Raw genomic sequence first — 57,671 nt, 5'->3', positions numbered from 1 at the left:
TCGCCACCGCGGTCGAGCGGATGATCTTCGGCAAGAGCCTCAACGCCGGGCAGATCTGCGTCGCCCCCGACTATGTGCTGCTGCCCCGCAGCGAGGTGGATAACTTTATCGCCGCCTATCGCCGCCACTTCAGCAAGCTCTACCCGCAGGGGCTCAATAGTGCTGACTACGGCGCCATCATCAACGACCGCCAGTATCAACGTCTCGTCAGCTGGCTGGATGAAGCCGAGCAGGCGGGTGCCCAGCTCCACCCCTGTGGCAGTCCGGCCCGCGATGATCAGCGTCGCCTGCTGGTGCCCCACCTGCTGACCGGGGTGCCGGGTCAGTGTCAGGTGATGCAGCAGGAGATCTTCGGGCCGCTGCTGCCGCTCATCCCCTACGACACCCTGGAGGAGGCGCTCGCCTATGTGGCTGAGCGGCCCCGCCCGCTGGCCCTCTATCTGATGAGCTTCGACCCCGAGTTGCAGGCACGGGTGACCCGGGAGACCCACTCCGGCGGCATGGCGATCAACGAGAGCCTGTTTCAGGTGGCTGCCGACGATGTGCCGTTTGGCGGCATCGGCGCCTCCGGCATGGGCCACTACCACGGCCACGAAGGGTTTCTTACCTTCTCCAAGGCGAAAACCGTGCTGACCCGCGGCAAGTTCACCACCGGCTCCCTGATCCATCCGCCCTACCACAGCTGGATCCAGAAGCTGATGATGGCCTTCTTCCTGCGCTGATGGAGATGACCATGAACCAGGCTATCCCGCAGCCACAAAACATGACCGACAAGCGCCGCCAGATCCTGGATGCCGCCCTCGCCCTCTGCGCCGAAGATGGCTTGCAGGGGGCTGCCACCGCCCGTATCGCCAAGGCGGCCGGGGTAGCCAACGGTACTCTGTTCCACCACTTTCCGAGCAAGGAGGCGCTGATCCTCGCCCTCTATCAGGATGTAAAGACCCGGATGGGGAGCGCCATCCATGAAGCAGATCCCACCCTGCCGCTGTACGACCAGACCCGCCACTACTGGCAGCTGGCGATGGAGTGGATGCAGGCTAACCCCAATGAGCTCAAATTTGTGCTGGATTTCTTTCACTCTCCGCTGCTGGCCAGACCGGCCCGCAGCCAGATCCTGAACGATGCCCTGCGCTTTCTGCCTGCCCTGCTGGCAAAGGGGCAGGCCAGCGGCGAGCTGATGCAGGCCCCCGCGCCACTGTTGCTGGAGGTGTGTCAGGGCCAGTTCCTCGCCTGCGCATCACTGTTTGTCGATCAACCGGAGCTGGGACAGGACGACTACTGGCAAGCCAGTGCGTTCGCCCTCTTCTGGTCAGCCATCTCAGGAGCCAACCCCTATGACAACTCCGACCGTTGAATCTCTAGCCGCCCTTGGTCGCCGCCTCTGGATCACCACTCTGCTCTGGGTGGTGGGTCGCACACTCTGTCGCGCCGCCCGCACCGACGAGGCAGTCCGCCGTGAATTGGCGCCGTTGCCGGACGGGTTGGCAATCCGCCTCGAAGTAGGCGGCATCCGCTACGCCATGAACATGCACAAGCAGGGTGGCCGCTGGTATCCCGGTGCGCCAGCCGCCCCTCATGCCACCATCCATCCGCTACGGGTGCGCTTCAAGCATCCCAATATCGCCTTTCGCGCCCTGAGTTTTCGGCTCGGGGTCAATCAGGCATTTGGCGAAAACCGGCTGCTGGTGGAGGGAGACCTGACCGTTGCCATGCATCTGGTGCGGGGGCTTGAGCAGTTGCAGTCCCTGATCCTGCCCGCCTTTATCGCGCGGCCGCTGCTGCGCCACTATCCCGCCCCGACCAACAAGCTTGGCCGGGCCTGCAACATCTATCTGGGTCTGGTGACCGGCTAACGCGCAAGGAGCCTTGAAATGAGCCGCTATTACGATTTTTTCTGCCCGGTCAAACTGCTGGCCGGTGAACAGGCGCTGGAGCAGCTGGCCAGCGAGCTGGCCAGCCTGGGTGCTCGTCGCCCGCTGCTGCTGACCGACAAGGGGGTCAATGCCACCGGCCTTGCCACCCTGCTGGCCAATGTGCTGGCCGAGGGGGAGCTGCCGGTCGCCGCCATCTGGGACGAGATCCCGGCCGACTCTTCCACCGCCGTGGTGGAGCGGATCGCCAAACGCTATCGCGAGCTCGACTGCGACAGTCTGGTGGCGCTGGGGGGCGGCTCGGTCATCGACACAGCCAAGGCAGTCAACATTCTCACTTCCATGGGGGGAGATCATCTGCTCGACTACTCGGGCGCCGGTTGCCTGACCCGTCCCCTCAAGCCGCTGGCGGTGGTGCCCACCACGGCGGGCACAGGATCAGAAGTGACATTGGTTGCAGTGATCAAGGATGAGGCGAGCGGGCGCAAGGTGCCCTTCACCTCCCCCTTCCTGCTGCCCCAACTGGCGGTGCTCGACCCGCGCCTGACCCAGGGGCTGCCCCTCAATATCACCGCCGCCACCGCCATGGACGCCATGACCCACGCCATCGAGGCCTTTATCGGTACCGCCAAGAACCCGGTGAGCGATGCACTGGCCCTGATGGCAGTGGAGAAGATCGCCAGCGCCCTGCCGCAAATCATCCACGACCCGCAAAACAAACAGCTGCGGCTGCAACTGGCGGAAGGCTCCACGCTGGCTGGCATGGCATTCTCCAACTCCATGGTGGGGCTGGTGCACGCCCTCGGCCACAGTCTGGGAGCCCGCTGCCATCTGCCCCACGGGCTGTGCATGAACCTCTTTTTGCCGACCGTGCTCGACTACAACCGCCCCGAGGTGGATAGCGAGTTGGCCCGGCTGCTGTTGCCGCTGGTGGGGGCAGAGCGCTTTGCTGCCACCCCGGCCTATCAGCGGGCGGAGGCGACCATCACAGCCATTCGCACCCTGCGCGACACCTTGTGGCAAGCGGTCAAGCTGCCGCGCACCATGAGCGAGGCAGGGGTAAGCGATCGCTCGCTACTGACCGAGATCCGCGATCTGGCGGTCAACGACGGCGCCCTTCTGTTCAATCGCAAGGACGCCGACCGTGAGCAGTTACTCACTCTGTTGGAGCGAGCCTGGGCCTGATCCCGCCCCTTTGCCAACACTCTTGTGTTGACACTAACGCGGTGCCCGACTCACCATCGGGCACCTTGATCTGCATCGCGATATCGATGCGCCCTCTGTCAAAGGGGGATGATATTGACCACGGGCTCTCATTATCTGTTCTATACCTTGGCTAACAGTTATGTTGTGCCGAGAGACCCAACTTTATGCCAGAGGTGCCCACCATGAGCGACATCATCCATCAGGCCAACCAGCAGCAGTTCATCTGTATGGTGGAGGGGAAAGAGTCGAGACTGCGCTACCGGCGGCTCGATGCCAAGACCATCGACGCATACAGCACCTTCGTGCCCCCCGAGCTGCGGGTGCAGGGGATTGCCGATCAGCTGGCGCGCGCCTTCTTCAACTGGACTCAGGCGGAGGGGCTCACTATAGTGCCGAGCTGCCGCTACATTGATGTCTGGTTACGCCGCAATGCCAACAACTGAACCTCTGAACTCCGCCCTCGAACAGCAATTCCAAGCCCAAACAGAAGCCCTGCTGCGGGCCGATCCGCAGCGGATGGCCTGCCTGCAAGCCGCGGCCGAGCTCAATCTGCCCGACTGGGCGCTGGGGGCCGGTTTTATCCGCAACCTCATCTGGGATCACCTTCACCACAAGGCGGTGCCCACCCCGCTCAACGATATCGACCTTATCTATCTCGATAAAACCGATCCGCAAGGGCTGGCCGAAGCAGAGCACGAAGCTTGGCTCGCCAAACGCCTGCCCGGCCAGCAGTGGGAGGTGCGCAATCAGGCCCGCATGCACACGCGGCAGCTGGTAACGCCGTTTGCCAGCAGCCTTGAGGCGCTCAGCCACTGGGTCGAAGTGCCCACCTGCATCGGCGTACGCCTGAATCAGGATGGCGAGTTCGAGTGGCTCGCCCCCTACGGCTTTGCCATCAACTGGTCGCTGCAAGTGAGTGCCAACCCCAAATGTCGCCAGGACAAACAGATTTTTACCCAGCGCATCAAGGAGAAACGCTGGCAGGCTATCTGGCCTGACCTTCAGGTAAACTGGCCATAACCTGATTGCAATCTTTCGATAACCTTGGGCACACTAGGGGAAAAGCTGGTTGTAACTCAATGGGTTAAATAATGCGCGACTTCTTCTCTCTCGAACGCTGGCTACCGGGCCTCGCCGCCCTGCTGCATTACCAGCGCGCCTGGTTGATGCCAGATCTTCGCGCCGGACTCTCGGTGGCGGCCGTGGCGCTGCCCGTCGCCATCGCCTATGCCGAGCTTGCCGGGGTGGGTGCCATCGTCGGTCTCTACTCCTGCATCCTGCCCATGCTGGTCTACGCCCTGTTTGGCACCTCCCGCCAGCTGATTGTCGGCCCCGATGCCGCCACCTGCGCGGTCATTGCCGCCGTAGTAACGCCGCTGGCCGCAGGCGACCCCACCCGTCACTGGCAACTGGTGATGACCATGACCGCCATGACCGGCTTCTGGTGCCTGATTGCCAGCCGCTTCAAGCTGGGAGTGCTGGCGGACTTTCTCTCCCGCCCCATCCTGATGGGGCTGCTCAATGGTGTGGCCATCACCATCATGGTGGGCCAGCTATCCAAGATCTTCGGCTTCACTTTCAGCGAACGTTACCTCATCGAGCGGATCGCCAGCGGGGCTACCTATATTACCCAGACCCATCTGCCGACCCTGGCCATGAGTCTGATGGCCCTGCTTACCCTGCTGCTGGCCAAGCGCTACAAACCGGCATGGCCCTCCTCCATGGTGGCCATGGTGGTGACCGCTGCGCTGGTGTGGGGCTTTAATCTCGGCCAGTTTGATATCGCCACCCTGGGGACGGTGGGCTCCGGCCTGCCCGCGTTCCAGATGCCGGAATTTCCCCCCGGTCTGATGCGGGAGCTGGTGCTGCCTGCCCTTAACCTCGCCATGGTGAGCTTCGTCTCCATGATGCTGACCGCTCGCAGCTTTGCAGCCAAAAACGGTTATGAGATAGACGCGGACAAAGAGTTTCGGGCCCTCGGTATGGCCAACCTCGCCTCGGCGGTCTCGCAAGGCTTTGCCATCAGCGGCGCGGATTCACGCACCGCGGTCAACGATGCCAACGGCGGCAAGAGCCAGCTGGTCTCCATCATCGCCGCGGCGGTGATCGCCCTCATCACCTTCTATCTGACGGCGCCGCTCAAATATATTCCCACCGCCGCCCTCGGGGTGGTACTGGTGATGGCCTCCCTGTCGCTCACCGATTTTCGCGGTCTTTGGGCCCTGCGCCACTCCGATCGCTCCGCCTTCTGGCTGGCGCTGGTCACCTTTATCAGCGTGCTTACCATGGGGGTAATCCCGGGGATCACCCTTGCCGTGTTGCTGGGGCTGTTCCAGTTCCTGCGCAATGTGATGCGTCCCACCGATCAACTACTCGGCATGGATGATGAAGGGGTGGTGCGCACCTTGGGGGACAACGAACAGGCCAAGGCGATCCCGGGTATTCTGGTCTATCGCTTCAACTCGCCGCTCACCTACTTCAACGCCCCCTACTTCAAGCGGCGGGTGCTGGCCCTGCTGGTGCAGGATCCCCGAGCCCCCAAGTGTCTGGTGATCGATGCGGTCGCCTGCTTCACCCATCAGGACATCAGCGTGATGAGCATGGTGGGGGAGCTGCACAAGGAGCTGAAACGGCGCGGCATCCATATGGTGATGGCGGGTCGCCACGGCCAGATGACCCACTGGCTAAAGCAGGCGGGCGTGCGGGTGGGCGATGAAGGGATCATCCTCTGCCCCGACATGTATCAGGCGCTGCGCCTGACCCGCTGCTATCGCGAGCCGGTGTTCAAGGATGATGCGGTGGTGGAGAGCACCACTGATGCCATCCGCTCGAATTGGCCACAGGATGATGCCCTGCCCGACTCGGCGCGCCTCACCCTGCCAAGCGAACAGGAGGCGGGCGCCACGCCTGCCTGATCCCTTGGCCTGCTCCCCTGGCCGGTGCAATCCTGCACAAGGATTGCACCGGCCTTGGCCTTGGTGTTAAATGCGCCCCCAGAGGACACTCCCCCGTGCCCTCCCAGCTGTTGGACATGCCATGCAATCTCAATCCCACGCAGGCCCGGGCACGCTATTTGCGCTGACCTGGCCGCTCTTTATCGATCTCGCCCTGCACTTTCTGACCGGTGCCCTCAACACCTTCATGGTGGGTCACGTCTCCTATCAGGGAGTGGCGGCGCTGGCGGTCGGCAATCAGGTGTTCGATCTCGCCATCACATTGTTCAGCTTCGTCAGTATCGGTACCAGCGTGGTGATCACCCAGTATCTGGGGGCCGGCGATCGGGAGAAGAGTCGGGTGGTGATCCACACCGCTATCGGCTTCAACCTGCTGATCGGTCTGGTGGCCGCCATCGGCGTGATGGCAGGCGCCAGCACCATGCTGGCGCTGATGAACCTGCCTGCCAATCTGATGAGCGACGGGACGCTTTACTTGCAGATCATCGGTCTCTGCCTGTTACCGGAGGCCGCAGCCCTCTGTCTGGCGGCGACCCTGCGCGCTCACGGCCACACCCGTCAGGCGATGTATGTGACCCTCATCGTCAACCTCATCACCTTCGTCGGCAACCTGCTGCTGCTCTACGGCTGGTTCGGCCTGCCCCAGCTTGGCGTCGCCGGTGTCGCCATCAGCACAGTTGCCGGGCGTCTGGTGGGCGTGGTGCTGCTGGTGTGGCTGGTAGCCCGCAAGACCGGCATTCGCCTGGTGGTGCGCGATATCGTCCACCCCAGCCGGGAGATGCTGGGCAAGGTGCTCCATATCGGCCTGCCTGCTGCAGGGGAGAATCTCTCCTGGATGCTGCAGTTTATGGTGGTGACAGCCTTTGTCGGACTGCTGGGTGACAAGGCGCTGGCGACCCAATCCTACTTCTTCCAGATCTGCCTGTTTATCCTGCTGTTTGGCCTCTCTATCGGCCTTGGCAACGAGATCATCATCGGTCATCTGGCGGGGGCCAGGCAGTTCGATCGCGCCTATCAGCAGCTGCTCAAGAGCCTCAAGCTCGGGTTGGCAGTTACCTGCGTCATCGCCGTGGCGGCGGCCCTCAATGGCCGCACCATCATCAGCCTCTTTACCGATGATGCCGACATCATCACCCAGGTGGCGCAACTGTTTCTTATCAGCCTTATCCTCGAACCCGGCCGCACCTTCAATCTGGTGGTGATCAACGCCCTACGGGCCACCGGGGATGCCCGTTTCCCCCTCTACATGGCGTTGCTCTCCATGTGGGGAATTGCCGTGCCACTCTCCTATTTCCTCGGTATCATGCAGGGTTATGGACTGGTCGGTATCTGGCTGGCGCTGGCCTGCGACGAGTGGGTGCGCGGTCTGGCCATGTTCTGGCGCTGGCGCAGTCGTCGCTGGCAAAACAAAATTCTTGTTGAAACAAAAGCGGAATCACAATGAAGAAGATAGGACTCTTGATGGCTGCCATCCTGCTCAGCCCCCTGGCCATGGCGCAAACTGCCCCTGCAGCTCCCAAGGCTCAAGCCACCCAGACCTGGTATGTGGCCCCCATCGCCATCGATGAAACCAGCGACGCCCAGAAGGCGCTGACCAAGGACTTCATGGCCCAGATGATCAAGACCATCAAGATCAACGAGTACCAAACCGGCAAGGCGGTGGGCAACACCAAAAAGCCCAAGTGGCTGATCCGCACCAAGCTGATCCCCGCCAGCAACGAGCCGCTGGTCGGCAAGAAGCACCCCCAGGGTCTCACCTACGGCAAGGGCAATCCAACCCAGGAGATCGTCGGCGAGCTGTTGATGAACGGCACCCTGGTGGCCCACATCGGCCAGGGCTGGCGCGAGCCTATCGTCCCGGGCACGCCGGTGGCCGAAAAGCTCTCCATTGCCAACTATCGCTACGCCATCGGGGATCAGGCCAAGTCGGCGGATCTGGAGGAGCTGGCGGCCCAGATTGGCTTTGAGGCGGGCAAGGTGATCCACCGCGATGGCAAGCCGCTGCCCGAGAAGAAAAAGAAAAAAGAGCAGGCGGACGAAGATAAAGAGTAACGTTGCCTGCATCCATAAAAAGGGGCCACTCGGCCCCTTTTTTGATCCTGCACCCTCACGCCAACACTGCCCCTGTTGTGACTTGTCGCACAGTTTGGCTCACCATTCAGATTGATAAATCACTTATCTTGTTTTGATTCAACAAGTTATAAATATCCCGCCGAATACTCCAAATCATTGCCCCCAAATCCGATCAGGATCACATTTATCCCCGGCACTAAGGGGTAGCTTTGGTCTTACAGGCACAATCAAACGAAACCAAGGAGGCTCCATTACATGTTCCCAGAGTACAGAGAACTCATCTCGAAACTGAAGAGCAGTGATGTCCATTTCCAGAAGAAGTTTGACTTGCACAACGACCTGGATGCGGAGATTAGAAAGTTGGAAAAGCATCACGCCAGCGACTATAGCGCCGAGGTGAGAGATCTGAAAAAACAGAAACTCAAACTGAAAGAGGAGATATACGACATCCTCAAACAACATCCACAATAGATGCCTCGAAGAATATGCGGATAAGCAATTTATCCCCCAGCCCGGCCCACGCGCCGGGCTTTTTGTTGTTTCAGTCAATTAGTTGACACCCGAGCCTACCGATCTTGCCGGTAGTTTGTTACATTTTTTCCTTGGAATTCAGGGAATAACGGTGATGATAACATGAGCAGAAAACGATCTTTTTATCATCTCTTGCTGCTTTGCCTGTTCGCATTGAGCCATCCCCTGCAGGCTCAGGAGCCTGAGCTGGAGCTGTGGCACTCCCAGCAGGCCGGTTACGTGATCGACGACGTGATCGCCCGCTTCAATCAGGAGGGGAACCACAGAGTGCGGGTCACCCAGATTGAGCCGGGCAAGATCAAGGCGGATCTCCTGCTGGCGGCTCAGGCCAGGGGGCTGCCCGATCTGATGCTGATCCCCTCCGATTTTATCGGCCTCTATCGCCAGATGACCCTCGCTCCCCTCCCGGCCGAGTGGTTTTCCCCCGCGCTGATGGCCAGCGCCTTTCGTTATGTCACCCTGGATCGGCAACGCTGGGGCATGCCCATGATGCAAGGCAACCATCTGATGCTGTTTTACAACAAGGCACTGGTCTCGACTCCGGTGACCCAATGGCAGCAACTGACAGCTATCACCCCGACCCTCAAGGCCAAGGGGGTCTACCCCGTCAGCTGGCCCTATCACGACATGTACTATTTCGCCGCCTTTTTACACACCTTTGGCGGCTCGCCGGTGACCGAAGGGCGCATCACCCTCGACAGCCCGGCCATGGTGCAGGCGCTGGAGGCCTACCGCACCGTCGCCAGCGAACAGTGGGTCGATCCCGAGTGCGACTATGACACCGCCCTCGCCCGCTTCAATGAGGGCAAGAGCGCCTACCTCATCAATGGGGACTGGGCGTTCAATGATCTGGTGAAGAACATGGGGGATAAGCTGGGCGTCGCCCTGCTGCCCCGCTGGCAAAGCCATCTCATGCACTCCATGAGCGGCGCCTACGTGATGGGAGCCTCCCGCTGGGCGATGGACGATGAGGATCGGCAACCCGTCATCAAGGCACTGATGGCCTTTATCCAGCGTCAGGATATTCAGCAGATCATCTATCATCAGGGGGCGCTGCTGCCGGTCAATCAGCAGGCATTCACCGCCATCAGCCGCCGTCCCACGCCTCAGGAAAAAGTGCTGCTGGAACAGTTCACCCTCAGTACCCCCATGCCCTCCGACAGCGCCATGTCCATCGCCTGGCAAGCGATGGAGAAAGGGTTCGAGCGCTTTAAAGAGGGGATCAGTGCCGCCGACACCGCCCGCTATATGCAGCAGCTGGCCGATCAGCAGTACCGGCAGGTCAAAACACCATGAAACATCGCACCTTTCGGCTCGGCCCGACCCTCATCATCATCCTGTTCACCGTCGCCTTGCTGCCGGCACTGCTGGCCAGCACTGTGCTGCTGATCCGCCAGCACCAGATCATCGCCCAGAGCGAGCAATCGCAGCTGGAGCGGGCCCTCACCAGCATGACCCGCGAGGCCCGCTTTCGCAGCGAGCTGATCGGCACCCAGCTCAATCAGCTCAGCCAGGATCGGGTGCTCCATCAGGCCCTCGACAACTTTCTCTTCTCCAGCCATGCCCGGCTGGCGCTGGCCACCTTTGTCAAATCCAACAGCCTGCTCACCTCGGCCTACCTCATCGATGACAAGGGGCTGGTGGTGGAGTACATCAATGGTCAGGCCTCCCACCTCGAATCGAGCGACCTGATGCCGCAACTGATGGCCTGGGGCAAGACCCGCGAGGCGAAACAGGGCAAGCATCTGCTGCTGCCCGTCGATGATCCCGTGCTGGTCGACGACATGGAGCAAAACCGCAGCGGCGGGCTGGCGCTGGTAGCCCCCATCTATCGCAACCACCAGCGAGCAGGGGTGATGCAGACCCCTTCCGGCTTCGTGATGGCCATCCTCCCCTGGCGACAGATGGCCCAGTTGCTGGAACCCTATCTCAAGGGGAGCGAATATCTGGTGATCTCCCAGGGCGAGAACCGTCTCTACGAAGGGGCTCACCAGAGCGCCAACGCGATGGATGACAGGGAGCCAAGCAAGATGGCGCAGCCCCTGGCTATTGGCTGGCCCCAGCTGGAGCAGGAGATCACCCCCACCATCACCCTCTACAGCTACAGCAATGACAGGGTCAGCGAGCTCAATAAATCCCAGCAGTTGCTGACCGTCAGCATCGCCGTCATGTTGCTGCTGGTGGCCATCGGCTGCGTCTGGCTCACTCGCTGGCTCACCCGACCGCTGCGCTCGCTGGCCGCGCTGGTGCGCAGCTATGGCAAGGGCAATTACCAGCAACGGCAGGCACCGCTGCGCTTTGTGGAGTACGACGAGGTGCGCCAGTTGCTGCAGGAGATGGCCAGCACCATCTCGGATCAGGTGCGGGCGCTCTATCAGCAAAATGAACAGCTGCAGCAGGCCAATAGCGAGAAAGAGGCCTTCAACCAGCGGCTGCTCGGCTTCAACGACGAACTGGAGCAAGAGGTTGCCTCGCAAACGACCGCCCTGCGCTCGGCCCTGAGCCGGGAGGAGCGCAGCCGCCATATCCTGCAATCCTGGTTGCAGTTCGGTTTGCATCAGCAGCTGGATATCGATATTGCCGAGCTGGCCAGCTCCGCCCTGCTGCAGCTCTCGCAGCTCTATCCTGGCCACCGCTGGGGACTGGTGATCCGCCGCGATGGTCAGCCTCACTACTCCCTGACCCAGGGGGTCGATGCCCCCTTGCGGGATGCCTTGCAGGAGAAACTGGCTCAACTGATGGATGAGGAGGTCAAACACTCTGAATGCCAGTGGGATAACGCACTCTGGAAGATCATGACCCTGCCCGGCAGCCAGAGCGGCGTGCTGTTTGGTTATCTGATGGTGAGCGCAGAAGGGCTGGAGTCCGAAGACAGGGCCATCTTGCGGCTGTTTGCCAAGCAGTTGGCGGTGGGCATCGAGGGGCGCCTCTTCACCGACGAGCTGGCGCGGGTCGCCCGCACCGACAACCTCACTGGGCTGCCCAACCGGCAGGCGTTCGAAGAGGCCTTCCATCACTATCAGGCGGTGCTGGCGCGCCATCCCGAGCGCCACCTCGCCCTCTTCATGCTCGATCTCAACGGCCTCAAGCGTACCAACGACCAGTATGGGCACGAGGCTGGCGACGCCCTGCTGATCCAGATGGCTCACCAGCTGCGCACCCTCTGCCGTCAGGATGAGAAGATTTTCCGCATCGGCGGCGACGAGTTCGTGCTGCTGGCGGAGGCGGATCACCTCGCCAGCCAGCTGCTGGCAGGCAGGTTGGAGGCAAGCCAGCAGCACGCCATCGTGCAGCATGGGGAGCACAGCTTCCCGCTGCGTTTTGCCATCGGCTGGAGCAGTAGCGACCAGACCCCGCTGGCGGAGCTGAGCCGGGTGGCTGACGACGCCATGTATGCCAATAAGGCGCGCTTCTATCAGGGGCAGCGCTAAAAGCGGAGACCTCTGGCGTTGGCGAGCCTTTCGCCAACGCCCTGATCAGCTCGCAAAAATGGCGCGCAACGCTAGACGCGGCGCGGACCATGACTAAGATAGGGGCTCTTGATGTCTCGATTTGGAAGGGAGTAGGAAATGGAGTTAGTACTTGGCCCACTGGAAGCCCGCGTCATCGGCTGTCTGATTGAAAAAGAGATCTGCACCCCGGATCAATATCCCCTCTCCCTTAATGCACTGGTCAACGCTTGCAACCAGAAGAGCAACCGTGAGCCGGTGCTGGATCTCTCCGAGCTCGATATCCGCGCCGTGGTGGACGAGCTGATCCGCAAGCGGCTGGTGGTCAACACTGCAGGTTTCAACGCCCGGGTGCCCCGCTATCAGCACAGATTCTGCAACACCGAATTTGGCGAGCTGAAATTCAGTGCCCAGGAGCTCGGCATCGTCTGCGAACTGCTGCTGCGCGGCCCGCAAACCCCGGGGGAGCTGCGCTCGCGCACCAACCGCCTCTGCAGCTTCGATGATGTCACCGAGGTGGATGCGGTGCTGACCCAGCTTATCGAGCGTGGCCCCTACGTGGTCAAGCTGCCGCGCGAGCCGGGCAAGCGCGAATCCCGCTACGCCCACCTGTTTAGCGGCGAAGTGGATATTCAGGCGATGATGGATGCCGCTCCCGCCGCGGCCTATGCCTCCCCTGCCGCCGACCGCCTGAGCGAGCTGGAGCAGGAGGTGAACGAGCTCAAGAGCCGTCTCGCCGCCATGGAAGCGCGGCTGGCTGCGCTGGATGGTCAGGGCTGATCGCCTTTATCATCGCCAATCTCTATCAGGGAGCCGGGGCAAATGTCCCCGGCTCCCTGCGTTTTTTTATCGTGAGGAAGTGCCCGTGATCACCCTGATTAAAGAGTCTGACCACCAGAAGATGCCCTGGAAAAACCAGCAGGGCACTACCAGCCAGATCCTCATCTCCCCCAAGGGGAGCTGCCTTGCCAAACTCGATTTTGACTATCGACTGAGCTCGGCCCCCATCAAGAGCGCGGGTCCCTTCTCCTCCTTTCCTGGCTATCAGCGCATTTTGCTGCCGGTGAGCGGGGCAGGCTTTGTGCTCAACGGCCACCCCTACGCCACCTTCGAGGCGGCGCACTTTAGCGGCGATGAGGAGACCCACTGCGAGTTGCTGAAAAAAGAGGTGACCGATCTGGGGCTTATCTACCATCCGGATCGCATCAGCGCCAACGTGCGGGTACTGAACCTCCCCTTCCCGCTGACCCTTACCCTCGAGCCAGAGAAGACCTACCTCTGTCACCTGCTGAGCGGCCAGCTGGCCGTGCAGGGCAAAGAGGTGGCCATCAACGAGACGCTGGTGGTGACCGGTGAAGAGAGCATTCACTTCGAATGCCAGAAGAAGACCGCCATCGCCTTCTTTACCCTGCAGGCCAAATAGCGCAAAAGTCGGCGGTGTGCAGTCATGCCACGCCACACACAAACAGTAGATATGAAAAAGCCGGGAAATCCCGGCTTTTGCTATTGAGGCAACCGGCTCGTGCCGGTCAGCACCCTAGTTGACCTTGAAGGAGCCCTTCATCATGGCGAAGTGGCCGGGGAAGGAGCAGAAGAAGGTGAGATCCTTGCCCGCCAGACCGTCGGTCTTGAAGGTGACGCTGCTGCTCTCGCCGCCGCCGATCAGCTTGGTGTGAGCCAGCACACGAGAATCATCCTTGGGCAGATAGCCGTTCTCGGCCCCGGCGCTCATCCCGGCAGTTGCCACGGTCTGATAGTCGGCGGTGCTGGCCAACACCCAGTTGTGGCCCATGGCGGTCACGGGCAGCTTGCCGGTGTGATTCAGGGTGACCGTCACCTCCTTGCAGGTGGCCGGCACGCTCATCTCTTTGAGGTTGTACTGCATGGCATCATTGCCTTCGATGACCAGTGCACACTCATCCGCCAGCACGGGGGCAGCCAGGGTACTCAGAAACAGCAGGGTAATCGCCTTTTTCATCATCTTCTCCTTTGATTGGCAATGGATGGCAACGACTTGGCGGATGCGGTGAACGCTTCGCAAAGATGCCGTCTAAATCGACCTTCATTTTACTCAATTGTCTTCAATCGGCTATGGCTTTTGGCCAAAGCTGCGGGCCAAGTCACCAGACGGTGCTCTACTCGCCACTCTCTCCCTCATGGATGGACGATACGGCGCTCGGCTGTCACAGGTTCAAAACTGTTTAATTTTTTCTGCCCTTTTCCCTCCGATTGGCCCTATCAGGGCTCGCCCGGCGGGCGCCCCTTGGCTAAGCTAGCGCCCCGATATGAACCTTCTCCAGATGAGAGCGCCGGATGATTGCGATAACCCCCGTGGCGGCCCTGCGCGGCCTGCTGCTGACCCTGCTGCTGGCGCTGGCCGGCTGCCAGCCCACCCCGCCTGCCCAGACCCGTATTCAGGGCAAAACCATGGGCACCTACTATGTGGTGACCCTGAGCGATAGCTACCCCGGTGGGGAGCCCGCCCTCAAAAGCGACGTAGAGAGCCTGCTGGCCCGGATGAACAAGGAGATATCTACCTACGATCCGGGCTCGCTCATCTCCCGTTTCAATCAAGGGCCCGCCAACACCCCGTTTGCCATCCCGCCCGCCATGGCCATCATAGTCGAGCAGGGGATTGATGCCGGTAAGCTGACCGACGGCAAGCTGGATGTGACCGTGGGGCCTCTGGTCAATCTGTGGGGCTTTGGCCCGGACAAACGGCCGGTCAAGCGACCCGATGAGGCAGCCATCGCCGCCGCCCGCCACAAGGTGGGCATCGACAAGCTGACCCTGACCCCGCAAGGGGATCACTTCCTGCTCGAAAAAACGATCCCGGATCTCTATCTCGACCTCTCCACCCTCGGCGAGGGGGCTGCCTCTGACGAGATTGCCGCCCTGCTCGAGGGCAAGGGGGTACACAACTACCTGATCGAAGTGGCCGGTGCGGTGCGCAGCAAGGGCAACAACAGCAAGGGCTCGCCATGGAAAGTGGCCATCGTCGAACCCTCCGATCAGCCGGGGGCGTTTTCCGATATCGTCATCCCCAACGGCATGGCGCTCAGCACCGCGGGCAGCTATCGCAACTACTACGAGATGGATGGCCAGCGTTACTCCCATATCATCGACCCCGCCACCGGCCAGCCGGTCACCCACAAGCTGGTCTCCGCCAGCGTCATCACCCCGACCGCACTGGAGGCCGATGCCCTCGATACCGCGCTGATGGTGATGGGGCCTGAAGCGGGGATGACATTTGCCAAGCAGCACAAGCTGGCGGTCTATCTCATCATCAAGACCGAACAGGGGTTCAAGGCCGAGTACACACCGCAATTTGCTCCCTATCTGGCAGAGAAAAAACGGTGAGTTCAAGGCCCTGGCAACAGGGCCTTTTTCTTTCACTCATCGCGGGCAAAAGGCGGACAAACGGAGATGGTTCGCAATCGACAACTTGGCCAATTGCCTCTTCGGGCGCTTTGGTGGCACACTTTCTCCCATCAGCCCGCAGCACCTCGACTCAGACAGATGCAGACACCTGAACAAGAGCCAGAAAAAAAGAGCCCAGCCAAGCCACAACGCATTCTGATGGTCAATGAGCAGCGCTCGTTTCAGGTGATGATGAAGGCGATGCTGCTCAATCTGGGTATCAGCAACATCACCTACTCCAATACCGCCGAGGATGCGCGGCGACGCTGCCAGAAGGGCAGCTTCGACATCTATCTCATCGATTACGATCTCGGGGTTGGCGAAAATGGTCGCCAGCTGCTCGAGAGCCTGCGCGACAAAGATCTGATCCCGCCCCAGAGCGTGGTGATCATGGTGAGTGGCGACAGCTCCCGCGCCATGGTACTGAGCGCGCTGGAAGCCGAGCCCGACGAATACCTGATGAAGCCCTTCTCTCAGGAGCAGTTCTCGTTTCGCTTGAAGCGTGCCCTCGCCCGGCGCAACGCCCTGGCCAGCGTCTTTACCGCGCTGGCCGATGACAATCTGGCAGCCCTCATTACCGCCTGTGCCGAGCGGGCCGATGCGGTACCCCGTTTTGCCAACTACTGCCGCTGCCTGCAGGCCGATACCCACCTCAAGCTGGGTCAGGCGCAAGAGGCGCGCGCCCTAATGCGCCAGCTGCTGGCCGGGCAGGAGAACAGCTGGGCCCGCCTGACGCTGGGCAAGGCGTGCAACACCCTGGGGCTCCACGAAGAGGCGGTCAGCCATCTGCAGGCGACCCTCAAAAATACCCCGCTGATGGTGGAGGCTCACCTCTGGCTGGCAGAATCCCTGCTGGCCCTTGGCAATGACGAGCAGGCGCAGCAGGAGCTCAGACGGGCGGTGGATATCTCCCCCCAGTCGGTGCAACTCTCCCGTCGGCTGGCGGAGGTGTGCCTGCAGCGCCACGACTACGCCCAGGCCAAGGATGTGCTGATGTCGCTGATCGACCTGTCGCGCAACTCCATTCACCGCACGCCCCATTATCTGGGGGCCTATATCCAGACCCTGACCCTCTACGCCCTCAACAGCAACGACAGCTACCACATCGCCAACCTGCAAAAGCAGGTCAATTCTGCCCTGTCGCGCATCCGCGATTCGCTGATGATGTCGGAGTTCAACTACCCGGTGTTCGAGCAGATCTGTCAGGCCCGGGTGCAGATTGCGCTGGGGGAGCTGCTCAAGGGCAAGAAGATGCTCTATCGCGCCAATCAGAACTGGCTCGATGAACCGGCCACCATGCCCCCCGCCCTGCTTGGTGAGACCATCCTCGCCCTCTATCAGCTCGGCGAGTTCGAATATGCCGAAAGCCTGCAAGGGCTGCTGGCGGAGGACGAAGATCGGCTGCTCACCACCTGCATTCAGGCAACCCGGGATGACAAGACGGTGCTGGAGCGGCGTCAGCGCTACCAGCAGCTCAACGATCTGGGGATCAAGGCCTATCAGAGCGGCGAGCTGGAGCAGGCCCTCGGTCATTTTCGCGAGGCCCTGCGCCGCGCTCCCGCCAATACCGGTGCGGCTCTCAACAAGATCCAGGTGCTGCTGCAACTGATGCAGAAAAACCGCAAGAGCCCGGAGTTTGGTGCCGAGTGCAAAGACACCTTGGACGTGCTCGACGGCATCCCCCTCAACCCGGCCCAGCAGGAGCGTTTTCGCAAGCTGCGTCAGGAGTTCAACCAGTTCAGCTAAGACGCCGCCACGCCCCCTTTTCCCCGCCTATGCTGAAACCAGTTCGGCAATGCGAGGGAAACGAAGATGGCGATGTGTCGTTATCTGGTGGCCGATGGCCGCCACTGCAGTGAAGAGGCTGGCGAGCACGATCTCTGCCACTGGCATGATCCCCACCATACCCATCAGGAAGCCCACACCGCCGAGGCGCTTGAACAGTACGTTCGCGCTGGCGGACTCTGCCACGGCCTGCAGCTGTCACGGGCCAATCTGGCGGGCCTCAATCTGGTCAACAAGGAGTCCGATCAGGGATTTTTGCTGGAGCAGTGCAACCTCTATCGCGCCAACCTGCGCGGTGGTCACCTCTACGGCCTGCGCATGAAGGGCGGCAGCCTGATGAAAGCCGATCTCAGTGATGCCAACCTCCAGTGCGCCACCCTCGATGACGTCAACCTGCTCGGCATCCGCTGGCACAACACCCGGCTCGACAACATGCAGACCGGCAAACGGGTGATGCAGGATCGCAAGGGGCGCCGCGAACGGGATCCCAAACAGGCGCGCATCTGGTTCAAGGAGGCGGAAGAGACCTACCGGGATCTGCGCAAAGCCTCCGAGGCACAGGGGATCTTCACCATGTCCGGCAACTATATCCAGCAGGAGCTCACCATGCGCCGCCTGCAACTGCCGTTCTGGTCGACCCAGCGCTTCACCTCCTGGGTGGTCGATCTCTTCTGCGGCTATGGCGAGGCCCCGATGCGGGTGGTGCTCTTCTCGTTGCTGCTCATCTTTATCTGCAGCATTTTTTACTTCTTCTGCGGACTGCATTTTCAGGGCGAGCACCTCATCTACCAACCCGGTGCCCCGCTCGAGCAAAATGCCATCTTCCTGCTCGAATGCCTCTACTACAGCGTGGTCACCTTCACCACGTTGGGGTACGGCGACTTCACTCCGGTCGGCCTCTCCAGGATCTTTGCCGCCTTCGAAGCCTTCACCGGCAGCTTTACGCTGGCGCTGTTTGTGGTGGTTTTCGTCAAGAAGATGACCCGCTGACACCTCTGCCCACCCCGCGGTGCCTGCCACTGACGCAGGCCCGCGGCCAAACTTGCATCCACCGCCGATTCCTAGTCCAATAGCCACTTATAAAAGTGACATGAGCATCCCGGACATGAAGATCATCTCTTTCAATATCAACGGCCTGCGCGCCCGTCTGCACCAGCTGCAAGCCATCATCGACAAGCACCAGCCCGATGTGATCGGCCTGCAGGAGATCAAGGTGCACGATGAAGCCTTCCCGCTGGCCGATGTGGAGGCCATGGGCTATCACGTGGAGTTTCACGGCCAGAAGGCCCACTACGGGGTCGCCATCATGAGCAAGCAGAAGCCGGTCAAGGTGGAGAAAGGCTTCCCCACCGATGACGAAGAGGCCCAGCGCCGGATGATCATGGCCACCTTCGAGCGCGAAGACGGCTCCCTCATCAAGGTGATGAACGGCTACTTCCCGCAGGGTGAAAGCCAGGATCACGAGACCAAGTTCCCGGCCAAGCAGAAGTTTTACGAGGATCTGCAGCACTACCTCGAGACCAACCACACCCCGGACGACCAGCTGGTGCTGATCGGGGATATGAATATCTCCCCCACCGATCTCGACATCGGCATCGGCGAGGCGAACCGCAAGCGCTGGCTGCGGGATGGCAAATGCTCCTTCCTGCCCATCGAGCGCGAATGGATGGAGCGACTGAAAGGGTTTGGCCTCACCGACACCTTCCGCGCCGCCAATCCCACCGAGTGCGAGCGTTTCTCCTGGTTTGACTACCGCTCCAAGGGCTTTGACGAGAACCGTGGCCTGCGCATCGACCTCATCATGGCCTCCGACGCCCTCAAGGACAAGGTGACCGAGACCGGTATCGACTACGAGCTGCGCGGCATCGAGAAACCCTCGGACCACGCCCCCATCTGGGCCTGCTTTGCCTGATGCGGCGCAAGATTAACCGATGAGCCGCGACGAATTCGTAAACTGTGAAGCGGCTCGCGGTTGCCGGCGATAAAAGGGCGTAAAAAACCCATCCAGACAAGGTGCCTTATGGCACCTTATTTTTTTGCAGCAAGGAGTGGCTGGCGTGATACGGTTGCGAAGAGCCCTGGCCCGGGATGAACATCCCCGAAGCCCCCCGCCCATATCGGAAAAGTCAGACTTTTTTCGTCAATCGGCAACCCTAATTGCCACTTTGAGAAGGTTGTGTTCAAGGTTGCCGCCCTATCATCTCCCATTCCAATCATAAAGAAGTTGTTTTTTTAATCATGAAGTTAATGATGTGTATGGAGAAACATGCTGAACGCAGCAGCCGAAATCGATCCAACAGGAGTGTGATGATGAAGGTGTCCAATGCCGGAAGAGAGGTTTACAAACGCAGCTTGCTGACCCTGGCGCTGATCAGCGGTCTGAGCGCCTGTGGCGGCGAGACGACCCAGACGGCCCAGACCATGCCCGCCGTCCCTGTGGTGGTCGCCGAGGTCAAGCTGACTGATGTGCCGCTCACCACCGAGATGGTGGGAGAGACCGCCGGTTTTCGCGAGATTGATGTGCGCTCCCGGGTCAGTGGCATCCTGCTCAAGCGCACTTATGTGGAAGGCCAGCCGGTTACCGCCGGTCAGGAGCTGTTTCTGATTGACCCAGAGCCCTACAAGGTGGCGCTGGAGCAGGCCAAAGGGACTTTGGCTCAGGAGCAGGCCCGTCTCAACAAGGCCCGAGCCGATCGGGATCGCATCATTCCCCTCTTCAAGCGTCAGGTGGTGAGTCGCAAGGACTATGACGACACCATCGCCAACTATGAAGCGGCCATCGCAAGCCATCAGGCCGCTCAGGCCAAGGTGAAAGAGGCGGAGCTCAACCTCAGCTACACCCAGGTGACCGCCCCCATCAACGGCATGGCGAGCAAGAGCTCCCAGTCCGAGGGGAGCCTTATCTCCACCAGCGGCGACAACGGCCTGCTCACTACCATCACCCAGTTTGATCCGCTCTACGTCAACTTCTCCTACTCGGAGCAGGATCGCCTCAACTTCGAAAACTCGGTAAAGAAAGGGGTGATTGAGGCGAAGGATGCCACCACCTGGCGTACCCATATCCGTCTGGCCGATGGCTCCCTCTATCCGGAGGCGGGCAAGCTCAACTTCTCCGACAACCGGGTCGATCCCCAGACCGGCACCATCCGTGCCCGCGCCATCTTCGACAACAAGGACGGCGTACTGCTGCCCGGCCAGTTTGTCCGCATGACCATCGATCTGGGCACCCGCAAAAATGCCATCGTGGTGCCGCCGCGCGCCATCGTCCAGTCCCAGGCTGACCGCATGGTGATGGTGGTCGATGCCGACAACAAGGTAGTGCCCCGTCCGGTGACCCTGGGCGCAGCGGTCGACTCCGGCGTGCTGATCGAGAGCGGCCTGCAGGCAGGTGAGCGCTATATCGTCGAAGGCTTGATGAAGGCCCGCCCCGGCGCCGTGGTGAAACCTGTCTCTGCCGACGAGATGAAGGCGATCACCGGCAAGGTGGTCAGCCAGTCTGCGGCCAAGTAAGGAGCCCGTATGTTTTCCAAGTTCTTCATAGAACGCCCCATCTTCGCCAGCGTGATTTCGATCATTATCGTGCTGGGCGGTTTGGCGGCGATGCGGGCGCTCCCCATCGAGCAATATCCCCAGATCACCCCGCCAGTGGTCTCGGTCACGGCGTTTTATCCGGGCGCAACCCCGGAGGTGATCTCCCAGACCGTGGCAGCGCCGCTGGAGCAGCAGATCAACGGCGTCGAGCGGATGATCTACATGCAGTCGGGGTCGGCCTCCAACGGCCAGATGAACCTCAACGTCTACTTCGAGATCGGCACCGATCCGGATCAGGCCACCATCAACGTCAACAATCGGGTTTCGGCCGCCATGGCCCAGTTGCCGGAAGAGGTGAAAAAGCAGGGGGTGACGGTCAAGAAGAAATCGACCTCCATCCTGCAGGTGGTTACCCTCCAGTCGCCGAACGGCTCGTTTGATACCACCTATCTGTCGAACTACGCCCTGCTCAACATCATCGACGAGCTCAAGCGGATTCCCGGCATCGGTGATACCACCTTGTTTGGCGGTACCGACTATGCGATGCGTATCTGGCTGCGGCCGGATCGACTGGCCCAGCTCGAGCTCACCCCGAGCGACGTGATTGGCGCCATTCGCGAGCAGAACACCCAGTTCGCGGCAGGCAAGATCGGTGCCCAGCCCACCACGGCCCCCATCGACTTCACCTACACGGTGCAGACCAAGGGGCGCCTTGAGGATGTGAAGGAGTTCCAGAACATCATCGTCCGCTCCATGCCCGATGGCTCCAAGATCCGGGTCCGCGATGTCGCCCGGGTCGAGCTGGGGGGCAAGGATTATGATCTGGTGGCCCGCGCCAACGGCAAACCGGCCATCGGTATCGCCACCTATCTGCAACCGGGCGCCAACGCCGTCGCGGTTGCCGATGCGGTACACGCCACCATGGAGCGACTCAAGGAGCGCTTCCCGCAGGATATCGAGTACCAGATCCCCTACGACACCACCGAGTTCGTGAAGATCTCCATCGAAGAGGTGGTACACACCCTGTTCGAGGCGATCGTACTGGTGTTCGTGGTGGTCTATCTGTTCCTGCAAAACTTCCGCGCCACCCTGATCCCCTGTATCGCGGTGCCGGTGTCGCTCATCGGGACCTTCGCCGGCATGCTGGTGCTCGGTTTCTCCATCAACCTGCTGACCCTGTTCGGCATGGTGCTCGCCATCGGTATCGTGGTGGATGACGCCATCGTGGTGCTCGAAAACGTCGAGCGGATCATGAGCGAGAAGAAGTGCTCCGCCAAAGAGGCTGCCATCCTCGCCATGCAGGAGGTCTCCGGTCCGGTGGTCGCCATCGTGCTGGTGCTCTGCGCCGTGTTCCTGCCGGTCGCCTTTATGGGCGGCATGACAGGGGTGATGTACAAGCAGTTCGCCATCACAGTCGCGGTCTCGGTCGCCATCTCCGGTCTGGTGGCACTGACTCTCTCTCCGGCCCTCTGTGCCGTGTTGCTGAAAGAGGGACACCACAAACCGGCCCGCTTCTTCGTCTGGTTCAACGAAAAATTTGACCAGCTGACCCGCGGCTATGTGCGGGGTGTGGCCTTCCTCAACCGTCGGGTGGGGGTCGCCTTTGCCATTATCGCCGTGCTGATCCTCTCCATCTACGGCCTCTTCCTGAAAGTGCCGGGCGAACTGGTACCGAACGAAGATCAGGGCTACCTCATCTCCGCCGTCATGCTGCCGGATGCCGCCGCGATGAGCCGGACCCAGGCGGTGGCGGATCAGTTCGACAAGATCGCCATGGCCAACCCCCATGTGAAAGATGTGATCACCTTCTCGGGCTTTGACATTCTCTCCAATGCCATCATCAGCAACAGCGGCATGACCTTCATTACCCTGAAGGACTGGAGCGAGCGTCAGGGGGTCGAGCAGGACTCCTTCTCGCTGGCCAAGACCTTCCAGGGCTTGAGCCTGATGGGGCTGGCGGATGGCTTTGTCGCCTCCTTCAACCCGCCTCCCATTCAGGGGATGTCCACCACAGGTGGCCTTGAGGCCTATCTGCAAAACCGTGGCACCGGCAACGCCCAGGCCTTCTCCGGCGAAGTGCAGCGCTTCCTTGAAGCTGCCAAGGCGCGCCCGGAGTTTGCCAGCGTCACCAGCACCTACCGCGCCAACGTGCCACAGGTCTATCTCGACCTGGATCGCGAAAAGGCCAAGGCGCTGGGGCTGCCGATCAACGCGGTATTCGACACCATGCAGGCCACCTTCGGTCAGGTCTATGTCAACGACTTCAACCAGTTCGGCCGTACCTACCGGGTGCAGTTGCAATCCGAGGCAGACTATCGCGCCAAGAAGAGCGACATCCGCAACGTCTATGTCCGCTCCGACAAGGGGGAGATGATCCCGCTCAGCAGTCTGGTGACGGTGCGTGATGCCACCGGCCCCGAACTGGTCGAACGCTTCAACATCTTCCAGGCCGCCAAGATCATGGCCCAGCCCGCCCCCGGCTACAGCTCGGGTCAGGCCATCGCCGCGCTGGAAGAGGTTGCTAATGAAGCTCTTGGCAACGACGCCAAGCTGGAGTGGACCGGCTCCGCCTATCAGGAGAAAGCGGCCGCAGGCAGCGCTGGCATGGCCTTTGGTTTCGGTATCGTGATGATCTTCCTCATTCTGGCCGCCCAGTATGAACGCTGGAGCCTGCCGTTTGCGGTGATCACCGCGGTACCGTTCGCCCTGTTCGGTGCCCTGCTCGCCACCTGGCTGGTGGGGCTGACCAACAACGTCTACTTCCAGATCGGGCTGGTGACCCTGGTGGGCCTTGCCGCCAAGAACGCCATCCTGATCGTGGAGTTCGCGGTGATGAAGCACGAAGAGGGGATGAGCCTCATCGAGTCGGCACTGGAGGCGGCACGCCTGCGTTTCCGCCCCATCGTGATGACCTCGCTCGCCTTCATCCTCGGCTGTGTGCCGTTGGTCACCTCCAGCGGGGCCGGTGCGGCAAGCCGTCACGCCCTCGGCTGGCCGGTCATCGGTGGCATGCTGGCGGCCACCTTTATCGCCATCTTCTTTATCCCGCTCTTCTTCCGGCTCATCATGAGAGGATCGGAAAAGCGCGCCAAGCAGTAACGCTCTCCCCAGGCGTTCCACCGATAACAAACTACCCCCGCCCGTGCGGGGGTATTTTTTTGTCTGCGGTGTGCTTCAATGACACACATCGAGACTTTTTTGCACAGGATCCGGATATGCTGGCTCAGCTCTGGCTCGCGACGACCTTGACGACCACTACCCTCTCCGCCTGTGGTCATCACGATTATCCCCCCTGGAACTGGCTGAGCGATGGCAAGATCATCGGCGTTTGTGCCGAAGTCGTCAGTACCCTCTATCAACGGTTGGGTTTCAATGTGGATCTCTCCTATGTGGGCCCCTGGGCCCGCTGTCAGCAGAAAGTGGCGAAAGGAGAGGTCGACATCAATATCTGTGCGCTGCGCAACGAAGAGAGAGCGCACTACTCCCGCTTTACCCGAACCCCCATGGCAATCAATGACATGGCGGTATTCGTGCGCCAACCCGGCAGCCGCTTGCTGCAACGAAGGGAGGATCTGACCGGACTGCGGGGCGCCATGATGATAGGCGTCAGCCTTGGCAGCGAAATGGATGATTTTTTGCAAGCGAATACCCGCATCTACAGGGTCAACTCCCTCAAGCAGGTATTTGGCCTGCTGGCCAGTGACCGGGTCGACTTCGTTCCCTATGGCCGCTCTTCCGGCCGCCTGTTTTTGAGCGAAAATTACCCGGACAGCGGGCTGGCTGATCTGCAGTGGCCACTGCAGCGCGGTGAGCTCTATATTTCTGTTTCACTGCAATCCCCCCATCTTGACACCCTCGAACAACTGGAGTTCATGTTGCAAGCGCCGGGCATGAGTCAATGGATAGACCAGCTGCTGGAGAAATACAGTGACCTCTACCTGCAACAGCAGCGCCAGCAGAAGCCTTGACCTTCTCCTGCGAGCAAGGTTTAGAGTTTGGCAACTTGCCCCCTAAGGATGTCAGGATTGTCACTCACCCAGCTTGCTGCAAGATTGCCCTCTGTTGCTCTGGCCCGGCTATTGCTGGCGCTGCTGCTCGTCTGCAATCTGACCCTCTGCATCAGCTGGCATGGTTCTCCCCTCTCCTCCGAGCCGACCCCAAGCAGCGCCCAGTCGATGGTGATGTTCGATTCATCCATGGCGATGGCGGATGGCGATATCTCTCATGCAATGCCCGCTATGGATCACCCGGGCGATGTCATGCCCCTCTCCTGCCATCAGGGAGACGAGGGGTCAGCCATGGGCGATGAGTGCCAGATGCAGACCGGCGTCAATACTCTCTCCTTCGGCGCGATGACTTTGCTTGGGGTACTGGTCGCTCTGCTGCTCTTTCCCTTGCTACTTGGCAACAACGTCGCAGCGTCACTGCTTGATAACTGGTTGCGGGATCCCTTCCTGCGCTCGCGCGGTACTCACCCTCCCTCCTGGCCGCGCCGACATCTGATGCTGTCGGTGCTGCGCCACTAGAAAGTCCTTCTCTTGCGGCACAAGCAAGCTTCAACTTGCCCGTTCTCTGCCGCCTTGCCTGACCCTGTGCCCCGGCCAAACCGGTCCGCTCACAGGGAGCCGTGCGCACTGATACAGCTGCGCCCCGTTTGCCGCCAGCCCCTTTGGTGATGCCTTGCACCTCACCCGATCGGCGGCCTGCAAAAGAGAAGACGTATTATGTCACCAGCCCACTTTTCACCGTCCAAGGTTGCTGCCTTTGCGGGCGCCTTACCCTCCTGCACTTTCTGCATGCAGATCCGCGCCGGAGGCCAGTCATGAACAAGACCGTCCTGATGTCGGCCCTGCTACTTGCCCTCGGCGCTGGTGGCGGCTACTGGGCCGCCAAACAGACCTCCGATGGCGCAAGCGCCAAAGAGAAGACGCCCCTTTACTGGGTCAACCCCATGGATCCCCGCGACAAGCGCGATGCCCCTGCCAAAGACAACATGGGGATGGACTTTATCCCCGTCTATGAGGAACAAAAAAACGGCTCGCCGGGCACAGTCACCATCAGCCCCGAGATCCAGCAGAACCTGGGGGTGCGGCTCGCCAAGGTGGAGAAGCTCCCCATCTACCAGCAGATCGAGACGGTGGGCTACGTCGGTTATGACGAGGATCGGCTGGAGGCGATCAACGCCCGCATGGCGGGCTGGATCCGCACCCTCGCCATCAAGAGCGAGGGGCAGCAGGTGAGCAAGGGGAGCCTTATTTACGAGCTCTACGCGCCGGATCTGGTCAACGCCCAGCACGAGTACCTGCTGGCACTCAACACAGCCAACCCCCTGCTGCTGCGCGCCGCCGAGGGCAAGCTCAAGTCCCTGCAGGTGCCGGCAGATCAAATCTCAGCCCTCAAGCGCACCCGTCAGGTGCAGGAGACGGTACGCATCTATGCCCCCAGCAGCGGTTATGTCTCCGAGCTGAAAGTGCGCGAAGGCCAGTATGTGGAGCCCGCCGCAGCGCTCTTTAACATCAGCACCCTCAAGCAGGTGTGGGTGAGCGCCGAGGTGTTCGAACGTCAGGCCGCCCAGCTGAAGGTGGGGGACCCGGTCACCATGACTCTCGACTATGCCCCCGGTCGCAGTTGGCAAGGTAAGGTGGATTACCTCTACCCGACACTGGACGCAGCTACCCGCACCCTCAAGGTGCGCCTGCGCTTTGACAACCCGGACGAGTTTTTGAAACCCAATATGTTTGCCAAGGTGAGCATTCGCACCGGGCAGGGAGAGCCGCAATTGGTGGTGCCGAGCGAAGCGGTGATCCGCACCGGCAGTCAGGATCGGCTGGTGCTGGCGTTGGGGGATGGCAACTTCAAGTCGATCGCCGTCACTCTCGGCCCCCAGTTTGGCGACAAGGTTGCCATCAAGGCGGGGGTAGAGGCTGGGGATAACATCGTCAGCTCGGCCCAGTTCCTGCTCGACTCCGAGTCTGCCATCGATTCGGACTTCCAGCGCATGACGGCGGTACGCCCCGCTCAGGTGTGGACCCAGGGCGAGGTTGAAAGCATCGATCTGGCCAACCGTACCCTGATGGTCTCCCACCAGCCCATCCCCGAGTGGCAGTGGCCCGCCATGGAGATGGAGTTCACTGTCGCCGACGGGGTCGATATCAGCAAGCTGGTCGAGGGGCAGACCCTGCACCTGCAAGTGATGCAGGAGGGGGATGAGTACCGCATCACCACCATCCATCAGGAGAAGGCACCAGCAACTGACGACACCGCCAAGCCTGCGGCAGATGAGATGAGCAAGATGGAAGGCATGGACCATAGCCAGCACGATATGGGAGCCAAGCCATGATCCCCTCGATTATTCGCTGGTCAATAGGCAACCGCTTTCTGGTGCTGCTATTGACCCTCATGCTCACCGCCTGGGGGCTCTGGTCGGTCAAGCAAACCCCGGTGGATGCCCTGCCGGATCTCTCCGATGTGCAGGTGATCATCAAGACCTCCTATCCGGGCCAGGCGCCACAGGTGGTGGAAGATCAGGTCACCTACCCGCTCACCACCGCCATGCTGGCGGTACCGGGGGCCACCACGGTGCGCGGCTACTCTTTCTTCGGCGACTCCTTCGTCTATGTGCTGTTTGACGACAACACAGATCTCTACTGGGCCCGCGCCCGGGTGCTGGAGTACCTAAGCCAGGTTGCGCCCAATCTGCCCGCCTCCGCCCGTCCCCAGCTCGGCCCCGATGCCACCGGAGTGGGCTGGGTCTATCAGTACGCGCTGGTGGACAGAACTGGCAAGCATGACCTCAGCGAGCTCACCTCGCTGCAGAACTGGTTCCTCAAGTACGAGTTGCAGACGGTTGAGGGGGTCTCCGAAGTCGCCACCGTCGGCGGCATGGTGCGCCAGTATCAGGTGCGGGTCGATCCGGACAAGCTGCGCGCCTACGGCATCCCGCTCTCCCTTATCGAGACCGCCATCAAGCAGGGCAATCAGGAGACCGGCGCCTCCGTCATCGAGATGGCGGAAGCGGAGTACATGGTGCGCTCCAATGGCTATCTGAAAAGCGTCGAGGATCTGAAGCAGATCCCGCTCGGTACCAATGTGCGCGGTGCCCCGCTGCTGCTGGGGGATGTGGCAGATGTGCTCACCGGCCCCCAGATGCGGCGCGGCATCGCCGAGCTCAACGGTGAAGGGGAAGTGGTGGGCGGCATCATCGTCATGCGCTATGGCGAGAATGCCCAACACACCATAAACGGGGTCAAGGCGCGGCTGGCGGAGCTGAAGAGCAGCCTGCCACAAGGGGTGGAGATCGTTACCGTCTATGATCGCTCCGACCTTATCCAGCGCGCCATCGACAACCTCTCCGGCAAGCTGCTGGAGGAGTTCGCGGTGGTGGTACTGGTCTGCCTGGCCTTCCTGTTCCACCTGCGCTCGTCACTGGTGGTGGTCATCACCCTGCCCATCGCCATTCTGGTGGCCTTTATCGTGATGCATCTGCAGGGGATCAACGCCAACATCATGTCGCTCGGGGGCATCGCCATCGCCATCGGCGCCATGGTGGATGGCGCCATCGTGATGATCGAGAACGTCCATAAACACATGGAGCGGGAGGCGCTCACCGACAAGAACCGCTGGCGCATCATCACCGAGGCGAGCATCGAGGTGGGGCCTGCCATCTTCTTCTCCCTGCTGATCATCACCATCAGCTTCCTGCCGGTATTTGCGCTGGAGGCGCAGGAGGGGCGGATGTTCCATCCCCTCGCCTACACCAAGACCTACGCCATGGCGGCGGCGGCCGCGCTCGCCATCACGCTGGTGCCGGTGATCATGGGTTACTTCATCCGTGGCAAGGTGCTGGCGGAGCAGGCCAACCCGCTGAACCGCTGGCTAAGCCTGGGCTATGTGCCGCTGCTCAAAGCCGTCTTGGCCCGTCCGAAAACCACCCTGGCCATCGCCGCCGTGGTGACGGTGGCGGGCTTCTGGCCGCTCAAGTACCTGGGCTCCGAGTTCATTCCGCCGCTCGATGAGGGGGACATCATGTATATGCCCACCACCGCGGCCAATATCTCGGTGGGCAAGGCGCGGGAGATTTTGCAGCAGACCGACAAGCTCATTCGTACCGTGCCCGAGGTGCAGAACGTGTTCGGCAAGGCGGGGCGCGCAGAATCGGCCACCGACCCCGCCGATCTGGTGATGATGGAGACCAGCATCCAGCTCAAACCCCGTGACCAGTGGCGCCCCGGCATGACCCCGGAGAAACTCAAGGAGGAGCTCGACTCCCTCATCCGTTTCCCAGGTCTCACCAACGCCTGGGTGCCCCCCATCAAGACCCGCATCGACATGCTGGCTACCGGCATCAAGACCCCGGTCGGCATCAAGATAGCGGGGCCGGATCTCAAGGTGATCCAGCAACTCGGCCAACAGCTCGAACAGATCGTTGGCAAGGTGGAGGGCGCCTCATCGGTCTACGCCGAGCGGGTGGCGGGTGGCCGCTACGTCAAGGTGGATATCGACCGGCTCAAAGCGGCCCGTTACGGCCTCAACATCGCCGACGTACAGGCGGTACTCGCCACCGCGGTGGGCGGCATGGAGGTGGGCCAGACCATCGAGGGGCGCGAGCGCTATCCCATCAACCTGCGCTACCCCCAGAGCTATCGCGACTCGGTGGCCAGCCTCGAGCTGCTGCCGGTGGTCACTCCAAGTGGCGCACGCATCGCGCTGGCGGATGTAGCCCGGGTCTATATCAGCGACGAGGCCCCCATGCTGCGCAGTGAAAACGCGCGCCTCAACGGCTGGGTCTACATCGACATTCGCGACCGCGACATTGGCTCCTTCGTCGATGAGGCCCAGGCAGAGGTGAACAAACAGCTGGTGCTGCCGGCAGGCTACGCCCTCACCTGGTCTGGCCAATACGAGTACATGGAGCGGGCCAAGGCGCGCCTCGCCTACGTGGTGCCATTAACCGTCGCCATTATCGTGCTGCTGCTCTATCTGGCGTTTCGCCGCGTTCAGGAGGTGCTGCTCATTCTCACCACCTTGCCGCTGGCGGTGGTGGGCGGGATCTGGACCCTCTGGCTGCTCGACTTCAACCTCTCTGTGGCAGTCGGGGTGGGCTTTATCGCCCTGGCGGGGGTGGCGGTGGAGACCGGCGTCTTGATGCTGGTCTACCTCAACCACGCCTGGGATGACCTGGTGGCCAGCGGCAAGCCGGACAAGGCGGGGCTACATCGGGCGGTGATCCACGGCGCCGCCCTGCGCCTGCGCCCCAAGATGATGACGGTGGTCACCATTATCGCCGGCCTCTTGCCCATCATGTGGAGCCATGGCACCGGCTCCGAAGTGATGCAGCGCATCGCCGCCCCCATGATCGGCGGCATGGTGAGCGCGCTGGTGCTGACCCTCTTGGTGCTGCCAGCGGCCTATTACCTGTGGCGCAGTCGCAGCCTTGGCAAGAGCGCGAACCCGCAATCCGAATAATCCGATTTCACGATCCATATTGACTGAACGATAAGGAAACCATCATGAACTGCAAAACGCTGACCCTGACCCTGCTGCTCGGCCTTGCCACCCAGACCAACCTGCAAGCCGAAGAGATGATGCACCATGAAGGGCACGAGATGAGCCAGACGGGTGAGATGAACGAACAGGGCGCAATGGTGATGACCAAGGGGGTCATTACCCGCCTCGATGAGGGGAGCGGCAAAGTCGGCATCAAGCACGAGGCGATCGAGAATCTCAAGATGCCCGCCATGACCATGGTCTTTCGAGTGGCAGATCCGGCCCAGCTCAAAGGGCTCAAGGTGGGGGATGCCATCCACTTTCATGCCGAAAGCCAGAGCGGCAAGCTCACAGTAACAGCCATCCAGCCGCAATAAACGGCTCTGGCTCGCCGAAAAGGTCACGATAGACAGTGACAACGCAAGAGGGAGGCATCAGCCTCCCTCTTCTTTTGATCAACCTGTTCGTGTGGTCAACCTCTGGCGCGCGATAGCACTCAGCTGCGGGTTGCCAGCAACTGCTCCACATCCTCGATCACCTTGAGGGCCGCCTGCGGGCCGCCGCTGGAGGTCCAGAGCGACCCGTCCACAGCGCCAAAGCGCTTGGCTTTGATCACCGGCAGCTGCTGGAACGCCGGGGTCTGCTCCGCCTGACGCATGGCATCCACCGCATCACCGGTGGCGCTCAGAGTACCGACCACCAGCCAGTCAGCATCCAGCAAGTTGAGGGACTCCAGACTCAGCGCCGGTGAGTGGGGTGCGCCAGTACCCTGCTGCTTGCTTGGGCGTACCAGCCCCATCGACTCCACTACGCTGCTGGCAAAGGTGCCCTGATACATAAAGCTCGGCCCCTTGGGGTTCCAGCGCACTATGCTGATGCTCTCCCCCTGATGCTTGGCCAGCTTGCTGCGGGCCTGAGTCAGCCGCTCGGCATACTGCAGCAAGAAAGTATCCCCTTGCTGGTCGCGGTTGAGGGTGTGGGCGGTGCGGCGGAAGCTATCCTGCCACGGCTCACCCCACTTGCTGGTCACCACGGTCGGCGCGATCTCCCCCAGCAAGGTCAGCAGCTCGGGACGGGTCTGGCCGGTCAGGATAAGGTCGGGCTCCAGCGCAATCAGCGACTCCAGATTGGGGCTGTCGAGATCGCCGATCACCTGGATCCCCATGCCCGCCTTGTTCAGCAAATAGCGGGGCAAGGTGGGTTGACCACGGCCATTGACGGCGCCGATGGGGGTCAGCCCCAGAGTCAGGGTGCTGTCGAGTTCGAGCTCGCTCAGCACCACCACCCGCGTTGGCTGGACTGGCACCTGCACCTTCTGGCCAAACGCATCAGTCACTTCACGCATCTCCTGCGCCTGAACCAGCGGCGCGGCCAGCATCAGGATGGCTGCTGCCAGGGCTGCAAAACGCTTCATCATCTCACTCCTTCATCGTTGCACGGCCCGGATAATCGGCCGCGTGAATACACTCGGTGGGCCCACAGAGCAGGTCCATATGACTCAACTCGCCGAACGCAGGGTGCGGCCATGTTCGTGGCGACGGGGCACGATAATGGGCGCCCCGTCGCCGGGGGCATGCAGAATGTCGACACTGGTCTGGTAGAGCCGGTCGATTAGATCCTTGGTCACCACCTCCCGGGCCGGGCCCATGGCAGCAATGGTCCCCTCGCCGATGGCGATCAACTCGTCACAGTAGCGGGCCGCCATCGCCAGATCGTGGATCACCAGCAGCACGGTTTTGCCTTCGGCAGTGATGTGGTGGATTGCCTCCATCACCTCGGTCTGGTGACCGATATCGAGGGCACTGGTGGGCTCGTCGAGCAGCACCATGTCGCTGTCCTGCGCCAGGATCATCGCCAGCCACGCACGCTGTGCCTGCCCGCCGGAGAGGGACGCTGCGCTCTGCTGCCAGATGTTTTCAAGCTGCATCCGCTCGCAGGCAATACGCACCATGCGGGCATCTTCCTCACCCCACTGATTGAACCAGCCCTGATGAGGGTGACGGCCATACTGCACCAACTGCTCCACCAGAATGCCGGCAGGCAGGGTCGGCCGCTGGGGCAGATAGGCGAGCTCCCGCGCCAGCCCCTTCATGGGGTAGCTGGCGAGCGGCTTGCCCTTGAGCAGGATCTCGCCGCGTTGGGCTTTCATCTGGCCGGATAGCAGCTTGAGCAGTGTCGATTTGCCGCAGCCGTTTGGGCCGACGATCCCCACCAGCTTGCCCCTCGGCACACTGAAAGAGATGTCCCGCAAAATGGGGGTCTGCTGATAGGCGAAGTGGAGGCGATTTACGGTGAGCGTCATCAGTCAGCCCTCTGGCGATCGTTAACAAGAAGAAACAGCAGCAACAGGCCGCCGAGAATGCGGGTCATGATACCGGTCGCCACCTCGTGAGGGCTGGCCAGCACCCGGACCAGGGTATCGCTGGCAAGCAGCAGCAGGGCGCCGCTAAGCGCCGCCAGCCAGAGCGGCACCACCCGGTCTTTCACCAGCCAGGAGGCAAGAATGGGGGCCGCCATGGCGATAAAGACCACGGGGCCGCCGATGGCGGTGCCGAGCGCCGCCACCAGAATGGCCTGGGCCAGAATACCCAGTTGTACCCGATCGCCGTTGATGCCAAGCCCTCTGGCCATCTCGGGACCAAAGCGCAGCACCGCCAGCGAGCGGGAGAGATAGACGATCCACGGGCATAGCAGCAGCAACAGGATGGCGATAGGGGTGATGGTGCTGTAACCCACGGCGATAAAGCTGCCCATATTCCACAGATAGAGGGAGCTCAGGTGCAGCAGGGCCTGGGTGGACATCACAAACTGACCGAGCGCCTCGAACAGCTCGGAGAGGCCGATGCCGATCACCACGAACAGATAGCCCTGCTCACCCGGTTTGCGGCAGAGGGCATAGAGCACCAGCGCCGCGAAGATGGCTCCGATAGGTGCCGCCCACCAGGGCCAGCTGCCCACGGTCAGGTAGAGGGAGAAGACGATGATGGCCAGAGAGGCCCCGTTGTTGACCCCCACCATATCGGGTGTGGCCAGCCGGTTGCGCACCAGCGTCTGCACCAGACAGCCGGAGAGCCCCATGGCCGCCCCCGCCACCACCACCCCAAGGATGCGCGGCAGCCGGATCTTGAACAAGGTGAGCTGCTCAAGCCGGGTCCCCTCCCCCAGCAAGGTGTTGACCACCCCGGCCAAGCCAAGCTTGCCGCCGCCAACGCTCAGGGCCAGCAGAGCCAGCGCCAGCAACGCCATGGCCAGCAGAGCCAGCCAGCGCCAGCTTGGCAGATGGATCAGCAAAGAGCGGTTGCCGGCCCGCAGGCAGAGCATATCGGTAGGTGTACGCATCAGCCCCTCACTTGACGGTCAGCAGGGTACGAAAGCCCCCGCGATGAACGATGGCGATCAGCACAGGCGCACCGATCAGGGCCAGAATGACGCCGTTTGGCAGCTCGAACGGCTGGATCAGCCAGCGTGCCAGAATGTCGGCCAACAGCAGAAACAGCATGCCGAACAGAGCGGAGAAACAGACCTGCACCGACAGCTTTACCGGTTCCACCAGTCGGCCACAGTAGGCGGCCAGAAAGCCGACAAAGCCGATGGGGCCGGCGATGGCGATGGCACTGGCGGTAAACAGGGTGGCGGCCAACAGCACGCCAATTCGCACCCGGTTTGGGCGGATCCCCAGCGCCTGGGCCTGACTGTCCCCCATCTGCATCAGGGTCAGCTGGCGACAGAGCAGCAGGGTGATGACAAACGCCGCCAGCACGAAGGGCAGCACGGCGATGATGGCATCGAGATTGGCCGCCGACAGGGAGCCGAGGTTCCAGAAGCGGTACTGCTCCAGCACCATCTTGTTGGAGAGCAGCAGAAAGCTGGAGAGACCGCCGAAGGTGGCGGAGAGCGCCACCCCGACCAGAATAAGCTTCAGCGGATTGGAGCGGCCAATCATCATGCCTAGCCCCAGCACAATCACGTTGCCGAGCAGCGCGCCGAGGCCGGCCCAGAGCAGATAGCCGTAGGCGGACTCCACCCCGAACCAGGTGAGCCCCACCACCAGCGCAAAGACGGCCCCGGCGTTGACCCCCAGCAGGCCGGGCTCCGCCAGCGGGTTGCGGGTCGCGCTCTGCAACAAGGAGGCAGCCAGAGATAAAGAGGCGCCGACCACCATGGCGCAGAGGGTGCGCGGCAGTCGCAAGGTATTGAGCACCATGGCGAGCTTCTCGTCACTCGCCCAAGGCGCGTCACCCATCAGGTAGCCGAACACCTCGCGGGCACCATAGACGCCGGCCCCGGTGGCGAGCGAGAGGCAAAACAGCGTGCAGAGAAGGAACAATGCCAGCCAGAACAGAGGGGTCTGGTACTTAACCACCCTTTACGACTCCTTGCGTTGGGTCTGACAACATGCAGCCAAACCGACGTGAAAACAGGGCACTCTTGTGTCAACGGAAATAAAAACGCCGCCCGGACGAATACCCAGACGGCGCAATACTAAATGCAAATCATTTTTATTTGCAAGGGTGAATCAGGTATTCTTTCGCATCCGCTTAATTATCCATCACATCGTGACGGGTCTGGTGATAGGCCTCTTCACTCTTGCCCCGGCGCCAGTACGGCACGGCGTAGAGCGACTGGCGATCCACCTCAAGCACTGAACGAAAATGGCGGCGCAGCGGTAGCACCAGCGCCTCTTCCCCACCCAGCCAGAAGAAGCCACCATCGCGCACCAGCGGCAGAGCAATCACATGCTCCAGCAGGCCACTGGACTCGGGCTCGCCGACAAACCAGTGACAGCGCACCCCGACCGGCAGTGTCAACGGCTGAGCATCGGCCTGATCCGGCACCAGAATCGCAATTTCCCCGCTGGCCTCGGCAGGCATCACCTCACACATCGCCATGATGGCGGGCAAGGCGGCGAGATCTCCTACCAGACAGTAGTGATCGGCCGGTTGCAGCATGGGGTTGGGGCCACCCGGCCCGGAGAGGATCACCTTCTCTCCCGGCTTGGCATGGGTAGCAAAGGCGCTGGCGGGCCCGCCGTCACCGTGCAGCACGAAGTCGATATCAATTTCCTGCTCATCACGGCGAAACGCGCGGATGGTGTAGGTGCGGATCACCGGCTTGTCAGCCGGGTCACTCCAGCGCGGGCCGCTCGGGGTCATGGCAGGCAGCACCGGCTCTACCTGATGGGGCTGGGCCAGCATCACCTTGATATGGGCCCCACCGCAGGTAAAGGGATAGTCAGCCAACTCGCTGCCACCAAAGGTGATGCGACACAAATGGGGGGTGATCTGGGTAATGGCTTTGACAGTCAGCAGACGGGGACGATTGGGAGGCAGAGATGGGGACACGATGGGGCTCCTCGTTGAGTGTGTCGCCCATGCTACACGCAAATAGGAATCACTATCAAATAAGATTATTTCTCGTCTAATAGCTACAAGCTGGATTCAAAAATCCCCAACCACTGGCGTCCACACCCCAATCCAGACATAGGCTTTATGCACGCTAGCTCCATGATTGGGCAAAGAAAGCAACCCGACAACGCCATAGTCAAAAAGGGTTCCATTTGCTTATTTCGACCATAGTTTTTCGAGATCAAATTTTATTTCCCAATAAGTTTCCTATCCTTAGTGAAGCAGTTAATGTAAGCACAGGATGCCAAACAGGATTGTATGATGGATGACCAGATCCTGATTATTGATGATGACGATCTCTCCCTCCCCGACGCACAGCAAGCGGGCTGGAAGGTGATGATTGTTGACGATGAGCCTGAAGTGCATCGCATCACCAAAATCACCTTGAACAAATTCGAGTTTGACAATCGCCCCATCGATTTTCTGCATGCCTATTCCGCAGCGCAGGCCAAAGAGTTGCTGGCCACCACCCCGGACGTTGCCCTGTTGCTGCTGGACGTGGTGATGGAGGTCGACCACGCCGGCCTCGATGTCGTCAAATACGTCCGTGAAGATCTGCAAAACAAGATGGTACGCATCGTGTTGCGTACCGGCCAGCCCGGCCAGGCGCCGGAAGATGACGTGGTAACCAACTACGACATCAACGACTACAAGGATAAAACCGAGCTCACCTCCCAGAAGCTGCGCACCCTGCTGCGGGCCAGCCTGCGATCCTATCGGGATATCCGCACCCTGGAGAGTAACCGTCAGGGGCTGGAAAAAGTCATCGAAGCCTCCAAGGGGATCTTTGAGAAACGGGCGTTGCGCCAGTTTGTCGAAGGCGCTCAGGAGCAGCTCAGCGCCCTGCTCCATCTGGGGGAAACCCAGATATACGACGTCAAGCAATACGCCTATGAGGTGAAGGATCAAGTATTGGAGCCCCTGCTCCCCGGCCATCCCGCCATGCACCTCACGGACGCGCCGGAGATCCTGCGCCAGGCTATGAGCAAGCGCAGCAATGTCTATAACGCCACCCAGATGGTGCTCTACTGCCAGAATCCTCGCCACCACCTGCTGTTCCACATCGAGACCACCCGCCAGCTCAGCCAGATCGATACCAGTCTGCTGACCCTGTTTACCGAAAACATCATAGTGGCGCTGGAGAATATCCGGCTCAATGAGGTGATCGCCGACAACCAGCGGGAGATCATCTATCGCATCGGCGAACTAGTCGAAACCCGTTCAAAAGAGTCAGGACTGCACGTCAAACGGGTCGCGCTCTATACCGAACAATTCTGCCACCTGATGGGCATGAGCGAAGAGCAGAGCGAGCTGGTGAAACGTGCCTCGCCGCTTCATGACATTGGCAAGGTGGGAATTCCCGATGCCATCTTGCACAAGCCGGGCAAGCTGACACCGGAAGAGTGGGAGATCATGAAAACCCACGCCCAGCTCGGGCAGGATATGCTCTCCGGCAGCGATCTGGCGCTGTTTCAGATTGGTGCCACCATCGCTGGCAATCACCATGAGAAATGGAATGGCAGTGGCTATCCCCGCGGTTTGAAGGGGGCCGATATTCCGCTGGAGGGGCGGATTGTGGCGCTGGCTGACGTGTTCGATGCCCTGGGTTCGGATCGCTGCTACAAGAAGGCGTGGCCGCTGGACAAGGTGCTGGCCCTGATTGAAGAGGAGAAGGGGCAGCATTTCGACCCCCAGCTGGTCGAGCTGATGATGGCCAATCTGGACAAGTTCCTCGAGATCCGCGAGCAGAACAAGGATGTCTATATCGGCGAACACTGATAGCCAGCTTGTTCTGTTTATGAACTAAAAAAAACCGCCCTGCTTATCAGGGCGGTTTTTTATCTCTGGCATCACGCCACTTCAGTTCGAGGGTTACTGCTCTGGCAGATTGAGATCCAGCTTGGCGGCAGGTTGTCCGGCTTGCTGATTCTCGGCCTGCGCAGCGGCCAGAGCACGCTTCAGGGCACGCCGTTTTTGTATCACCACAAACCCGACCCCACCCAATACCGCCAGCAGCACACCACCACCCGCCAATGCCCAGACCAGCCAGCCCATTTCCTCCTCTGCCGGGGCTTCATGGGTCGCCTCGGCACTGGAGGCCGGTGCGGCGGCCGACACCACCTCTACAGGAGGCGGCGGTGGCGGGAAGACATTGAAGGTTTTCACCGGCAACTCGATTTTCAGCTCACGGCCGAGACGAGTGGTGCCATAGAGGGTTGCTTTCACCTCATGCTGACCGACCTCCTTGATGTTGGAAAGATCGATATCAAGCTTGGGGTCGCTGGCGGTCTCGCTGAACTCGTAGAGGCCGCCCACATTGCTGGTCACACTCCCCTTGACCACAACGGAGGCGGGATCCAGCTCATCACGGTCGATTAGCAGTGAGAGCTTGGCACCCAGCTCATCCGAAGGCGGTGCCAGGTTATAACTGAACGGATAGGGGTAAAGCAGCACATCCTGATAACGGGCACGGACAAACACCTGATTGCCCGTGCTGAACATGGCGCGGTACTTGCCACCGGGAATATCCTGCAGCGTCACTTCCGCCGTCATGATGCCATCGCCCGGCACTTCGTCGAGCCCCTTGCCATCATCGCGATAGTGGCCAAGTACTTGATCCAGCACGACCTCTTTCTTATCGGCATCGCTGAACGATTGCAGCTTGACGGTCATGCCAAAATCAGAGAGATAGTATTTATCTTTCGGTGGCTGGCCATTGATCAGCAACCACGCCTTGAGCTTGACCACCTCCCCCTGATAGAGCTGCATCGGCAGGGCGGCGATATCGAGCCGGATATCGGAGAGAATGCGCACCCGGTTGTCGGGATCCACCTCGCCAATCGCCTGCCAGGGGCCCGGCATGGGATTGCGCAGGGTAATGAGATCATGCTCCGGCAGCGCCAGCCAACCCACATCGGCAGGTTTGACCTTGCCCACGTAAAGCTTGCTGCCATCGGGGCGAACCAGGATCACGGATGGGGTGCCCGGCTTGCGCTTGATGATGAAGGTGATCTCCTTCACGCCGTAATCGATGCGAAAGCGGTTATCCAGCAGCGGAATATCGGAAGGGGCAAATACCTCGGTCGCTGTCGCCCCTAGCGAGAGCAACAACAGCAGACCGGCACACCACTTGCTCATTGCCGCCACAGACAACTTCCTCCTTTCTTATTTACCAGATCCAGTCTCGCCTCGTGCAGGGCCTGAACCTCGGCGCTGGCACGCACCACCTTGAGGGCGGGTCGGTTGCTCTCTAACCGGCGAATACTGGTGTCCTGATTGCTTTCGTTTTCGTTGCTTTCGGTGGCCAGATTGAGTTTGGTCTGACCGCCGGTCATCAGCAGGTAGACGTCCGCCAGGATCTCCGCATCGAGCAGAGCCCCGTGCAGGGTACGGTGGGAGTTGTCGATACCGTAACGATCGCACAGCACATCCAGGTTGTTGCGCTTGCCGGGGAAGAGATCCCGCGCCATCGCCAGGGTATCTGTGATGGTGCAGATATCCGCCGTCTTGAAGTTGAGTCCGAGCTTGCTGAACTCGTAGTCCATGAAGCTCACGTCAAACGGTGCGTTGTGAGCGATCAATTCGGCGCCGCGGATGAAGTCGAGGAATTCGTCGGCAATCTGGCTGAACGACGGTTTGTCACGCAGGAACTCGTCGGTAATACCGTGCACCTGGATCGCTTCCGGGTCGACCAGACGATCAGGCTTGATATAGACGTGATAGTGGTTACCGGTCAGCTTGCGGTTGATCACCTCCACACAGCCGATTTCGATAATGCGGTGCCCCAGATAGACAGGGCCGCCCGCCGTATTCATACCTGTGGTTTCAGTATCCAGAATGATCTGGCGATTCAGTTGGGGTGTGTTCATGATCCAATCTATGTCAAACTTCGGCTTTACTTACTCGCTAGTTTACCCCAAGCCTCATGTTAAAACAGATTGATTGCTCATGTTAAAACAGATTGATGTCTATACCGACGGCTCCTGCCTCGGCAATCCGGGCCCGGGTGGTTACGGGGCCGTGATGGTCTACGGCAAGCACCGCAAAGAGATTTCCGCCGGATTCAAGTTGACCACCAATAACCGGATGGAGCTGATGGCCGCCATCATGGGGCTGCGCACCCTCAACGAACCGTGCAAGGTTCGCCTCACTACCGACAGCCAGTATGTCCGCCAGGGGATCACCCAGTGGATCATCGGCTGGAAGAAGAAAGGGTGGATGACCGCCAACCGCCAACCGGTCAAGAACGTCGATCTCTGGAAGGAGCTGGATGCGGAAGTGGGTCGCCACCAGATTGAGTGGCTCTGGGTGAAGGGTCACTCCGGCCACCCGGAGAACGAACGGTGCGACGAGCTGGCCAGAGAGGCCGCCTGCGGCAAGGATCTGGCCGAGGATACCGGCTACCAGCCCTGACGGGCCATTCCCGGTGTGGCGAGGGACTTTGGCAGTTGCCAGCGCCGCCGCACCGGGATCAGTGGAAAGCGCCGTTTACGGGCCGCAATCACGTATACCGATGCAAATGCCCTGCAATAATCCCGCCCGATACTCTCTCGCCACCAACTGTGCCAGCTCTGTTTTCCCATAAACGAATAACCAAAGCGCTCGTCGAACATCACCTCGCATCCCAGCAGATGCAGCCAGTCCGTCACCCGCCCTGGGGTGAACATCCGTGCCGACCAGGGCATTCTGCGCCGCAAGAACGGCACACAGTGACCGATCCCGACCAGACTCATGGGGTTATAGCCACTGATGATCAGCCAGCCATCGTCGGTCAACACTCTTTCGGCTTCGCGCAACACTTGGTGGGGATCGGCGGAGAAATCGAGGCAGTGAGCCAGCAGGCAGGCATCGACGCTGCCGGTCCGCACCGGCAGATCGAGGGGGTCGCCATACATGTCGAGCAGCCGCCCGTTGGGGGCGACCCCGATCTGGTGACGAATGGAGGAGCGTTTGCAGGAGAGTTCGGCGCTCAGAGCGCCAATTTTCAGCAGATGATACCCAAACAGATTGGGACACCAGTTGTCGAGCCGATCCTGGATCTCGGCCGCCACCCAGTCCCCCATAGGCAATGCAGACCAGCTGGTCGGGATCTCGATTTGTTGTTCGGTACGTGCCACCTGCATAATAGGGCTCAACTCGGGGTTTCGAACGCCATCCTGTTATATAAGATACCCTCCCTAAAGAGAAGCAGACTCATGTATCCAGTGATCACAGTTCCAGCCTTTAATGACAACTACATCTGGTTGATCCGCCACGAAAATCACTGTCTGGTGGTCGATCCGGGCGATGCCGCCCCCGTGCTGGAGCGGCTCGAGGCATTGGGGCTGGTGCTCGATTCCATCCTGCTGACCCATCACCATCACGACCATGTCGGGGGCGTCACCGACCTGCTTGCCCACTTCCCCCACGCCCGGCTCTATGGCCCCAAACTTGACCCGATGCCGGATCACCACGGTCAGTGGCTGGAAGATGGCGATCAGATCAACTGGCACGGCCTCGCCCTCGAGGTGATCCATGTGCCCGGGCACACTCGCGGCCACATCGCCTACCACGGCAACGGCATGCTCTTTTGTGGCGATACCCTCTTCTCGGCCGGTTGTGGCCGCCTGTTTGAAGGGACGCCGGAGCAGATGTACCGCTCGCTGCAACGACTCGCCGCCCTGCCCGATGAGACACTCATTTATTGTGCCCACGAGTACACACTCTCCAACCTGCGTTTTGCCTATGCGGTCGAGCCGGACAACCCGGCGATCCGCCGCCAGATCGGGCTGATCAGCAAACTGCGGCAACAAGGGCTGCCAAGCCTGCCAACCCGGCTGGGTGACGAACGCACTTTCAACATTTTTCTGAGATGCGAACAGGATTCAGTGAAATTTTCTGCTGAAAAGCATGGGCTAAAATGCGTGGAAAATCCGGTAGATACCTTCACCATCCTGCGTCAGTGGAAGGACGTTTTTTGAACAAACCTTGATCAGGGGGCCATTGCCCCTTATGATGCGAGCTGTTTTTCCTAAAAATGACCGGAACGAGATGAAGGTACGAACGGCCTTATTGGCAGCGCTGTTGCTCAGCGGCTGCCAAAACCTGAGCCATCAGGATGACCGGGCGCTAACGGCAATCGAGCCGATCAAGTCCCCCCAGGTCAAGAAAAAAGCGCATAAAAAACACTCTTCCCATTTCCTGTTTGGCGATGAACAGCTGGACGAAATGGAAGATACGGACAATCTGTGGGTGCGTATCAGCGATGATATGCAACTGGAAACTCCGGACAATCCGCGCATCCGCCAGCAACGTGAGTGGCTGTTGCGCAATGATAAGCATCTGGCGACCATTGCCAGCCGGGCTGAACCCTACCTCTATCTGATGGTAGAGGAGATTGAACGGCGTGAGCTGCCAATGGAGCTTATTACTGTCCCGATGATCGAGAGCATGTTTGATCCCCATGCCCGATCCCGCAGCAATGCCGTCGGTCTGTGGCAGTTTGTGCCAGCGACAGGCAGAAACTTCGGTCTGCGCCACGACAACTGGTATGACGGACGGCGCGATGTGCTGGCCTCCACCAATGCGGCGCTCGACTATCTGGAATACCTGAACCGCTTTTTTGACGGTGACTGGCTGCAAACGCTGGCCGCCTACAATGCCGGTGAAGGACGGGTGCGCAACGCCATCCAGCGTAACCAGCGCGCAGGCAAACCGACCGACTACTGGTCGCTCGATCTGCCCCGGGAAACCCGGATGTATGTGCCCAAGATCCTCGCCATGGCTGACATGATCAGCAATGCTGACAAATACAATATCAAGTTGCCGGTGCTCGCCAACGAGCCGAAGCTGCGAGTGGTGGAGACCGGCAGCCAGATCGATCTGAATGTGGCCGCCCAACTGGCCGGTCTGCGCACGTCACAGCTCAAGGAGGTCAATCCGGCCCTGAGCCGTGGCGTGATGTCGCCCCGTGGCCCTTACCGCCTGCTGGTACCGGTAGAGTATGCCGATACCCTGGAGCTGGCACTGGCCGATCTGCCCAAGAGCGAGCGTATTCGTACCCGCTCCTATCAGGTCACCAGTGGCGATACCCTGTCGCGCATTGCCCAGAATCATGGCGTGAGCGTGAACGAGCTGAAGCTGGCCAACAATCTGCGCAGCAACAACCTGCGTCGCGGTCAGCAACTGGTGATCCCGACCCACGGTCAGGTCAGCAGCAAGGCCAGCTCCGCCAGCAAACCGCAACAGCTGGCAAGCCGTGGCAGCAGCCAGAAGGCCAAAGTCAGCTACAAGGTGCGCTCGGGTGACAACCTGTGGAGCATCAGCCAGGCACACGGCGTCTCCCACGAAGAGCTCGCCAAGTGGAACGGTCTGAATGCCAAGTCGGCGCTCAAGCCAGGCATGAAGCTGGTGGTCTATCCCAAGCAAGGGAAGAAGAGCGACAAATCGATGGTGTATCAGGTTCGCCGTGGCGACTCCATCTCCTCCATCGCGGCTCGCTTCCAGGTGGCCATCAACGATGTGATGCGCTGGAACCAGCTGGATAAAGGGGATTACCTCAAGCCCGGTCAGGAGCTGACCCTGTTTGTGAAGAACAACAGCTAAGCCACACCACTTGAACCCGATAAAAAACGGGGCCAGTCATCTGACTGGCCCCGTTTTTTATTACTGCGGCTAACCGCTGCTGTGTCTGAGCCTCCGACGAAAACAATGGCTTGGCGCCACCTGCGGATGCATCACCGCTCTGCAGGCAAAACTATCACCGCTATTCCCAGAGCCTTGTCGGCACCACCATCAGCACGGTGCGCTGACCGATCGCCACATTGGCATTGGGGAAGACCACCGCCTCACGCGGCTTCTCGACCGTGTAGCGCAGCTCACCATCCTCGGCCAGCACGAACCCTTGGGGGAATTCGGTGAAGTTGTCCACATCGCTGGCAAACAGGAAGCGAAACTGCTCCGATTTTTTGGTGATCACCCGATCGATGGCAAACAGGGTGAAATCATCCGCCCGCCACGGCTCCAGCGCCACCTCATCCTGAGTGACCAGCTCTTGCAGCGCTTGGCGGGTTTCGATAAAGCGGGTCATATCGTTCTCGCCAAACGGGCGCACCTTGCCCAACTCCACCGTAAAGGCGTGGGCACCATGCTGGCGGGAGCTGTAGTAGCTGAAGGTCGTGGTCGGGCTGGCGGAGAGCAGAATAGTACGCACCCCGCAGGCGCCGAGGAACTGCACCTGCTCGCGGCAGTGGGGCCGCTCGTGGGGGAAGGGGTAGACGGCAAACTTCTCGTGGCGCGAACCGCGAATGGCGGTGTGCAGGTCGTAGTGGTAACGGGGACGAGCCGGATCGGCAAAGAAGCGGCTCACATACTGCTCGAGGCGCATGGCGCGGATCCGCTCCCGATTGCAGAGCCCCTCTCCCTTGCTGTGGGCTCCGGAGAAGAGCCGGTTCATGTTCTCCTCCACCTCCCGCAATCCCAGATTCATCGCCGCCGGATTGCCAAACAGGAACAGCACCCGATGACGGGCGCTCAGCTCGCCTGAGAGCAGACGGCTCAGCAGCTGGTTGCAGATCTCGATGGGGGCGGTCTCGTTGCCGTGGATGCCGCAGGAGAGGACGATATCCTTGCGCCCTCCCGGCTGGCCGCCCGCGCCGCTGGCAGGCTCCAGACAGAGTACGCCCGTATCCCAGACGCTGACCCGCGCACCATCGGGCAGGGTAAATTCAAAGGGCTCAAGCTGCCACTCATGGCTGCGGGTCAAGGCCAAAAAATCGTGCTGGGGAATCATCCGTCTCACCCTCTTGCGCTGGAATACTATGGCCGGATTATACGCAAGGCATCGCGGCTTAAAATCGTTTTTTAAACAAATTCAAACATTAACAACACAATTGTGATAACAATCGAGCGACGACAGCGAGGTGCTATAGCAATGTGAAATAAAGAGAAGAGGAAAGAGGATCAACGCACAACAGGGGGAAAACGGGGGAGATAAAACAGACTATTACCCGCTTGATGGCCGGGCGCCACAGGGGCAAAGCAGAAAACGGATCAGCAGAAAAACAAGGCATCCATGCCCGGCTGATCAACCACGCCAGAACGGCTTGGTGGTCTCTTGATAACGGTCAGCTTCGTTCAGGCCGATGTCTTTGAGCAGGTACTCGGGCAGCTCGGAGAGCTGGCGACGGCTGCGGCTGCGCTCCAGCCAGGTCAGAACGGTCATTTTAACGCGAGCAACCAGATTCAATTGGCTGGAATGCTGGTAACCGGTTTCGGTATAAGTCATGTTGGCCATGATGTGGCTCCTCTGAATATTTGTTTACGCACTGGGCTTTATTTGATGCGCAAAGCTTAGTCAGGGAGCAGGGCCGACTCAATTGACGAATTTTGATACTTTACATTAGGAAAACTAATAGTAAAAAACTGACTGATACAATTTTAATACTTTGATTTATAAAGAATAATTTAGTCAATATTCGACCATCAACGGCCCGCAGCATATTGTGCTGCATGGCACCACCTTACATATGCAATTTACCGCATTGTCTATGCACTCGCCAATGGACGTGCCATGGGTGGCAACCCTGTCATTACATTCGATTGTTAATTCTGCGATCTCTTTGTGATCTTAAATTAACACAATGAAACATAAAAAAAACTTACTTTTCCTCCCGCGCAGCTCCCTCGATGAAGACCCGAAAACGCCCCTCTTGGCGCGCAATCGGCATACTGGTATGGTTATTTATACAGTAGTTTACTCCCCTGCCCTGACGCCATCGTTTATGCCGTCAGAGGCGGATGAAACCACAGGATCATCGATGGATACCTTTACCCCGACCGCCGCCCTGCGTCAACAGATGGCCGCCATTGAAGCCTCTCTCAAGCAGCTGGCCGATCTGCTTGGCCAACTCGATCTGCAGGAGGCCCATGTCTATCCCCTCCCCCCGGTGCCACAGGGGGAAGAGCACGACCCGATCGAGCAAATTGAGGTGGGCTATCTCAACGGTGAAGCCGCGCTGGCGGCCACCCTCGCCGCTTATCGGGACCACAGCGCCCGTCCCGGCTGCTCCACCAAGGCGACTCATCGGCTGCCCGGCTGGTTGCGCTTTCCTGCCGCCGCAGCCCCTTTGCTGCAACCGCTGATCGACCAAATCAACCAGCACAAGCTCGATTTCAAGGCACTGGTGCAGCAGGCGGGGGGACGGGACGAGAAGTTCGAGCTGGTACATACCGCCCTGCCCGGAGTGATCACCTTGCAGGTCTACCGCAAACTGACCCTGTTGGCAGGGGAGCTGCAATCCCTTGGCTTTACCTGGGCTGACAAGCAGACCATCAATCGCCTAAGTCGCGAGCAGGTGCTTGAGATGCTGGAGCGCAGCCGCCGCTATATACCGGCCCTCTCCAACAACGAGGAGTGGAGCAAGATGGTGGATCAGGAGGTGTACGACATTCGCCGTCTGCCCGCCGATGCCGAGCTGCGGATCCGCCGCCCGGTCAAGACCCACCCGATGATCAACCTGCTCTGGTTGGAGCGCACCCCGCGCAAGCAGCAGATCAAGGCGAGCCTGCCTCTGCTGCTCTGCTCGGATACCCCGCCCGCGGTCACCCATCTGGGCAACTATCCCCCCAAGAGCCGGCAGGCGCGGCGAGATCGCAAGATTGGAGGTGAGCCCATCATCGAGCGGCTGCACCTCTATCTCTATCAGGGGTGACTGGATCAGGGATAGCTGGATCAGGGATAGCTGGGCCGCCTTGCCGCGATAAACGAGTACCCCATATCTGCGTCCCAAACGAGAAAGGGGAGAACATCTCTGGATGTTCTCCCCTTTTCTGTCTCGATAGGCGGTATGAAAGGTGGCGTCGCCAATCAGCCCATCAGCAGGGCCCGCAGGCTCTCCACATCCAGCCCGCGCACCTCGGACTGGCCGCTCAGCAGGCCATCGGCCAGCGCCCGCTTCTCGTCGTGCAGAGCGACGATCTTCTCCTCCACCGTCTGCTCGCACACCAGCCGGTACACGGTCACCGGCTGGGTCTGGCCCATCCGGTGCGCCCGATCGCTCGCCTGATCTTCCACCGCCGGGTTCCACCAGGGATCGAGGTGCAGCACGGTATCGGCCTGGGTGAGGTTGAGGCCGGTCCCCCCCGCCTTGAGGCTGATGAGGAACAGCGGCACCTCCTCGTGACGAAAACGCAGGATGGAGTCCTGACGGGACTTGGCGGAGCAGCCCCCATCCAGATAGCAGTAGTCCCAGGACTTCTGCTCGATGCGGGCCCGCAACAGACTCAGCAGATCGACGAACTGGCTGAACACCAGCACCCGATGACCACCGTCGATCGCCTCTTCCAGCAGGGCAATCGCCTCGTCCAGCTTGCTGCTGGTTTGCGACCACTCGGGCATCACCAGCTCCGGTGAGCAGCAGAGACGGCGCAGCCGGGTCAGGCCACTCAGTACATGCATCAGGGCGCGACCATCGGCGCTTTGCACCTGCTGCACCACTTCCCGCCGGGTCGCCTCGTAGAGCTGACGTTCCTCAGGGGAGAGGCTGATGTGGTGAATGATCTCGGTCTTGTCCGGCAGCTCGGTCAGCACCTGCTGCTTGAGACGACGCAGGATAAAGGGGCTGATCACCGCCCGCAGCAGCGCCATGTGCTGGGGATCCTTGACCGCCTTGCCAAAGCGACGCTTAAACTCGCCAAGGCTGCCGAGCAGCCCCGGGTTGATAAAGGTAAAAAGGCTCCACAGCTCCCCCAGATGGTTCTCGATGGGGGTACCGGAGAGGGCGAGGCGAAAATCGCCGTCGAGCTGGAACAACAGCTTGGCGCGCTGGGTGCCGGCGTTTTTGATCTGCTGCGCCTCATCGAGCACCATGCTGGACCAGCGGCGGGACTTGAGCGCCTCCGCCAGGCTGCCAAGCATGCCGTAGTTGATGAGGATCACCTGACCGGCCTTGGCCTCGCGAATGATCCCCTCCCGCTCGGCCGGGTTCTCGAACACCACCACATCCAGTTCGGGGGCGAAACGGGCCACCTCCTCCTGCCAGTTGGTGACCACTGACTTGGGCACCACCACCAGCGCTGGGCCAAGATGCTGGCGCATCCGCAGCACGATAAGCGCCTGCAGCGTCTTGCCCAGACCCATGTCATCGGCCAGACAGGCACCAAAACCGTGATGGGCCAGGGTCGCCATCCAGCGCACCCCCTCTTTCTGATAGTCCCGCAGGGAGGTAAGCAGCTCGTCCGGGCAATCGACCTCCTGCTGCCACTCCTGCTGAAGGGATTGCCACGCCGCATCCCCTTCGGTGGTAATGACCGAGAGCAGGCGAGTGAGCGGATAGGCCAGTTTGTTGTTGATGCGCTGCTCTTCATCGAGCATGGCCCCCAGCATGGTGAGCCGCTCTACCAGCTTGTCGCTCAGCATCAGGCTGGTCTTCTCATCGAGCTGAACGGTGCGCTGCCCCGGGGTCATCTGGCGCAGAATAAGGCGCAGGTCGAGGATCTGGTGCTCATCGAGCGCCAGTGCCCCTTCGACCTGAAACCAGTCCTGCCGCCGCTCGATGCGCAGGCTCAGAGCCGCTTCATCGAGGCTCTTGAGACGGGCGCTGTCCTGATGCCAGTGAATGACCACACCGGCGTCCACCAGCTCGGGCAGGGCATTGACCAGCGCCAGCGCCTGTTCCCCCTGCAGCAGCCACTCGCTGCCGGGCAGGCCGATGGGCAGTTGATTGCGCAGCAACTGGGCCTGCAGCTTCTCGGCCCCGAGATCCCGCTGCCAGTAGTGGTACGCCTTGATCCCCTGCCGCACGATCGCCTCCCCCTTGCCAAGGGGCTGGGGCGGCAGATCCTCAAAGCGGGTCACCAGCTTGACCGACAGCTGACCATCCTGCCAATCCAGTTGCACCGAAGGAATGCCCGGCCAGGGAGCCAGTTCGGCGTTGCCGCTCAGCCCCGCAACCTGACTGTGCCAGGGCAGCTCGGGAATGGCGTCCAGGGTGCGTTGCAGCTCGGCCAGCCCCTCGGCGGGCAACAGCGGGATGGATTCGAGCGCTGGCAAGCGGTCGAGCAGCGGCTGCGGGGTGAGGATGAGCTGCCACAGATCCTGCGCCAGCGGCATGATATGGGCCCCGCGAGCGGCCGCATCGGGGCAGAGCTGCGCGCTCATCCCCTGTTCGGTGGCCACCACCTGCAGCAGGGGTGCACTGATGGCCAGTTGCAGCTTTTGCCCCTTGGCGTTGAACAAACGGGGGTGATCGGCCAGCGGCGCCCAGACATCCCGCGGCAGTCGTCCCATCACCCGTGGCAGGGTGCGAACCAGTGCCCAGTCGTGCTCATCGAGCATGGCGGCATACTGGGTAGAGAGCAGGGCCGGATCGACCCGGCGACCGGCGGTCCACTCCCCCTTGGTACTCAGCTTCTGGATCTTGCACTCCAGCTCGGGGCCGTCGGCATGGAGCAGCCACACCAACCGCTCTTGCGGCTTGCGTACGCCACTGGAGCGTCCCAGCCCCTGCAACCAGTTGAGCCAGCTGGCAGAGGCCGCGGTTTTATCCTCGTCCCCGTCATCATCCTGCTCGTCACTGCCCTCTTGCGCACTCTCCTCACTGCCGCGCAGTTGGCACAGGGGCGCCCCTTTGGCCGCCTCGCCCAACAAGATGCGCAGCAGATCCTGACAAAAGGCCATCAGGCGATGATGGGGTTCGGCATCGAGCAGATGGGAGAGATCCCACTTGTGCAACATGGCCACCTGCGGGCTCTGGGCACCGTGACGGGCCAGCGCGCAGAGATCGAGCCAGAGATAGCCCCAGTGGAGCTCCTCCACCGGCAGTTGCAGGGTATCGAACAGGCCAACCGCCTGACCGTGGCGATCGCCCGCCCACTGGCTGAGCAGATCGGCAAGCAGGGGGAACTGGCCAGTCAGACTGCGCTGCCACTTCTTGCGCTGTTCGCTGGCGATGACGGGATCGGCCTGCTGCAACCAGCCAAGCCAGAGCAGGGCGCTGAATGAACGGGGCCACTGGCCCGCCTCACCCTCATCGGTTGCCTGCCACTGGCCCAGCGCGGTGAGCAGTCGCTCGCCAAGCGGGCCGCTCTGGTTCTGCTGGGCCAGCGCCTGCAGGGCTGGCCAGCCGGGGGCGGCATCCTTGTCCTCGCCGGTTGGCGATGTGCTCTCGCCATCCCCGCAGAGCCAGCGCCACTCCGCCTCGAACGCTTTGGCCCGGGCCTGCACCTCGGGGGCACAGCGCACCAGCGCATTGGCCAGCGGCCAGCGCTCTTCATAGGGGGCATCGAGCAAGAGTTGCAGCGAGAAGTGCTCCAGCAACATTTGCTGCCAGGCGGGGCTGGAGCCCGCCAGCAACTGGTGAGCGTCCGGGGTATCGAGCAAGGTCAGCAGATCGCTGGCCGAGAAATAGGTGGGGATCTCCCCCGCTTTGCCGCGGCAGAGCTCGCGCACCACCGCATGGGTAAGATCCTGCCCGGTCAATGAGGGCACCCGGCTCCAGTCCGGCGCCGGGCAGAGACCGGCACGCACCCCCAGGATCAGCGCCAGCGTCCCCTCGGCGGTCAGGCTCCACTGCTGCTCCCCGCGCAATCTGACCAGCCCCGCATCCTGCAGTCGGGTCAGTTTATCGATCAGGGCATGGCCTATCGCCAGTTGTTCTTGCAGCAAACGGGTACTGGCAACGCGCTGCAATTGCAGGGTGGCGAGCAGGGCATAACTATCCGAAGAGAGGGTGGACGCAGACATCAAGACTCACGGGCAAGTGCAAAAGCGGAATTTTAACGGTAAAGCGCCAGCGGCTCGACCCTTTACCGTGAAATAACTCAAAAAAAAACGGCCATCCATGATGACCGTCGAAAGTAACGAAGGAAATAGCCGGATCATCCGGTTACCTCCCACAGCGGGAAAATCGGGAGCGCTAGCCCCTAATTCGTGGAGCCAATGCTAGAGGTTGGCGCCCGAAAAAGCTTTGAAGCGGATCACAGTTGAAAAGGATTTCTGAAAACGGTTTCAATTTTTGACGGCAAAAAACCGTGATTTCGCGCCAAATGAGCCATGTCCCAAGCCCCTCCTGCTCACCCGGCACAAGCGGTAGAACACCCTATAACGGTCGCTTGTCGAACGCCCCTGTGCGGGCAGCTGTCAGCTGTATAGCTTCATCAGAACCTGCCACCCGCAGGCTAGGTTTCAGGGCAACCGGAGATGGCCGAGATGGGCCAGGAGAGCACGAAGCGGCTCCCTCCCCGCCCGGTAGCTTGGCAAACCGCGCTGCCACCGTGCGCCTCGGCAATCGCCTTGACCACTGCGAGTCCGAGCCCGCTACCGCCGCTCTTGCGCGAGCGTGATGGATCTCCGCGACGAAACGCATCGAAGATACAGGCGGCGATCTCCTCGCTGATGCCTGGCCCCTCATCTTCCACACTCAGGACACACACACTCTCCGAGCGATACAGCCGCACGGTCAGCAGGCCCGGCAGCGCGTGCTTCTGGGCATTTTCCAACAGCGCCATCAGAGCCTGACGGATACGAAACAGATCGCAGCAAACATGAAGTTCGCTATCGAGCTCCCGCTGCAACACAAATCCGCTCGCCGCCAGAGGGCTGGCAAACGCCTCAAGCACCACGGCAAGCTCGTCGGCCAGCCTGACCTCGGTCCGCTGTAACTCCAGATGGCCGCTGTCGTTGAGGCTCAATACCCGCAAATCCTCGATCAGGTGATTGAGCCCCTCGACCTGGCGCAGCAATCCCTCGAAGAGTTCGCTGCTGGGAGGAAATACCCCTTCAGCCAGCCCCTGCAAACGGCCGCGCAAAATGGTCACCGGAGTGCGCAACTCGTGGGCAATGGCGGCATTCCAGAACTCCCGCTCGCGGGTCATGCTCTGCAGCCGCTCGGCCATGGCGTTGAAGTCGCGCACCAGTTGCGCCGTCTCCCCGATCGCCTGCTCATCCTCCGGCACGCGGGCATCGAGTTTACCCTCGGCCACCTCGCGCAGGCTGGTTGCCACCGAGTTGAGGGGAGTCAGGATGCGGCGAGAGAGGCGCACCGCCACGTACAGCGCCATCCCCAATGCAATGAGAATGGTGGAGCCGATCCAGATCATCTCGACTCTGGAGGGCACCCAGGTCTCGGAGATGCTGCCCGGCACAAACGCCACGGCGATGCCATAAAACACATAGGTGCCGATCACCGCGAGGGAGATGATACCAAGCGTCATCAAGCCCAGAGAGCGGATGATCTGCCTGCGAAGGCCGGGCGCCGATTTCATGCATCGCCCCCGAAGCGATAGCCAACGCCCCAGACACTGGCGGGGACCCCCTGAATGCCGTGTGTCTCCAGTTTTTTGCGCAACTTGCTGATGTGGCTATCCACCGTACGCTCCTGGGTATCCCCCTCCGGCAAGCAGTGAGTCAGCAGTTCGGCGCGGCTGAACGCCCGTTTCGGCGCCCGCATCAAAGAGGCGAGCAACTTGAACTCGGTCAGGGTCAGCTCCAGCACCTGCTGCTGGTCATCGCGGAAAATGCTGGCCTCGTGGCTCTCCAGATCGATCTGAAACTGGCCGACCCGCAGCACATTCGCCGTGGCTGGCGTCACGGCCCGGGTGCGCCTGAGCACGGCCTGCACTCGCGCCACCACTTCGGCCGGATTGAAGGGTTTGACCACATAGTCATCCGCCCCCATGCGCAGCCCCATCAGCTTGTCGAGATCCTGATCGAGGGCGGTCAACATGATCACCGGCGTATCGCCGCGCGCCCGGATCTCGCTGAGCACCTGCCAGCCATCCAGTTGCGGCATCTGTACATCCAGCAGCAGGAGATCGGGTTTGAATGCCTGATGCATGGCCAGCGCTTCACGGCCATCGGCGGCGTGCAGGGAGCGCAAGCCATGACGTTGCAGGTAAGCGGCGAGGATGTCGGCGATCTCGGCTTCATCCTCTGCAATCAGTACCAGTGACTGGCCCGCCGGGCTGGCGGGAGCATTGAGATGGGACATAGTCGGACTCGAAAAAAGGTGGCGTTGAACTTTATCATCGCCTCCATGGATTCTCCACAAAGCCTCGAATCATTCGCAATAGCCCCTCGCCATAATGGCCGCTCGATGCACTCTTCGGTCACATCACACCGGAGAGACGGTTTAACGAGGTGAGTGGATGAGGTTTGTAAAACAGCGGTATGCGGGCGCCCTGCTCGCCGTCATTGCCGCATTCGGGCTGGCGGGTTGCGATGTCGCGCCGCAAGAGCAGGAGGCTCCCGCCCCTCCTCAGGTGTCGGTGCTGACTCTGACTGGTCGGGAGCTTGTCATCAGCGAGGATCTGCCCGCCCGGGTAGCGGCACTGCGCAGCGCCGACATTCGCGCCCAGATCAGCGGCATCGTACAGCGCCGCCTGTTCGAGCAGGGCGCCGAGATCAGCGCAGGCACAGTGCTGTTCCAGATAAACCCGGCCCCCTTCAAGGCCGATGTCGACAGCGCCGCCGCCGCATTGCAACGGGCCGAGGCCGTGCTGGCCCGCGCCCGCATCCAGATTGAGCGCCTGCAGCCGCTGCTGCGCACCGACGCCATCAGCCGCCAGACCTATGACGATGCGGTCTCCCAGCGGGATCAGGCGGCCGCCGATGTAGCCCAGGCCAGGGCGACCCTGGCCCGGCACCAGCTGAACCTGCAATTTGCCAGCGTGGAGGCCCCCATCGCCGGGCGCATCGATCAGGCGCTGGTGAGTGAAGGAGCCCTGGTGTCCCCCACCGATGCCACACCCATGGCCCGAATACAGCAGATCGATCAGGTCTACGTCGATGTGCGTCAACCGGCCTCGGTGCTGGAATCCCTGCGCCAGCAGGCTGGCTCAACGGCACCGGAACTGGCGGTGGAGATCCTCGGCAGCAATGGCACACCGCTGGGCATGCAGGGGCGCATCCTCTTCTCCGGCATCGAGGTCGATGCCGGAACCGGCGACGTGCTGCTGCGGGTGCTGGTGGACAATCCCGAGAGGCGGCTGTTGCCCGGCCTCTATGTGCAGGCACGCATCCCCCGGGCCCGCTATGCCAACGCCCTGACCGTGCCCCAGCAGGCGGTAGTTCGCACCTCGGGTCAGAGCAGCGTGTGGGTGATGGATGGCCAGGGGCAGGCACAACTGGTTCCGGTCAACACCGCTGAACTGGTGAGTAGCCAGTACCGCATCGCGTCCGGGCTCAGTGCCGGGCAACAGGTGGTGATCGAAGGGATCGACCGTCTGACCCCGGGGGTTCAGATCATTGCCTCCCCCTGGCAAGCACCCGCTGTCAGCCAACCGGCTGACGGTGGCATTCGCTGAATCGGAGAGTTATCCATGCCGCAGTTTTTTATTCATCGCCCGGTGTTTGCCTGGGTGATCGCCCTGTTCATAGTGCTGGCAGGGGTCATCGCCATCCCCAAGCTCCCCATCTCCCGCTATCCCTCGGTGGCGCCGGTGTCGGTGACCCTCTATGCCGCCTATCCGGGCGCCACACCGCAGACCCTGAACGATGCGGTGGTGAGCCTTATCGAACGCGAGCTGTCGGGAGTGAAGAACCTGCTCTACTTCGAGTCGTCGGTGGACGCCTCGGGCAGCGCGCAGATCACTGCCACCTTCAAGCCGGGCACCGATCCGGAGCTGGCCCAGATGGACGTGCAAAACCGCATCAAGGCGGTCGAGCCTCGCTTGCCACAAGCGGTGCGGCAAACCGGCCTGCAGGTGGAGTCCGCCTCATCCGGTTTTCTGATGATGGTCGGCATGACCTCACCGGATGGCCGCTTCGATGAGGTTGCCCTCAACGACTACATGGCACGCAATATTGTGCAGGAGTTGCGCCGCATCGATGGTGTGGGGCGGGTGCAACTGTTCGGCGCCGAACAGGCCATGCGCATCTGGGTAGATCCGGCCAAACTCGCCGCCTACGGGCTGACCATCAGCGAGGTGGCGCAGGCCATCGAGCAGCAGAACATCCAGATTGCACCGGGACGTCTCGGTGACGAACCCGCCCTGCCGGGGCAGCGCCTAACAGTTCCCCTCACGGTTCAAGGGCAGCTGACAACCCCCGAGGCATTCGCCGCCATCGTGCTGCGAGCCGGTGGTGATGGCGCCAAGCTTGTGCTGGGTGATGTCGCCCGGGTCGAGCTGGGGGCGCAATCCTACGCCTTCTCCAACCGGGAGAACGGCGTGGCCGCCACCAGCGCCGCCATCCAGCTATCCCCCGGCGCCAACGCCGTGCGTACCGCAGATGCGGTGCGCACCCGTCTCGCCCAGCTCGCCCCCACCCTGCCGGCGGGCATGGCCTATTCGATCCCCTTTGACTCGGCCCCCTTCGTCAAGGTCTCCATCGAAAAGGTGATCCACACCCTGCTGGAAGCCATGGTGCTGGTGTTTCTGGTGATGTTTCTCTTCCTGCAGAACCTGCGCTACACCCTGATCCCGGCCATCGTCGCCCCCATCGCTCTGCTTGGCACCTTCGCGGTGATGCTGCTGGCAGGTTTTTCGATCAACTCCCTCACCATGTTCGGCATGGTGCTGGCCATCGGCATCATAGTCGACGACGCCATCGTGGTGGTAGAGAACGTCGAGCGCCTGATGGCCACCCGGGGGCTCTCGCCCAAGGAGGCAACGTCGCAAGCCATGAAGGAGATCACAGGTGCGGTGATCGGCATCACCCTGGTGCTCACGGCGGTGTTTCTCCCCATGGCGTTTGGCAGCGGCTCGGTGGGGGTCATCTACCAGCAGTTCACCCTGTCGATGGCGGTGTCGATCCTCATTTCGGCCTTCCTCGCCCTGACCCTGACGCCTGCGCTCTGCGCCACCTTGCTGCGTCCGGTCAGTCCGGATCATCATGAGAAGCGCGGCTTCTTCGGTGCCTTCAACCGGGGTTTCGAGCGGTTCACGGCAGGCTACGGTGCGCGGGTAACCCGGCTGGTCGGGCGCAGCGGACGGATGATGGCAACCTTTGCCGCCCTCTGCGCCGTACTGGCCATCGCCGCCGCCCAGCTGCCCTCCTCTTTCCTGCCGGACGAGGATCAGGGCTACTTCATGACCTCCATCCAGCTGCCAACCGGCGCCACCAGCGAGCGTACTCTTGAGGTGGTCAAGGCCTTCGAGGCTCACGTCGCCTCTCGCGAGGCGCTGGACACCAACCTGGTGGTGCAGGGCTTCAGCTTCTCCGGCGCAGGCCCCAATGCCGCCATGGCCTTCACCATGCTCAAAGATTGGGATCAGCGTCATGGTGCCACGGCAGCCGAAGAGGCAGATCTGGCACAAGCAGCCATGGCAAATATTCCTGAAGGCACGGTAATGAGCCTGCTGCCGCCCGCCATCGACGAGCTGGGCACCGCCTCCGGCTTCACCCTGTTCCTGCAAGACAGGGCCAATAGGGGGGAAGCCGCGCTGCTGGCCGCTCAGACCCAACTGCTGGAACTGGCCGCCAAAAGCCAGGTAGTCAGTGATGTGTATCCCGACAATCTGCCTCCCGGCGAGAGCATTCACCTCGAGATCAACCGACAAAAGGCCGAAGCCATGGGACTCTCGTTCGCCAGCGTGAGCAGTACCCTGTCGGCCGCAATGGGGTCGCTCTACGTCAACGACTTCCCCAACGGCGGGCACATGCAGCAGGTCATTCTGCAGGCCGACGCGTCGGCGCGCATGCAGCTCGATGATGTGCTCGGCCTGCGGGTGCGCAATGCCAGCGGCGGCATGGTCCCCCTGCGGGAGGTGGTGACACCGGAATGGCGCGAATCGCCGCAACAGATGATGCGCTTCGATGGCTTCCCTGCCGTGCGTATTGCCGGAGGGGCCGCGCCCGGCATCTCCAGCGGAGCGGCGATGGCGGAGATGGAGCGTCTGGTGGCGCAATTGCCGCCAGGCTTCGCATTGGCCTGGACGGGACAGTCGTTACAAGAGCGCCAGTCGGCCGAGCAGGCCCCCCTGCTGATGCTGTTGTCGGCGCTGGTGGTCTTCCTGGTGCTGGCGGCACTCTACGAGAGCTGGTCGATCCCGCTCTCGGTGATGCTGGTGGTGCCGCTGGGCCTGCTCGGTGCCGTCGCGGCCGTGATGCTGCGCGGCATGCCCAACGACGTCTTCTTTAAAGTAGGCATGATCACCATCATCGGTCTGTCGGCCAAGAACGCCATCCTCATCGTGGAGTTTGCGCGCCAGTTGCACAGCGAAGGGCGCTCGCTGCTTGATGCGGCTGTCACTGCTGCCCGCCTGCGCCTGCGCCCCATTCTGATGACCTCGCTGGCCTTCACCCTCGGGGTGGTGCCCTTGATGCTCGCCAGTGGCGCCAGCGCGGAGACCCAGCATGCCATCGGCACCGGCGTGTTTGGCGGCATGATCAGCGGCACCCTGCTGGCCATCTTCTTTGTACCGGTCTTTTTTGTCTTCATCATCGGGGCGCAGCAGCGCCTGCACTCCTGGCAGGCACGGCGAGCATCCAACAGCATTAACCCGGCTCGATGACCACAGATACACAGGCAGCCGGATAATTCCTTAGCACATCACCAACAGAAAAAGCCCAACCTATTCAATAGGTTGGGCTTGGTATGTGGCGGAGAGACAGTCCTCCAAAATACGTTCCCACTCATGCCGTACACTTCCACAAAAACCCCATATAAAGCTTACAGATACAATTCAAACGTTCCAATCCATTCCGATAGATTCCCCTCAAATCCGGCGCTAAAGTATGGGCTGGAGTATGGGCTGGTGAGATATGAATCCAGTATGGGCTGGAATTTTACCCCCCTCCCAACCTATTGAACTGGCTTGAGTGGAGGTAAGTATGGGGAAGATAACAGCGAGAACTGTCGATGGTCTGTGTAAAGCGGGTGTACCTGGCATGACCAATGACGGTGATGGTCTTTACCTCAAAATCGGGAAAGGTGGTCGCGAATTCAACTTCGAAGTGCAATTCCCGATTAAAAATCAGGCTGCTTTCAGAAGTTCGTCAAAAACCACCTGTGGCTGTTTAAATCCCAAGCATTTGCGCGG

The 57,671-nt window shown here is 61.0% G+C and carries 46 protein-coding genes (1 of these 46 running past the window's edge); 32 read left to right on the top strand and 14 right to left on the bottom strand.

Going from position 1 to position 57,671, the window contains the following annotated elements; translation table 11 throughout:
* From ACB040_RS14270 to ACB040_RS14205, 14 genes are all read left to right on the top strand, one after another.
* A protein-coding gene (locus tag ACB040_RS14270; RefSeq protein ID WP_371155322.1) for a coniferyl aldehyde dehydrogenase crosses the window boundary here: on the top strand, window positions 1-722 show its final stretch. Its footprint begins 724 nt before the window's first position; the window shows 722 of its 1,446 coding nt (coding positions 725-1,446); its start codon lies off the left edge, out of view; its stop codon occupies window positions 720-722.
* An 11-nt stretch (window positions 723-733) separates the two neighbouring features.
* Window positions 734-1,354 carry a TetR/AcrR family transcriptional regulator gene (locus ACB040_RS14265; protein WP_371155320.1) on the top strand — a complete coding sequence of 207 codons (621 nt, stop codon included), beginning with the start codon at window positions 734-736 and terminating at the stop codon, window positions 1,352-1,354.
* Window positions 1,335-1,853, top strand: a complete 519-nt coding sequence (locus ACB040_RS14260; RefSeq protein WP_371155318.1) for a hypothetical protein — start codon at window positions 1,335-1,337, stop codon at window positions 1,851-1,853. Before ACB040_RS14265 ends, ACB040_RS14260 begins: the two co-directional genes overlap by 20 nt.
* 18 nt (window positions 1,854-1,871) lie before the next feature.
* On the top strand, window positions 1,872-3,056 hold the full coding sequence (locus tag ACB040_RS14255) for an iron-containing alcohol dehydrogenase (protein ID WP_371155316.1): 1,185 nt from the start codon (window positions 1,872-1,874) through the stop codon (window positions 3,054-3,056).
* A gap of 203 nt (window positions 3,057-3,259) precedes the next feature.
* Complete coding sequence (locus tag ACB040_RS14250; protein WP_005337747.1) at window positions 3,260-3,520, top strand: GNAT family N-acetyltransferase; 261 nt, start codon at window positions 3,260-3,262, stop codon at window positions 3,518-3,520.
* Window positions 3,507-4,097: a nucleotidyltransferase family protein gene (locus tag ACB040_RS14245; protein ID WP_371155314.1), complete on the top strand. Its 591-nt coding sequence runs from the start codon at window positions 3,507-3,509 to the stop codon at window positions 4,095-4,097. Before ACB040_RS14250 ends, ACB040_RS14245 begins: the two co-directional genes overlap by 14 nt.
* A gap of 71 nt (window positions 4,098-4,168) precedes the next feature.
* Window positions 4,169-5,992 carry a SulP family inorganic anion transporter gene (locus tag ACB040_RS14240; RefSeq protein WP_371155312.1) on the top strand — a complete coding sequence of 608 codons (1,824 nt, stop codon included), beginning with the start codon at window positions 4,169-4,171 and terminating at the stop codon, window positions 5,990-5,992.
* A gap of 121 nt (window positions 5,993-6,113) precedes the next feature.
* On the top strand, window positions 6,114-7,475 hold the full coding sequence (locus tag ACB040_RS14235) for an MATE family efflux transporter (protein ID WP_005361670.1): 1,362 nt from the start codon (window positions 6,114-6,116) through the stop codon (window positions 7,473-7,475).
* Window positions 7,472-8,083: a hypothetical protein gene (locus tag ACB040_RS14230; protein ID WP_371155310.1), complete on the top strand. Its 612-nt coding sequence runs from the start codon at window positions 7,472-7,474 to the stop codon at window positions 8,081-8,083. Before ACB040_RS14235 ends, ACB040_RS14230 begins: the two co-directional genes overlap by 4 nt.
* A gap of 276 nt (window positions 8,084-8,359) precedes the next feature.
* The gene (locus tag ACB040_RS14225; protein WP_005337763.1) at window positions 8,360-8,575 is read left to right on the top strand and encodes a YdcH family protein; all 216 of its coding nucleotides are present in this window, start codon (window positions 8,360-8,362) and stop codon (window positions 8,573-8,575) included.
* Between the two features lie 162 nt (window positions 8,576-8,737).
* On the top strand, window positions 8,738-9,931 hold the full coding sequence (locus ACB040_RS14220) for an extracellular solute-binding protein (RefSeq protein ID WP_371155307.1): 1,194 nt from the start codon (window positions 8,738-8,740) through the stop codon (window positions 9,929-9,931).
* Window positions 9,928-12,066: a diguanylate cyclase domain-containing protein gene (locus ACB040_RS14215; RefSeq protein ID WP_371155305.1), complete on the top strand. Its 2,139-nt coding sequence runs from the start codon at window positions 9,928-9,930 to the stop codon at window positions 12,064-12,066. Before ACB040_RS14220 ends, ACB040_RS14215 begins: the two co-directional genes overlap by 4 nt.
* 138 nt (window positions 12,067-12,204) lie before the next feature.
* Window positions 12,205-12,864 carry a YceH family protein gene (locus tag ACB040_RS14210; protein ID WP_108541993.1) on the top strand — a complete coding sequence of 220 codons (660 nt, stop codon included), beginning with the start codon at window positions 12,205-12,207 and terminating at the stop codon, window positions 12,862-12,864.
* Window positions 12,865-12,949: 85 nt separating this feature from the next.
* Window positions 12,950-13,507 carry a HutD family protein gene (locus ACB040_RS14205; RefSeq protein WP_371155303.1) on the top strand — a complete coding sequence of 186 codons (558 nt, stop codon included), beginning with the start codon at window positions 12,950-12,952 and terminating at the stop codon, window positions 13,505-13,507.
* Window positions 13,508-13,621: 114 nt separating this feature from the next.
* Here the strand turns inward: ACB040_RS14205 and azu are convergent, their stop codons facing one another.
* Complete coding sequence (gene azu / locus ACB040_RS14200) at window positions 13,622-14,062, bottom strand: azurin (protein WP_139428543.1); 441 nt, start codon at window positions 14,060-14,062, stop codon at window positions 13,622-13,624.
* 335 nt (window positions 14,063-14,397) lie between these two features.
* On the opposite strand from azu, the gene ACB040_RS14195 reads away from it, so the two are divergent.
* The 11 genes from ACB040_RS14195 to ACB040_RS14145 all read left to right on the top strand — a co-directional run bounded on the left by ACB040_RS14195 (window position 14,398) and on the right by ACB040_RS14145 (window position 30,683).
* Window positions 14,398-15,444, top strand: a complete 1,047-nt coding sequence (locus ACB040_RS14195) for an FAD:protein FMN transferase (RefSeq protein WP_371155300.1) — start codon at window positions 14,398-14,400, stop codon at window positions 15,442-15,444.
* A 159-nt stretch (window positions 15,445-15,603) separates the two neighbouring features.
* On the top strand, window positions 15,604-17,250 hold the full coding sequence (locus ACB040_RS14190; RefSeq protein ID WP_005361691.1) for a tetratricopeptide repeat-containing response regulator: 1,647 nt from the start codon (window positions 15,604-15,606) through the stop codon (window positions 17,248-17,250).
* A 66-nt stretch (window positions 17,251-17,316) separates the two neighbouring features.
* Window positions 17,317-18,279 (top strand): ion channel, encoded by a 963-nt coding sequence (locus tag ACB040_RS14185; RefSeq protein ID WP_005353221.1) that lies wholly within the window; start codon window positions 17,317-17,319, stop codon window positions 18,277-18,279.
* A 115-nt stretch (window positions 18,280-18,394) separates the two neighbouring features.
* Window positions 18,395-19,201: an exodeoxyribonuclease III gene (xthA, locus tag ACB040_RS14180; protein WP_005337776.1), complete on the top strand. Its 807-nt coding sequence runs from the start codon at window positions 18,395-18,397 to the stop codon at window positions 19,199-19,201.
* Window positions 19,202-19,599: 398 nt separating this feature from the next.
* Entirely contained in the window at window positions 19,600-20,799 is a 1,200-nt protein-coding gene (locus ACB040_RS14175; RefSeq protein ID WP_031227697.1) for an efflux RND transporter periplasmic adaptor subunit, read from the top strand.
* A 9-nt stretch (window positions 20,800-20,808) separates the two neighbouring features.
* Entirely contained in the window at window positions 20,809-23,919 is a 3,111-nt protein-coding gene (locus tag ACB040_RS14170) for an efflux RND transporter permease subunit (RefSeq protein WP_371155297.1), read from the top strand.
* 116 nt (window positions 23,920-24,035) lie between these two features.
* Window positions 24,036-24,788, top strand: coding sequence for a substrate-binding periplasmic protein (locus tag ACB040_RS14165; RefSeq protein ID WP_371155295.1), 753 nt, complete (start codon window positions 24,036-24,038; stop codon window positions 24,786-24,788).
* A 57-nt stretch (window positions 24,789-24,845) separates the two neighbouring features.
* Window positions 24,846-25,346, top strand: a complete 501-nt coding sequence (locus tag ACB040_RS14160) for a hypothetical protein (RefSeq protein WP_371155293.1) — start codon at window positions 24,846-24,848, stop codon at window positions 25,344-25,346.
* A gap of 296 nt (window positions 25,347-25,642) precedes the next feature.
* On the top strand, window positions 25,643-27,160 hold the full coding sequence (locus ACB040_RS14155) for an efflux RND transporter periplasmic adaptor subunit (protein WP_371155291.1): 1,518 nt from the start codon (window positions 25,643-25,645) through the stop codon (window positions 27,158-27,160).
* Window positions 27,157-30,285 (top strand): efflux RND transporter permease subunit, encoded by a 3,129-nt coding sequence (locus tag ACB040_RS14150; RefSeq protein ID WP_371155289.1) that lies wholly within the window; start codon window positions 27,157-27,159, stop codon window positions 30,283-30,285. The genes ACB040_RS14155 and ACB040_RS14150 overlap by 4 nt, the downstream gene beginning before the upstream one ends.
* Before the next feature lie 44 nt (window positions 30,286-30,329).
* On the top strand, window positions 30,330-30,683 hold the full coding sequence (locus ACB040_RS14145; protein ID WP_371155287.1) for a copper-binding protein: 354 nt from the start codon (window positions 30,330-30,332) through the stop codon (window positions 30,681-30,683).
* Window positions 30,684-30,802: 119 nt separating this feature from the next.
* On the opposite strand, the gene ACB040_RS14140 is transcribed toward ACB040_RS14145, so the two are convergent.
* From ACB040_RS14140 to ACB040_RS14120, 5 genes are all read right to left on the bottom strand, one after another.
* On the bottom strand, window positions 30,803-31,720 hold the full coding sequence (locus tag ACB040_RS14140; protein ID WP_021231222.1) for an iron-siderophore ABC transporter substrate-binding protein: 918 nt from the start codon (window positions 31,718-31,720) through the stop codon (window positions 30,803-30,805).
* Window positions 31,721-31,804: 84 nt separating this feature from the next.
* Window positions 31,805-32,608 (bottom strand): ABC transporter ATP-binding protein, encoded by an 804-nt coding sequence (locus ACB040_RS14135; RefSeq protein WP_371155285.1) that lies wholly within the window; start codon window positions 32,606-32,608, stop codon window positions 31,805-31,807.
* Window positions 32,608-33,645 carry a FecCD family ABC transporter permease gene (locus ACB040_RS14130; protein WP_371155283.1) on the bottom strand — a complete coding sequence of 346 codons (1,038 nt, stop codon included), beginning with the start codon at window positions 33,643-33,645 and terminating at the stop codon, window positions 32,608-32,610. Before ACB040_RS14130 ends, ACB040_RS14135 begins: the two co-directional genes overlap by 1 nt.
* A gap of 7 nt (window positions 33,646-33,652) precedes the next feature.
* On the bottom strand, window positions 33,653-34,669 hold the full coding sequence (locus tag ACB040_RS14125; RefSeq protein ID WP_139433513.1) for an iron ABC transporter permease: 1,017 nt from the start codon (window positions 34,667-34,669) through the stop codon (window positions 33,653-33,655).
* Window positions 34,670-34,844: 175 nt separating this feature from the next.
* On the bottom strand, window positions 34,845-35,648 hold the full coding sequence (locus ACB040_RS14120) for a siderophore-interacting protein (protein WP_371155281.1): 804 nt from the start codon (window positions 35,646-35,648) through the stop codon (window positions 34,845-34,847).
* 324 nt (window positions 35,649-35,972) lie between these two features.
* On the opposite strand from ACB040_RS14120, the gene ACB040_RS14115 reads away from it, so the two are divergent.
* On the top strand, window positions 35,973-37,490 hold the full coding sequence (locus ACB040_RS14115; protein WP_371155345.1) for an HD domain-containing phosphohydrolase: 1,518 nt from the start codon (window positions 35,973-35,975) through the stop codon (window positions 37,488-37,490).
* Window positions 37,491-37,583: 93 nt separating this feature from the next.
* On the opposite strand, the gene ACB040_RS14110 is transcribed toward ACB040_RS14115, so the two are convergent.
* Together ACB040_RS14110 and dnaQ are read right to left on the bottom strand one after the other, a co-directional pair.
* Window positions 37,584-38,849, bottom strand: a complete 1,266-nt coding sequence (locus ACB040_RS14110; RefSeq protein WP_371155343.1) for a TIGR03503 family protein — start codon at window positions 38,847-38,849, stop codon at window positions 37,584-37,586.
* Complete coding sequence (gene dnaQ / locus ACB040_RS14105) at window positions 38,846-39,580, bottom strand: DNA polymerase III subunit epsilon (protein WP_368192291.1); 735 nt, start codon at window positions 39,578-39,580, stop codon at window positions 38,846-38,848. Before dnaQ ends, ACB040_RS14110 begins: the two co-directional genes overlap by 4 nt.
* Window positions 39,581-39,659: 79 nt before the next feature.
* Between dnaQ and rnhA the strand changes: the two genes are divergently transcribed.
* Window positions 39,660-40,124, top strand: a complete 465-nt coding sequence (gene rnhA / locus ACB040_RS14100; RefSeq protein ID WP_005353268.1) for a ribonuclease HI — start codon at window positions 39,660-39,662, stop codon at window positions 40,122-40,124.
* Here the strand turns inward: rnhA and ACB040_RS14095 are convergent.
* A complete protein-coding gene (locus tag ACB040_RS14095; protein ID WP_371155278.1) occupies window positions 40,112-40,834 on the bottom strand; it encodes a methyltransferase domain-containing protein in 723 nt (240 codons plus the stop codon). The genes rnhA and ACB040_RS14095 overlap by 13 nt on opposite strands.
* Before the next feature lie 72 nt (window positions 40,835-40,906).
* Between ACB040_RS14095 and gloB the strand changes: the two genes are divergently transcribed.
* Both gloB and ACB040_RS14085 read left to right on the top strand, forming a co-directional pair.
* Window positions 40,907-41,671 (top strand): hydroxyacylglutathione hydrolase, encoded by a 765-nt coding sequence (gloB, locus tag ACB040_RS14090; protein ID WP_371155276.1) that lies wholly within the window; start codon window positions 40,907-40,909, stop codon window positions 41,669-41,671.
* Between the two features lie 70 nt (window positions 41,672-41,741).
* Entirely contained in the window at window positions 41,742-43,295 is a 1,554-nt protein-coding gene (locus ACB040_RS14085; RefSeq protein WP_144715138.1) for a LysM peptidoglycan-binding domain-containing protein, read from the top strand.
* Window positions 43,296-43,455: 160 nt separating this feature from the next.
* Here the strand turns inward: ACB040_RS14085 and astE are convergent, their stop codons facing one another.
* Window positions 43,456-44,481: a succinylglutamate desuccinylase gene (gene astE, locus ACB040_RS14080; RefSeq protein WP_158109377.1), complete on the bottom strand. Its 1,026-nt coding sequence runs from the start codon at window positions 44,479-44,481 to the stop codon at window positions 43,456-43,458.
* 294 nt (window positions 44,482-44,775) lie between these two features.
* Window positions 44,776-44,985, bottom strand: a complete 210-nt coding sequence (locus ACB040_RS14075; protein ID WP_005337823.1) for a DUF1127 domain-containing protein — start codon at window positions 44,983-44,985, stop codon at window positions 44,776-44,778.
* A gap of 523 nt (window positions 44,986-45,508) precedes the next feature.
* Here ACB040_RS14075 and ACB040_RS14070 point away from each other — a divergent pair.
* Entirely contained in the window at window positions 45,509-46,402 is an 894-nt protein-coding gene (locus ACB040_RS14070; protein ID WP_335844533.1) for a DNA replication terminus site-binding protein, read from the top strand.
* A gap of 155 nt (window positions 46,403-46,557) precedes the next feature.
* Here the strand turns inward: ACB040_RS14070 and ACB040_RS14065 are convergent, their stop codons facing one another.
* The 3 genes from ACB040_RS14065 to ACB040_RS14055 form a co-directional block, all read right to left on the bottom strand.
* Window positions 46,558-50,433, bottom strand: a complete 3,876-nt coding sequence (locus ACB040_RS14065) for an SNF2-related protein (protein ID WP_371155273.1) — start codon at window positions 50,431-50,433, stop codon at window positions 46,558-46,560.
* 434 nt (window positions 50,434-50,867) lie between these two features.
* Window positions 50,868-51,953 carry an ATP-binding protein gene (locus ACB040_RS14060; RefSeq protein ID WP_371155271.1) on the bottom strand — a complete coding sequence of 362 codons (1,086 nt, stop codon included), beginning with the start codon at window positions 51,951-51,953 and terminating at the stop codon, window positions 50,868-50,870.
* Window positions 51,950-52,678, bottom strand: a complete 729-nt coding sequence (locus tag ACB040_RS14055) for a response regulator (protein ID WP_371155269.1) — start codon at window positions 52,676-52,678, stop codon at window positions 51,950-51,952. The genes ACB040_RS14060 and ACB040_RS14055 overlap by 4 nt, the downstream gene beginning before the upstream one ends.
* A gap of 157 nt (window positions 52,679-52,835) precedes the next feature.
* Here ACB040_RS14055 and ACB040_RS14050 point away from each other — a divergent pair, with 157 nt between their 5' ends.
* Together ACB040_RS14050 and ACB040_RS14045 are read left to right on the top strand one after the other, a co-directional pair.
* Window positions 52,836-53,993, top strand: coding sequence for an efflux RND transporter periplasmic adaptor subunit (locus ACB040_RS14050; protein WP_371155267.1), 1,158 nt, complete (start codon window positions 52,836-52,838; stop codon window positions 53,991-53,993).
* A gap of 15 nt (window positions 53,994-54,008) precedes the next feature.
* A complete protein-coding gene (locus ACB040_RS14045; protein WP_371155265.1) occupies window positions 54,009-57,143 on the top strand; it encodes a multidrug efflux RND transporter permease subunit in 3,135 nt (1,044 codons plus the stop codon).
* Window positions 57,144-57,671: the final 528 nt, after the last annotated feature.

Source organism: Aeromonas sp. S11(2024) (genome assembly GCF_041402345.1).
Classification (GTDB): domain Bacteria; phylum Pseudomonadota; class Gammaproteobacteria; order Enterobacterales; family Aeromonadaceae; genus Aeromonas; species Aeromonas veronii.
Note: the sequence above shows the minus strand (reverse complement) of the source record. Positions and strands in the feature narration are given on the sequence as shown.

Coding starts and splice junctions, on each gene's coding strand:
- ACB040_RS14110 (WP_371155343.1), bottom strand. CDS start 38,849: ATGAGCAAGTGGTGTGCCGGTCTGCTGTTGTTGCTCTCGCTAGGGGCG.
- gloB (WP_371155276.1), top strand. CDS start 40,907: ATGTATCCAGTGATCACAGTTCCAGCCTTTAATGACAACTACATCTGG.
- ACB040_RS14085 (WP_144715138.1), top strand. CDS start 41,742: ATGAAGGTACGAACGGCCTTATTGGCAGCGCTGTTGCTCAGCGGCTGC.
- ACB040_RS14170 (WP_371155297.1), top strand. CDS start 20,809: ATGTTTTCCAAGTTCTTCATAGAACGCCCCATCTTCGCCAGCGTGATT.
- ACB040_RS14220 (WP_371155307.1), top strand. CDS start 8,738: ATGAGCAGAAAACGATCTTTTTATCATCTCTTGCTGCTTTGCCTGTTC.
- dnaQ (WP_368192291.1), bottom strand. CDS start 39,580: ATGAACACACCCCAACTGAATCGCCAGATCATTCTGGATACTGAAACC.
- ACB040_RS14145 (WP_371155287.1), top strand. CDS start 30,330: ATGAACTGCAAAACGCTGACCCTGACCCTGCTGCTCGGCCTTGCCACC.
- ACB040_RS14175 (WP_031227697.1), top strand. CDS start 19,600: ATGAAGGTGTCCAATGCCGGAAGAGAGGTTTACAAACGCAGCTTGCTG.
- ACB040_RS14230 (WP_371155310.1), top strand. CDS start 7,472: ATGAAGAAGATAGGACTCTTGATGGCTGCCATCCTGCTCAGCCCCCTG.
- ACB040_RS14095 (WP_371155278.1), bottom strand. CDS start 40,834: ATGCAGGTGGCACGTACCGAACAACAAATCGAGATCCCGACCAGCTGG.
- ACB040_RS14195 (WP_371155300.1), top strand. CDS start 14,398: ATGATTGCGATAACCCCCGTGGCGGCCCTGCGCGGCCTGCTGCTGACC.
- ACB040_RS14165 (WP_371155295.1), top strand. CDS start 24,036: ATGCTGGCTCAGCTCTGGCTCGCGACGACCTTGACGACCACTACCCTC.
- ACB040_RS14265 (WP_371155320.1), top strand. CDS start 734: ATGAACCAGGCTATCCCGCAGCCACAAAACATGACCGACAAGCGCCGC.
- ACB040_RS14065 (WP_371155273.1), bottom strand. CDS start 50,433: ATGTCTGCGTCCACCCTCTCTTCGGATAGTTATGCCCTGCTCGCCACC.
- ACB040_RS14185 (WP_005353221.1), top strand. CDS start 17,317: ATGGCGATGTGTCGTTATCTGGTGGCCGATGGCCGCCACTGCAGTGAA.
- ACB040_RS14135 (WP_371155285.1), bottom strand. CDS start 32,608: ATGACGCTCACCGTAAATCGCCTCCACTTCGCCTATCAGCAGACCCCC.
- rnhA (WP_005353268.1), top strand. CDS start 39,660: ATGTTAAAACAGATTGATGTCTATACCGACGGCTCCTGCCTCGGCAAT.
- ACB040_RS14250 (WP_005337747.1), top strand. CDS start 3,260: ATGAGCGACATCATCCATCAGGCCAACCAGCAGCAGTTCATCTGTATG.
- ACB040_RS14150 (WP_371155289.1), top strand. CDS start 27,157: ATGATCCCCTCGATTATTCGCTGGTCAATAGGCAACCGCTTTCTGGTG.
- ACB040_RS14190 (WP_005361691.1), top strand. CDS start 15,604: ATGCAGACACCTGAACAAGAGCCAGAAAAAAAGAGCCCAGCCAAGCCA.
- ACB040_RS14055 (WP_371155269.1), bottom strand. CDS start 52,678: ATGTCCCATCTCAATGCTCCCGCCAGCCCGGCGGGCCAGTCACTGGTA.
- ACB040_RS14240 (WP_371155312.1), top strand. CDS start 4,169: ATGCGCGACTTCTTCTCTCTCGAACGCTGGCTACCGGGCCTCGCCGCC.
- ACB040_RS14050 (WP_371155267.1), top strand. CDS start 52,836: ATGAGGTTTGTAAAACAGCGGTATGCGGGCGCCCTGCTCGCCGTCATT.
- ACB040_RS14235 (WP_005361670.1), top strand. CDS start 6,114: ATGCAATCTCAATCCCACGCAGGCCCGGGCACGCTATTTGCGCTGACC.
- ACB040_RS14155 (WP_371155291.1), top strand. CDS start 25,643: ATGAACAAGACCGTCCTGATGTCGGCCCTGCTACTTGCCCTCGGCGCT.
- ACB040_RS14225 (WP_005337763.1), top strand. CDS start 8,360: ATGTTCCCAGAGTACAGAGAACTCATCTCGAAACTGAAGAGCAGTGAT.
- ACB040_RS14215 (WP_371155305.1), top strand. CDS start 9,928: ATGAAACATCGCACCTTTCGGCTCGGCCCGACCCTCATCATCATCCTG.
- ACB040_RS14245 (WP_371155314.1), top strand. CDS start 3,507: ATGCCAACAACTGAACCTCTGAACTCCGCCCTCGAACAGCAATTCCAA.
- ACB040_RS14115 (WP_371155345.1), top strand. CDS start 35,973: ATGGATGACCAGATCCTGATTATTGATGATGACGATCTCTCCCTCCCC.
- xthA (WP_005337776.1), top strand. CDS start 18,395: ATGAAGATCATCTCTTTCAATATCAACGGCCTGCGCGCCCGTCTGCAC.
- astE (WP_158109377.1), bottom strand. CDS start 44,481: ATGATTCCCCAGCACGATTTTTTGGCCTTGACCCGCAGCCATGAGTGG.
- azu (WP_139428543.1), bottom strand. CDS start 14,062: ATGAAAAAGGCGATTACCCTGCTGTTTCTGAGTACCCTGGCTGCCCCC.
- ACB040_RS14140 (WP_021231222.1), bottom strand. CDS start 31,720: ATGAAGCGTTTTGCAGCCCTGGCAGCAGCCATCCTGATGCTGGCCGCG.
- ACB040_RS14255 (WP_371155316.1), top strand. CDS start 1,872: ATGAGCCGCTATTACGATTTTTTCTGCCCGGTCAAACTGCTGGCCGGT.
- ACB040_RS14075 (WP_005337823.1), bottom strand. CDS start 44,985: ATGGCCAACATGACTTATACCGAAACCGGTTACCAGCATTCCAGCCAA.
- ACB040_RS14060 (WP_371155271.1), bottom strand. CDS start 51,953: ATGAAATCGGCGCCCGGCCTTCGCAGGCAGATCATCCGCTCTCTGGGC.
- ACB040_RS14070 (WP_335844533.1), top strand. CDS start 45,509: ATGGATACCTTTACCCCGACCGCCGCCCTGCGTCAACAGATGGCCGCC.
- ACB040_RS14210 (WP_108541993.1), top strand. CDS start 12,205: ATGGAGTTAGTACTTGGCCCACTGGAAGCCCGCGTCATCGGCTGTCTG.
- ACB040_RS14260 (WP_371155318.1), top strand. CDS start 1,335: ATGACAACTCCGACCGTTGAATCTCTAGCCGCCCTTGGTCGCCGCCTC.
- ACB040_RS14130 (WP_371155283.1), bottom strand. CDS start 33,645: ATGCGTACACCTACCGATATGCTCTGCCTGCGGGCCGGCAACCGCTCT.
- ACB040_RS14045 (WP_371155265.1), top strand. CDS start 54,009: ATGCCGCAGTTTTTTATTCATCGCCCGGTGTTTGCCTGGGTGATCGCC.